The 50797-nt window shown below is 40.0% G+C and carries 42 protein-coding genes and 2 tRNA genes (1 of these 44 running past the window's edge); 31 read left to right on the top strand and 13 right to left on the bottom strand.

Going from position 1 to position 50797, the window contains the following annotated elements:
* The 9 genes in view from apbC to ACWXWT_RS00920 are tightly spaced (at most 55 nt apart) and all read left to right on the top strand, a layout consistent with a single transcriptional unit that may run on beyond the window.
* A protein-coding gene (gene apbC, locus ACWXWT_RS00880; protein WP_456039735.1) for an iron-sulfur cluster carrier protein ApbC crosses the window boundary here: on the top strand, nt 1-654 show its 3' portion. The gene continues 462 nt to the left of window position 1, outside the view; only the last 654 of its 1116 coding nucleotides appear in the window; its start codon lies off the left edge, out of view; its stop codon occupies nt 652-654.
* Nucleotides 655-663: 9 nt separating this feature from the next.
* Nucleotides 664-1302, top strand: coding sequence for a uridine kinase (gene udk, locus ACWXWT_RS00885; RefSeq protein WP_456039736.1), 639 nt, complete (start codon nt 664-666; stop codon nt 1300-1302).
* A gap of 23 nt (nt 1303-1325) precedes the next feature.
* Nucleotides 1326-1910: a dCTP deaminase gene (dcd, locus tag ACWXWT_RS00890; protein WP_456039737.1), complete on the top strand. Its 585-nt coding sequence runs from the start codon at nt 1326-1328 to the stop codon at nt 1908-1910.
* Entirely contained in the window at nt 1910-2743 is an 834-nt protein-coding gene (pabC, locus tag ACWXWT_RS00895) for an aminodeoxychorismate lyase (RefSeq protein WP_456039738.1), read from the top strand. Before dcd ends, pabC begins: the two co-directional genes overlap by 1 nt.
* Entirely contained in the window at nt 2743-3753 is a 1011-nt protein-coding gene (gene mltG / locus ACWXWT_RS00900) for an endolytic transglycosylase MltG (protein ID WP_456039780.1), read from the top strand. Before pabC ends, mltG begins: the two co-directional genes overlap by 1 nt.
* Nucleotides 3750-4394: a dTMP kinase gene (gene tmk, locus ACWXWT_RS00905; RefSeq protein WP_456039739.1), complete on the top strand. Its 645-nt coding sequence runs from the start codon at nt 3750-3752 to the stop codon at nt 4392-4394. The genes mltG and tmk overlap by 4 nt, the downstream gene beginning before the upstream one ends.
* Before the next feature lie 27 nt (nt 4395-4421).
* Nucleotides 4422-5420, top strand: coding sequence for a DNA polymerase III subunit delta' (gene holB, locus ACWXWT_RS00910; protein WP_456039740.1), 999 nt, complete (start codon nt 4422-4424; stop codon nt 5418-5420).
* A 44-nt stretch (nt 5421-5464) separates the two neighbouring features.
* Nucleotides 5465-5791, top strand: coding sequence for a PilZ domain-containing protein (locus ACWXWT_RS00915; RefSeq protein WP_456039741.1), 327 nt, complete (start codon nt 5465-5467; stop codon nt 5789-5791).
* Between the two features lie 55 nt (nt 5792-5846).
* A complete protein-coding gene (locus tag ACWXWT_RS00920; protein WP_456039742.1) occupies nt 5847-6641 on the top strand; it encodes a TatD family hydrolase in 795 nt (264 codons plus the stop codon).
* A 310-nt stretch (nt 6642-6951) separates the two neighbouring features.
* Here the strand turns inward: ACWXWT_RS00920 and rsmF are convergent, their stop codons facing one another.
* Entirely contained in the window at nt 6952-8403 is a 1452-nt protein-coding gene (gene rsmF / locus ACWXWT_RS00925) for a 16S rRNA (cytosine(1407)-C(5))-methyltransferase RsmF (protein ID WP_456039743.1), read from the bottom strand.
* A 123-nt stretch (nt 8404-8526) separates the two neighbouring features.
* Here rsmF and ACWXWT_RS00930 point away from each other — a divergent pair, with 123 nt between their 5' ends.
* Entirely contained in the window at nt 8527-9753 is a 1227-nt protein-coding gene (locus ACWXWT_RS00930) for a nucleoside recognition domain-containing protein (protein WP_456039744.1), read from the top strand.
* A gap of 76 nt (nt 9754-9829) precedes the next feature.
* On the opposite strand, the gene ACWXWT_RS00935 is transcribed toward ACWXWT_RS00930, so the two are convergent.
* Genes ACWXWT_RS00935 through ACWXWT_RS00945 form a run of 3 tightly spaced genes read right to left on the bottom strand, consistent with a single transcriptional unit; the run spans nt 9830 to nt 13782 of the window.
* A complete protein-coding gene (locus ACWXWT_RS00935; protein WP_456039745.1) occupies nt 9830-12475 on the bottom strand; it encodes an MlaD family protein in 2646 nt (881 codons plus the stop codon).
* Nucleotides 12462-13163: a paraquat-inducible protein A gene (locus tag ACWXWT_RS00940; protein ID WP_456039746.1), complete on the bottom strand. Its 702-nt coding sequence runs from the start codon at nt 13161-13163 to the stop codon at nt 12462-12464. Before ACWXWT_RS00940 ends, ACWXWT_RS00935 begins: the two co-directional genes overlap by 14 nt.
* Nucleotides 13156-13782, bottom strand: a complete 627-nt coding sequence (locus tag ACWXWT_RS00945; protein ID WP_456039747.1) for a paraquat-inducible protein A — start codon at nt 13780-13782, stop codon at nt 13156-13158. The genes ACWXWT_RS00940 and ACWXWT_RS00945 overlap by 8 nt, the downstream gene beginning before the upstream one ends.
* Before the next feature lie 211 nt (nt 13783-13993).
* Between ACWXWT_RS00945 and ACWXWT_RS00950 the strand changes: the two genes are divergently transcribed.
* The 13 genes from ACWXWT_RS00950 to ACWXWT_RS01010 all read left to right on the top strand — a co-directional run bounded on the left by ACWXWT_RS00950 (nt 13994) and on the right by ACWXWT_RS01010 (nt 34883).
* On the top strand, nt 13994-14287 hold the full coding sequence (locus ACWXWT_RS00950; protein WP_456039748.1) for a YebG family protein: 294 nt from the start codon (nt 13994-13996) through the stop codon (nt 14285-14287).
* 49 nt (nt 14288-14336) lie between these two features.
* Complete coding sequence (locus ACWXWT_RS00955) at nt 14337-14795, top strand: GAF domain-containing protein (RefSeq protein ID WP_456039749.1); 459 nt, start codon at nt 14337-14339, stop codon at nt 14793-14795.
* A 277-nt stretch (nt 14796-15072) separates the two neighbouring features.
* Nucleotides 15073-15684 (top strand): RNA chaperone ProQ, encoded by a 612-nt coding sequence (gene proQ, locus ACWXWT_RS00960; RefSeq protein ID WP_456039750.1) that lies wholly within the window; start codon nt 15073-15075, stop codon nt 15682-15684.
* 21 nt (nt 15685-15705) lie between these two features.
* On the top strand, nt 15706-17757 hold the full coding sequence (gene prc, locus ACWXWT_RS00965) for a carboxy terminal-processing peptidase (RefSeq protein WP_456039751.1): 2052 nt from the start codon (nt 15706-15708) through the stop codon (nt 17755-17757).
* A gap of 134 nt (nt 17758-17891) precedes the next feature.
* Nucleotides 17892-20453: an aminopeptidase N gene (gene pepN, locus ACWXWT_RS00970; RefSeq protein ID WP_456039752.1), complete on the top strand. Its 2562-nt coding sequence runs from the start codon at nt 17892-17894 to the stop codon at nt 20451-20453.
* Nucleotides 20454-20543: 90 nt separating this feature from the next.
* Nucleotides 20544-20759 carry a DUF2835 domain-containing protein gene (locus ACWXWT_RS00975; RefSeq protein ID WP_456039753.1) on the top strand — a complete coding sequence of 72 codons (216 nt, stop codon included), beginning with the start codon at nt 20544-20546 and terminating at the stop codon, nt 20757-20759.
* A 316-nt stretch (nt 20760-21075) separates the two neighbouring features.
* Nucleotides 21076-23124, top strand: coding sequence for a DUF1302 domain-containing protein (locus tag ACWXWT_RS00980; RefSeq protein ID WP_456039754.1), 2049 nt, complete (start codon nt 21076-21078; stop codon nt 23122-23124).
* 13 nt (nt 23125-23137) lie between these two features.
* Nucleotides 23138-24502: a DUF1329 domain-containing protein gene (locus ACWXWT_RS00985; protein ID WP_456039755.1), complete on the top strand. Its 1365-nt coding sequence runs from the start codon at nt 23138-23140 to the stop codon at nt 24500-24502.
* A gap of 57 nt (nt 24503-24559) precedes the next feature.
* Complete coding sequence (locus tag ACWXWT_RS00990; RefSeq protein ID WP_456039756.1) at nt 24560-25570, top strand: WD40/YVTN/BNR-like repeat-containing protein; 1011 nt, start codon at nt 24560-24562, stop codon at nt 25568-25570.
* A 50-nt stretch (nt 25571-25620) separates the two neighbouring features.
* Nucleotides 25621-27927 carry an efflux RND transporter permease subunit gene (locus ACWXWT_RS00995; protein ID WP_456039757.1) on the top strand — a complete coding sequence of 769 codons (2307 nt, stop codon included), beginning with the start codon at nt 25621-25623 and terminating at the stop codon, nt 27925-27927.
* A gap of 328 nt (nt 27928-28255) precedes the next feature.
* Nucleotides 28256-33100 carry an NAD-glutamate dehydrogenase gene (locus tag ACWXWT_RS01000; RefSeq protein WP_456039758.1) on the top strand — a complete coding sequence of 1615 codons (4845 nt, stop codon included), beginning with the start codon at nt 28256-28258 and terminating at the stop codon, nt 33098-33100.
* Nucleotides 33101-33161: 61 nt separating this feature from the next.
* The gene (pyrD, locus tag ACWXWT_RS01005) at nt 33162-34181 is read left to right on the top strand and encodes a quinone-dependent dihydroorotate dehydrogenase (RefSeq protein ID WP_456039759.1); all 1020 of its coding nucleotides are present in this window, start codon (nt 33162-33164) and stop codon (nt 34179-34181) included.
* A 168-nt stretch (nt 34182-34349) separates the two neighbouring features.
* Complete coding sequence (locus ACWXWT_RS01010; RefSeq protein ID WP_456039760.1) at nt 34350-34883, top strand: cell division protein ZapC; 534 nt, start codon at nt 34350-34352, stop codon at nt 34881-34883.
* Between the two features lie 168 nt (nt 34884-35051).
* Here the strand turns inward: ACWXWT_RS01010 and ACWXWT_RS01015 are convergent, their stop codons facing one another.
* The 5 genes from ACWXWT_RS01015 to ACWXWT_RS01035 all read right to left on the bottom strand — a co-directional run bounded on the left by ACWXWT_RS01015 (nt 35052) and on the right by ACWXWT_RS01035 (nt 39714).
* A complete protein-coding gene (locus tag ACWXWT_RS01015; protein ID WP_456039761.1) occupies nt 35052-35801 on the bottom strand; it encodes an SDR family oxidoreductase in 750 nt (249 codons plus the stop codon).
* Nucleotides 35802-35874: 73 nt separating this feature from the next.
* Nucleotides 35875-36576 carry a histidine phosphatase family protein gene (locus tag ACWXWT_RS01020; protein ID WP_456039762.1) on the bottom strand — a complete coding sequence of 234 codons (702 nt, stop codon included), beginning with the start codon at nt 36574-36576 and terminating at the stop codon, nt 35875-35877.
* Nucleotides 36577-36578: 2 nt separating this feature from the next.
* A complete protein-coding gene (locus tag ACWXWT_RS01025; protein ID WP_456039763.1) occupies nt 36579-37646 on the bottom strand; it encodes a phosphotransferase family protein in 1068 nt (355 codons plus the stop codon).
* Entirely contained in the window at nt 37646-38482 is an 837-nt protein-coding gene (locus ACWXWT_RS01030) for an SDR family oxidoreductase (RefSeq protein ID WP_456039764.1), read from the bottom strand. Before ACWXWT_RS01030 ends, ACWXWT_RS01025 begins: the two co-directional genes overlap by 1 nt.
* An 11-nt stretch (nt 38483-38493) precedes the next feature.
* Nucleotides 38494-39714: an acyl-CoA dehydrogenase family protein gene (locus ACWXWT_RS01035; protein ID WP_456039765.1), complete on the bottom strand. Its 1221-nt coding sequence runs from the start codon at nt 39712-39714 to the stop codon at nt 38494-38496.
* A 173-nt stretch (nt 39715-39887) separates the two neighbouring features.
* On the opposite strand from ACWXWT_RS01035, the gene ACWXWT_RS01040 reads away from it, so the two are divergent.
* On the top strand, nt 39888-40811 hold the full coding sequence (locus ACWXWT_RS01040) for a LysR family transcriptional regulator (RefSeq protein WP_456039766.1): 924 nt from the start codon (nt 39888-39890) through the stop codon (nt 40809-40811).
* Nucleotides 40812-41197: 386 nt separating this feature from the next.
* Here ACWXWT_RS01040 and ACWXWT_RS01045 read toward each other — a convergent pair whose 3' ends face one another.
* Nucleotides 41198-41512, bottom strand: coding sequence for a hypothetical protein (locus tag ACWXWT_RS01045; RefSeq protein WP_456039767.1), 315 nt, complete (start codon nt 41510-41512; stop codon nt 41198-41200).
* 192 nt (nt 41513-41704) lie between these two features.
* Between ACWXWT_RS01045 and ACWXWT_RS01050 the strand changes: the two genes are divergently transcribed.
* Together ACWXWT_RS01050 and ACWXWT_RS01055 are read left to right on the top strand one after the other, a co-directional pair.
* Nucleotides 41705-42199, top strand: coding sequence for a putative 4-hydroxy-4-methyl-2-oxoglutarate aldolase (locus ACWXWT_RS01050; protein ID WP_456039768.1), 495 nt, complete (start codon nt 41705-41707; stop codon nt 42197-42199).
* A 24-nt stretch (nt 42200-42223) separates the two neighbouring features.
* The gene (locus tag ACWXWT_RS01055; RefSeq protein WP_456039769.1) at nt 42224-44044 is read left to right on the top strand and encodes an AsmA family protein; all 1821 of its coding nucleotides are present in this window, start codon (nt 42224-42226) and stop codon (nt 44042-44044) included.
* A 115-nt stretch (nt 44045-44159) separates the two neighbouring features.
* On the opposite strand, the gene ACWXWT_RS01060 is transcribed toward ACWXWT_RS01055, so the two are convergent.
* On the bottom strand, nt 44160-45713 hold the full coding sequence (locus ACWXWT_RS01060; protein ID WP_456039770.1) for a LysM peptidoglycan-binding domain-containing protein: 1554 nt from the start codon (nt 45711-45713) through the stop codon (nt 44160-44162).
* 145 nt (nt 45714-45858) lie between these two features.
* Complete coding sequence (gene gloB, locus ACWXWT_RS01065) at nt 45859-46638, bottom strand: hydroxyacylglutathione hydrolase (RefSeq protein ID WP_456039771.1); 780 nt, start codon at nt 46636-46638, stop codon at nt 45859-45861.
* Nucleotides 46639-46812: 174 nt separating this feature from the next.
* On the opposite strand from gloB, the gene ACWXWT_RS01070 reads away from it, so the two are divergent.
* The gene (locus tag ACWXWT_RS01070) at nt 46813-47574 is read left to right on the top strand and encodes a methyltransferase domain-containing protein (RefSeq protein WP_456039772.1); all 762 of its coding nucleotides are present in this window, start codon (nt 46813-46815) and stop codon (nt 47572-47574) included.
* Between the two features lie 19 nt (nt 47575-47593).
* Here ACWXWT_RS01070 and rnhA read toward each other — a convergent pair whose 3' ends face one another.
* The gene (rnhA, locus tag ACWXWT_RS01075) at nt 47594-48067 is read right to left on the bottom strand and encodes a ribonuclease HI (protein ID WP_456039773.1); all 474 of its coding nucleotides are present in this window, start codon (nt 48065-48067) and stop codon (nt 47594-47596) included.
* Between the two features lie 77 nt (nt 48068-48144).
* Between rnhA and dnaQ the strand changes: the two genes are divergently transcribed.
* From dnaQ to ACWXWT_RS01095, 4 genes are all read left to right on the top strand, one after another.
* Complete coding sequence (dnaQ, locus tag ACWXWT_RS01080) at nt 48145-48873, top strand: DNA polymerase III subunit epsilon (protein WP_456039774.1); 729 nt, start codon at nt 48145-48147, stop codon at nt 48871-48873.
* A 10-nt stretch (nt 48874-48883) separates the two neighbouring features.
* Nucleotides 48884-50224 (top strand): TIGR03503 family protein, encoded by a 1341-nt coding sequence (locus tag ACWXWT_RS01085; protein ID WP_456039775.1) that lies wholly within the window; start codon nt 48884-48886, stop codon nt 50222-50224.
* Nucleotides 50225-50351: 127 nt separating this feature from the next.
* Nucleotides 50352-50428 (top strand) — tRNA-Asp (locus tag ACWXWT_RS01090).
* A gap of 80 nt (nt 50429-50508) precedes the next feature.
* Nucleotides 50509-50585 (top strand) — tRNA-Asp (locus tag ACWXWT_RS01095).
* Nucleotides 50586-50797: the final 212 nt, after the last annotated feature.

Raw genomic sequence — 50797 nt, forward strand, 5'->3', positions numbered from 1 at the left:
ATGTTAGGTATTCCTAATTTCCGTCCGCAATCTCCAGATGGCAAGCACATGACACCAGCATTAGTACATGGCCTTTCAGCGCAATCCATCGGCTTTATGTTAAGTGGTGATGAAGCGGCTGTATGGCGTGGGCCAATGGCTGCTGGGGCGTTAGCGCAACTGCTCAATGAAACGCAGTGGCCTGAGCTAGATTATTTAATTATCGATATGCCACCAGGAACCGGTGATATTCAATTAACGTTATCGCAAAAAGTGCCTGTCAGTGGCGCTGTGATAGTCACCACTCCGCAAGATATTGCTCTAGCCGATGCCAAGAAGGGCATTACCATGTTCAGTAAAGTGAATATTCCTGTATTGGGTATTATTGAAAACATGAGCTTTCACCTTTGCCCAGAATGTGGCCATAAAGAGCATCCATTTGGCACCCATGGCGGTAGTCAAATTGCTGAGCGTTATAATGTGCCACTTTTAGGCTCGTTGCCACTACATATTAATATCCGTGAATCTATGGATAATGGTACGCCGAGCGTGATGAGCGAGCCAGACAGTGAAGTATCAGGCATATATCGCGAGATAGCCCGCAAACTTGGTGCTGAGTTAGCACTTCAACAAGTACAGTCAAGCGTAAACATCAGCATATCAGAAGACGAGTAAGGTTAAGAAATGAATTCGCAGCAGTGTGTCATTATTGGGATTGCCGGTGCGTCGGCTTCAGGTAAAAGTTTAATTGCTAAAACTATTTTTGAAGAATTGCGTCGTGATCTAGGAACAAATCAGATTGGCGTGATTAACGAAGATGCTTATTATCGTGATCAAAATCATTTGAGCATGGAGGAGCGTGTAAAAGCTAATTACGACCATCCAAAAGCGTTAGATCACCAGTTATTGGCATCTCATTTAACTCAATTGAAAAAGGGCGAAGCGGTTAGCATTCCTTGTTATAGCTACACGGAACATACTCGTACTAGCGAGACGCTAACGATGCAGCCTAAAAAAGTCATTATCCTAGAAGGTATTTTGTTATTAACCGATCCTAAACTACGTGAATTAATGGATGCCAGTGTGTTTATGGACACCCCGCTGGATATTTGCTTTTTACGTCGGTTAACTCGTGATGTTGCTGAACGTGGCAGAACGATGGAATCGGTTATTTCACAATACAAAAAAACAGTACGGCCTATGTTCTTACAATTCATCGAGCCGTCAAAGCAATATGCAGACATCATTGTTCCTCGGGGTGGTAAGAATCGTATTGCTACTGATATTTTAAAAGCTAGAATTCAGCATTTATTGGCAAAATAGCCCTATCTTGGAGAGAGTGCAGTATGCGTTTAACCGATATTGAAATTGAACAATGTTTAGATAATGGCACCATTATCATTGATCCTCGTCCTGGTATAGAAGCCATTTCGGGAGTGAGTGTGGATGTACGTTTAGGCAGCCAATTTCGAGTATTTAAAGACCATACCGCACCTTATATTGACTTGAGTGGCCCAAGTGCAGAAATGCAATTAGCACTAGATCGAATCATGAGCGATAAAATTGAAATTGCTGATAATGATGCTTTTTTCCTACATCCTGGTGAACTCGCTTTAGCCGTAACCTATGAAAGTGTGACCTTGCCTGCTGATATTGTGGGTTGGTTAGATGGCCGCTCATCTCTTGCTCGTTTAGGGTTGATGGTGCATGTTACTGCGCATCGTATTGATCCTGGTTGGCAAGGTAAAATTGTGCTGGAGTTCTTTAACAGTGGTAAGTTGCCTTTGGCACTTCGCCCAGGTATGACGATTGGTGCACTTAATTTTGAACGCTTAAGCTCAGCAGTGGCCCGTCCATATAACACCCGGAAAAGTTCGAAGTACAAAGACCAGCAAGAGGCTGTCGCAAGCCGGATTAGCCAGGACAAATAATGGCACCAGTTTGGGTTAATCATGTTGAAAACGGGCTAATCAATCCATTTGACCGTGGTGTCGCTTATGGTGATGGTGTGTTTGCAACAATGCGCACCGCATCAGCAAATATGCCTGCAGGGATATTATTCCTTGGCGGGCACTTTGCTCGTTTGCAGCAAAGCTGTGAACGTTTAAGTATTAAGTGGCAACCAAGTGACTCATTACAACAACAGTTGAACCAACTCGCCCTGCAATATCCACAACATTGTATAAAGCTCTTGTTGACGCGCGGAGTCGGTGGGCGTGGTTATCAGGCTCCTACAAGCGCAAACGTAACAGAAGTCTTATCTGTGCATCCTATTCCTGCTCATTACCTTGGTTGGCAACAAACAGGTATTTCGCTCGCATCATCACCGATATGTCTTGGAAGACAACCTCTTCTAGCGGGAATAAAACACCTTAACCGATTGGAACAGGTGCTCATAAAGTCTCAGCAGCTACCTAGTCATCATCAAGATTGGTTAGTATTTGACGGTGAAGGTAATGTGATAGAGTCATCCATTGCCAATATCTTTATTATCAAAAATGATCACGTTTTGACTCCTGCAATAACTCATGCAGGCGTAAGCGGAGTCATGCGTGAAACTCTGATTGATACTTTGCTTAATAATGGTTATACAGTGGTAGCGACTCAACTCACGTTTAGTGATATTAAGACCGCTGAGCATATCGTGATAACAAACAGTTTATTTGGCATTATTGATGTTACCGCCGTAGACGATTTTCAATTTTGCCGTTGGACGCATACATCGCGATTCAGGCACGTTCTGAGTGTAAATTTATCAACATGATTAAATCGATAAAAACCTTTCTGTTAGCCAGCTTGATCCCATTATTTACGCTAATCTGCCTTGGTGGCTATTGGCTTGTATGTGACTTAGTGGCTTATCAAAAACAACCTTTACAGTTAACAGAAATTCAAACTTTAACCATTGAACCGGGTACGTCAGTTATTAAACTGGCACAACAACTGGAACAACAATCTTTGATTACAGAAAGTTGGAAAGTTAAATATCTTGTTAAACTTGAACCTAAATTTGCCAATATAAAGACGGGTTTATATCAAGTGATCCCTGGCGATACGTTAGAAGCGTTATTAAAACGATTATATTTAGGTCAACAAGTGGTTTTCAGTGTGACGTTAATCGAAGGTAAAACCATTGCCGAATGGCAGCAGACACTTGCCACGACAGAGCATTTAAAACAGAATGCAGATGACTTTAATCAAGTGTTATTACAGCATGGCGATACATCTGGTTTGCCCGAGGGAAAATTCTATCCTGAAACATTTCATTATCATGCAGATGATAATCTACAGACTATTTTAAATCGAAGCTACAACATGATGCAGATGAGTTTAGCGCAAGCATGGGAAGGACGAGACCCAGACTTAGCATTATCATCACCGTATGAATTACTGATTATTGCGTCCATTATTGAAAAAGAAACCGGTAAACCGGAAGAACGTGATTGGGTGTCAGCCGTATTTAATAACCGGCTGAAAAAGGGCATGCGTCTTCAAACCGATCCTACAGTTATTTATGGCATGGGTGACCGTTATAAAGGCAATATTACACGTAAAGATTTACGTGAAACCACGGCGTTTAATACTTATAAAATTGATGGTTTACCGCCAACGCCTATTGCAGCGCCAAGTCGAGCATCCTTATTTGCCGCAGCCAATCCGGCCAAAGTAAATTACTTATATTTTGTGTCTCGCAATGATGGCAGTCATGTGTTTTCATCCACATTGAAGGCTCACAATAAAGCCGTAAATGAATTTCAGAGAAAAAGAAAATGAGTCAAAAGAAAGGCAAGTTTATTGTCATTGAAGGATTAGAAGGCGCGGGTAAATCGAGTGCGATAGCCTTAGTAAATGATATTATTAGTCAACTTGTTGGCCAATCACCTGTGTGTACGCGTGAACCCGGTGGCACTCCATTAGCTGAAAAAATACGTGACTTAGTCAAAATTGCTGATGAGACGGATCCGTTATGTGATGAAGCAGAATGCTTACTTATTTATGCTGCCCGATCACAGCTAATCGCCAATGTTATCAAACCTGCTTTGTCTTCAGGTAAATGGGTTCTCGGTGATAGGCATAATCTGTCATCTTTAGCTTATCAAGGTGGTGGTCGCGGTTTAATGCCATTAGTGAAAGCGGTTAGCGATGCTTGTTTAAATGGATTTAAGCCTGATCTCACCTTGTATTTGGATATTGATCCCACTCTAGGATTAAGCCGGGCAGCGAGTCGTGGCAAGCTTGATAGAATTGAACAACAAGCCATCGATTTTTTTGAACGAGCTAGAAAAACCTACTTAACACTAGCTCATGAAGATGACAGTATTATCGTTATTGATGCCAGCCAATCAATGGAACAAGTGCATGATGATATTCGGCTAAAGTTGCAGCATCTATTGCCCACTCTTATGGGTGAGTGATGAATACTAAGAGGATAATATCGCGATATGAGTGATTATCAGATTGGCCAATTACCGTGGTTAGCGGAACCGCATCAACGGTTTGTCGATCAACATTATCGCGGTAAAAGTAGCCATGCACATTTGTTTAATATTGATAAAGCACTAGGTGGAGATAAGTTAGCTAAAGCAGCTGCTCATACTGTGCTTTGCCAACATCTCACGTCTGTGGGGGCTTGCGGACAATGTAAAAGCTGTTTGTTATTGGCTGCTGGTAACCATCCTGATCTATATGTTATCGAACCCGATGGTAACCAAATTAAAGTTGATCAAATTCGCCAGCTCTGCCAAGCATTAACGCAAACCGCTCAACAACATGGCGCACGAGTAGCGATAATCCTTAATGCTGAGCGCTTAAACTTGGCGGCTGCCAATGCGCTGCTGAAAACCCTAGAAGAGCCTGGCGATGATGTTGTACTCATTTTGCAAACAAATACATCAGCCCAATTATTAGCAACTATCACGAGTCGTTGCCAAATGCTGAATTTTGTCTTGCCGACTAAACTTGAGATACACCAGTGGCTTGAAGCACAGCAGTTGTTACCAGCACCTGATGCTGAAGGTAAAATCCATGATGTCACTTGGTGCCTCAGTGTCGTAGGTGGCCCTCTTGCATTAGCAAGCAGTTTAACAAGCCAACATTATCAACAACTGATGACCTTCCGCCAAGATTGGGCCCAAAGTTTGAGAACAGGCCATTTATGCAATAGTTTATTGAAGGTGTCAGAACAACAAATTGTTGATGTGCTTAATATTTTATATTTGTACTTACGTCAATATGTGTTAAAAAGTAATAAAATAGAAAGTAATAAAATAAAAACTGAAAATGCAGGGCATCAAGTATTAAACCCGCTTGTTCAAACTAAAATAATTGAACTTGCAGGTAATGTGATGAGGATGTCACGTAAGCTTGAAACAATGCCCAGTGTTAATACCCAAGCACTGTGCCAGCAATATGTACTCGCATTTAGGCAGCTAACTCATTAAATTCGTTATACTGACTGTTAACTTATTATGGAAAATAATCATTTATGGTCGATCTTGTCGTTGATTACGATACATTACACAAGCTTTATCGTGCTTACATGCCTTTTATTAAGCCTGCAGGTTTATTTATTGCAACTTCAGAAAGTCATTTTTTAGGCCAAGAACTGACTATTGCGTACAGGTTACCAAATGCCACCCAAACGAATGAGTTTAAAGGGACCGTGGTATGGATTAATCCAATCGGCGCATCTGGTGGAAGGCCTGCAGGAATTGGCGTTAAAATTAAAACCGATATTGAAAGCCATAAACATCACATTGAAAAGCTACTTTCGAGCGAACTGTCTTCTAGTGATTTGACCTGCACTATGTAGCTAGGTATTCTTGCGCATCTGTTTTATTTGTTACTATAGTTGCGAAAGAATTCTCATGCTAATTGATTCACATTGTCATCTTGACCGCTTGAAAGCGGCGCCAGACTCAGTCAGTTTACAATCCATCATGGACAACGCTAAAGCCCAAGGCGTTGACTATCTATTGTGCGTTAACGTTCGCCAGCAAGGCTTTGAAGCCATGCGAGATAAAGTGTCGGCTTTTAATAATGTTTTTTTGTCATCTGGCGTGCATCCTTTAGATGTTCAAGAAGGCTTGAATATTGAAGATATTAAACGTTTTGCTAAAGATCCTCGTGTTGTTGCCATTGGTGAGACGGGGCTAGATTACTTCTATTCAAACGAGACTAAGGCATTGCAACAACAATGCTTTGAGCAACAGATTGCGTTAGCTGTCGAGGTGAATAAACCGCTCATTGTTCATACTCGTGATGCTCGTGAAGATACAATACATATGCTTAAAGCAGGCAATGCTGATAGGGTGGGAGGGGTGTTGCATTGCTTTACTGAAAATTGGGAAATGGCCAAAGCCGCTATTGATTTAGGTTTTTATATATCGGTATCAGGTATCGTAACATTTAAAAATGCTAGTGAGCTTCGTAGCGTCATTCGTCAAGTGCCTCAGGATAGATTATTAGTCGAAACTGATTCACCATATCTGGCTCCGGTGCCACATCGTGGTCAAGAAAACCAACCTGCATATGTTCGTGATGTTGCTGAGTTTGTCGCGCAATTACGGGGTGAAAAATTCGAAGTGTTAGCTCAATACACCACCGACAACTTTTTTACGTTATTCAAAGATGCCGCTACGTTAATAGGGCGTCAATATTAAATTACAGCTAATATTAGCCTGTATATTATTTGATTTGGCGGATAAAAAAAGGCCCAAAACTATCCAATTGTTTTGGGCCTAGGGAAAGGGCTCTAGTTAGAGCCTTGCGCTACTGATAAAAGCTAAACAGTTTAAAATTGATTCTGTTTAACCCATTAACCTAAATAAACTCTAATCATATTATAGTCAGCTCTTTTTATTTTGCCTTAATGCAACTCACTTTTTTTAACTTGTTAGAACTCATTTTAATAAACCCTAATATTATCAATATATTAAATATTCAGTTTAGTTAATGAAATGGGTACCCAGTTTATAATGTTGAATTAACGTTATCGCGTACTAATTCTCGAGGTAAATTATTTTTAAGTCGATGGCCTAAATGTTTTACGATGCCTAGTACGACATTGTGATAACTCACTAACATTTCACCGTGCGGTGTGACAACTAAATCTTGTTGAACTGTTTCTAAAAAGGTATTTACAGCAATATCGCGACCCATGAGAAAGTCTTTAGCTTGTGATGTGTTTAGCTCAATCGTTTTAGAGGACTGAGTGGTGCTCGATAACGCTATTATGGTTTCATGCTTAGCTTTGTAACCTTTTTTCATCGCATCTGCGAGTTTAATGCCAATACGCTGAAAACGCATTTTGCCAATAAAAGGAGTAAATTGTGTTGGAAATAACCAATATTCGTCGTCACGCAGCATGATAGTATCATTTTGAGGTAAGTCGATAGCGAAGCTGTCTTTAAAATATTGTCGTAACTCGGTTTGTTGCTTATCGTTTGCAATATTAAAAGGAAAGTTTTTTTGTAATTTAGGCTGTTTTTTCTGGCGGTCAACTGAAGCTGTTTTGCGTATTTTGGCAACGAAGAATCCTTCACTGTCATAAATTTGTGGCCAAACATGTAAAAAACCTTCTTCAGTGCACGCTTTGTCTGCACCATCAAATAATTCAGCCAGTGACACAAATTCAACCGCATCAGGATAAGTTTGCTGTAAGTGATGACAGATATGTTGGTTTTCTAACTGGCTCAGGGTACACGTTGAATAAACTAAAGTCCCACCAGGCTTTAACGCTAAAAATGCGGATTCAATAAGATCTTTTTGGGTTTCAGCAATCGAAGTTACATCATCAATATCCCAATGTTTTAATGCTAAAGGGTCTTTACGAACGGTTCCTTCGCCGCCACAAGGAGCATCCAATAAAATAGCATCAAAGGACTCAAATAAATATTCACCAAAGACTCTACCATCAAAATGAGTTAGGGCGGTGTGGCTTGCCCCCATGCGCGATACATTGGCGTGTAAAACTTTAACGCGACTGGCTGAATATTCATTCGCTACTAATAAACCATTGTTATTCATCAATGCAGCGATTTGAGTGGCTTTAGAACCAGGTGCTGAAGCTACATCTAATACAATTTCAGGGGCGGTGTTGTTGGCAAATAATGCCGTCGGTGGCAGCATGGAACTGGCTTCTTGGATATAAAATAACCCTTGAATATGTTCGATAGCATTGCCTAGTTGAATATCATCTTTACCTTCAATCCAAAAGCCATCTTTACACCATGGTATGGCAGATAAATGCCAACCTGCTTGATCCATGATGTCGGCAAATGCTTTTGTGGTAATTTTTAAGGTGTTTACCCTAATTGATTTACGCAGTGGTTTGTCGCAAAAGGCGATAAAGTCGTTCATTGAAAGGTGAGAAGGGATTTCTTGCTCAATGTGACGAATAAAATTGGGGTTTAATTGGATCATATTAAAGATAATAAATTATTTTTTAGCTGAATTAGCGCGATCATAACACGGAATTGTTACTTCTGATCGTCAATGATTACTGTATATTAGGTGACATATAGCAACAGTATGATGGAGTGATGTGTGCTAAACCGAGTATGGTTATTATTTTTTGTTGTGGCTTTAGTTTCAATTGTCATTCAACTGATTGGCGGAAATGTTGATGTATTAAGTGAAGCCGTAGCGGCTCTGTTTGCCAGTGCAAAATTAGCGGCTGATATCTCCCTTGGCTTAATCGGTGTGTTAGCGTTATGGATGGGATTGATGCAAGTCGGTGAGAAGGCTGGTGTGGTGAGTTTATTTGCCCGAATATTTGAACCTTTACTGTCAAAATTGATGCCTGAAGTGCCCCGAGGGCATGTCGCTTATGGCAGCATTAGTATGAATCTTACTGCTAATATGTTGGGGCTGGACAATGCAGCAACGCCTTTAGGCTTAAAAGCGATGCATGATCTGCAATCCCTTAATCCCGTTAAATCAGTCGCAACTAATGCTCAAATTTTATTTTTAGTGTTAAATACTTCTTCAGTAACATTGGTTCCAGTGACAGTATTTCTTTATCGCGCACAGCAAGGTGCTGCCAATCCTGCAGATATCTTTTTACCCATTTTATTAGCCACTAGTGTATCCACTGTAGTGGGGTTGTTGGTTGTTGCGTTAGTACAGCGTATTTCGTTAATCAATAGTGTTGTTTTGGCTTATGCGGCAACTATTATGAGCGTATTTATGGCTGGGATTGCTTATTTGGTTACGTTATCGGCCGATGCTATAGGGCAAGTGTCCATGGTGTTAGGTAACGGAATACTGTTGTTGCTTATATTAAGTTTTATTTTGGTCGCAGGATATCGCAAAATAGCCGTGTATGATGAGTTTGTCGATGGAGCTAAGCAGGGCTTTAACCAAGCAATTCAATTAATTCCATATTTACTGGCAATGCTATTAGCTATTGGATTTCTTAGGGCTTCAGGGGCATTAGACTATGCGCTACAACTGTTAGCTAGCGGTGTTAGTGCATTAGGCGCCGATACACGCTTTATTGATGCGATGCCAACTGCATTTATGAAACCTTTTAGTGGTTCTGGGGCACGGGCGATGATGTTAGAAACCATGAGTCATCACGGAGTTGATTCTTTTGCGGGACGACTCGCGGCTATTTTACAAGGCAGTACTGAAACAACATTCTATGTATTAGCCGTTTACTTTGGTTCGGTAGGGATCCGTAACGGTCGCCATGCATTAAGTTGTGGTTTAGCGGCAGATTTTGCCGGTATTACAGCTGCTATAGGTGTGTGCTATTGGTTTTATGGTTAAATATCAAATAGTTTTAAAGTAAAAGCAAAAGCCGATAAACGATTGGCCTTTGCTTTTTTGAATGGTTATTATTTCATTATTTGGCTTGTATAGGCCGCCATTTTGACCATTCATCTTGCATACTCTGATGCAATGGGAAACGGTCGGTAGCACTAATACGGTTGCTCTGTGAGGTTGTCTCTTGCGTTGCAAAGGCAATACCGCCAGCAAGTATAGTTTCCAATGATCCTGTTTCTAACTGTGCACCTGAAAATAATCCAACGTCTAACTTAATGCCAGATGCATCCCAAAATTGGCTAGTTTGGTTAATTAAGTGACTATATTCAGCATTTACGTGGGCAAATAAGCTGATTTCAATCCCTGAGTCATCTAACAAATAGCCATCAATCTGTCCGACTTTAATACCGCGGAAAAATAACGGTGTGCCGACTTTGATTGAACCTAATTGGTCATCAACTAATTGGAATGTTAATGCATCTTTTGGCACGTTAGCCTCAAAACTAGAATGTGGTTGAGCAACAAAATGATCAATAATTTCTGGGTTGCTACCAGGTATAACACCAATGTAAGGGCCTGTTAATAATGTTTCTGGGGCATTAATACCGGCTAAAGAAATTTGTGCATCAACAATGAAGTATTCTGTGTCACTAGCACTAAAGTGACTGGCGTAATGACCATAAATATAAGCCTGTGCATTAAGGGAGTTTAGATCTTGGTTGAGCTTAACCTGTGACACTTCACCAATTTGATGACCTTGATAACGAATAGCCGCTTTTTCTGTCACTTTAGTATTTACTGGAAGAGTGAGGTTAATGACCTTTGCCTGCATCAGAGCTAATTGCTTTGTATCATACAAACGAAGATTAACTTGATGATTGTCGTCATCGAGGATGTCATCTATATGCCCAAGGGTAATACTTCCCTTTATGGCGCCTTTAAGTGGCGCAACGTTGATGTCGACTCCTGCTAAACTAGCATTGATGGTAATAGCATCATTTCGCCAAAAAACCGTATTCGATTTAATTAACGGAACAAATTTCTTATCAATATTTATATCTATATTAAATTTATCCGTTTTAGCGAGCCAATTGACCTGGCTTACTGAACCTACTTGCATTTTTTTGTAATAAATAGGTGATCCTTTGGCTAGATCCGCCCCATCTATACTGGTTAAAGTAAAGGAGGCCATTTGTTGTTGAGTATATAGCGTTTGGGCCGACTCAATTGATTCATGTAACCTTAATTGGCTATTAGCTGCTATTAGCGTTTTGCTATCTCCTGGAATTAAACTAATTGCCCCTTCAAGCAGAGTCGTAATGTCACGTGTTTTGACATTAACCCCTTCGAGAGAAGCACTTATCGCTAAAGCACTTTCAGGAACAAAGAAGCTTCCTTTTGTGAGTAAATTCTTAAACTCCGGTTGTATTTCAATATTATATTCAACAGATGAAAAATCTTTACTCAAGTTAATACTGGTGATCTGGCCAATTGGCAACTGTTTATATCGAACTTGGGCACCATTACTCACACCTGTATGGGTGCTGGCAACTACAGATAATTTAAGCTTGTTTTGATTGAGTAGGTCTGGGGCGTGTGATGCTAATTCAAATTGCATTGTTTCATCCGAAGCTTTAGTACCCGGTAAGACATTAATCACACTACCAGTGACCAACCTACTGACGTTTTTGACACCTTTTAACGATAGCTCAGCACCACTTAGCCAAAATTGGCTATCGCTAGTAATGAGTGCCTTATAGGGATGCTCGACACGCGCGTTAAATTGCACTCCAGTTTGGGTTAAGCTGACTTTTTCAATTTCGCCAATAGCCAAACCACGATAGATGATGGTGGTTCCTTCATTTACATCGTCGCTGTTTGGTGAAGTTAACTTAAAATGAATACCTCCAATAGCGGCAAGTTCATCTTCGTATAGTGTATAGGCATCACCATTTTGGGCTTTTTCTGTGTTGGTTCCTGTATCAAAACTGATCCCGCCAGCCAAAATTGACGCGATACTTTCGGTCGTGACTTTTATTCCCGCTAAAGATGCATCAACTTTTAAGCCTGATACATTCCAAAAATGCGAGTCTTTATTGACTAAATGAGCATATTGCTCTTGTACAAATGCGCTGATAATAATTTGCTTATTACCGTCAAGACGGTAACTGACGACACTGCCGACAGGTGCTTGACGAAAAAAGACCGGTGAACCAACATCGATAGATCCCAGCTTGGGTGCTTTTAATTCGATCATGATGCCTTCACTGCCGGGGAGAATCGCAGGCGCTTCACGTTGTGCTTCAAATTCAGTTGCTGAGCGTCCTTCTCCTGGCTGAATAGCAATATAATTACCCGAAAATAAAGTATCTAATCCTTCAACGCCAGTAATACTTGCTTTAGGTTTTACCAACCAAAAAAGCGTATTTTTGTTTAAAAATGGGTCGGCTCGATAATCCATTACCACTTTTACATTCACGCCTTTAAGATCATCATCAATACCAATGTCGGTTACTTTTCCGACCGACAAACCTTGGTATTTAACGAGTGTCTTACCAATATCGATTCCGGCCGCACTGGGAAAGTGAATTAAAATTTCTATTCCGGATTCTTTGATGCTTTTTACACCTAGCCAAGCACCTAAAATTAAAGCAACTACAGGCAATAACCATACTGGCGAGAATAACTTTTTCTTCACTATTTTAGGCGATTCAATTTGTGTCATTAGTGTGTTCCAAGCGGTCCCAGAGTAAGCGAGTGTCTAACACTTTTGCCGCAAGCTGTGTTAGTAAGATAACTAATGCAAATGCTGTTGCAGCAGGTGCAGGTTTTGCATCAAGTAGTTGCCCCATATTCACTAAAGCAACGGTTAAGGAAATCACAAATAAATCAAGCATTGACCACCGTCCGATCCATTCAATAATGTGAAAACCGACCATTAATTTTCTTTTGGATATAGGCAAGTTAAAACTGATTGCTGTTAAATAAGTGGCTAAACCGATAATTTTAAGCCAAGGTACCAAAATACTGGCAGTGAAAACAATAATTGCAATAGGAAACATGCCCGTTTTGACTAAATGACTAATACCGCTAAATATAGTGTCATTTGTCACTACTCCACGGTTCGTTAACAACGTAATTGGATAGATATTGGCAAGCACAAGTAAAATGGTAGCGGTGATCAGCAAGGCCCAACTCTGTTGAATACTAGCGTAATTACGACTGCTTAATTGGCTAAAGCAGCGGCGACAATGGCTGTTTTTTGTTGAATTAAGCTTACGGCAGATAGGGCATAAACATAAGCCAATCTTTTGTCCCTGTAAATGTGTAGTCGTCTCCTCTTTTGACTCTAAAACGGAGAGATTATGACTGGTTGAGATTTCTTCTGCTGCAGTAATAGGAGTATTAGGCATCGACATAACTCCACATGTGTTCAAGGTTATATTCTCGCTGTAAGAATAATATAATCACGAATAACATCGTAAAACTTAATGTACCCATACCAAAATACACATCAGAGAAGTCTGATAACTGAAATGCAGAAACTAAAAAGCTGATGACATAAATTTCTAACATGGTCATTTGTGATATAACACCATGGTTTTTCAATAAGGTTGTATATGCCCTCTGCCAAAATGAACCATGTAGCGTTAATTTGACAATAACGACCTGCGTCAAAATTGACAAAATAAGTAATCCAGGCGCGATAACTGCTGCGACCATTACCGCTAAGCCAACAACCCAATATCCCTCAGACCAAACCGTTATAGCCGCCTGAGTCACGGTTGTTGTGCGTACACTACCTAGAAAGTGGATTTCCAGTACGGGTAAAAGGTTTGCCGGAATAAAAATGATTAACGCAGTGACACATAACGCCAACATGCCATTTATGGAACAATAAGGGGAGTCATATAATGCAGAATGACAACGTGGACATAACGCTCTAGCACTGGAGGGCAGCGCACGTCTTCGTACAGCCAAATCACATGATCGGCATAGCGTGATTGCGTCGTGGTCATCAAATTCATGCATGAAGAATGAGTCTAATCCATAGTGAAATAAATTGTTGGGTAGCGAAGAGTTAAACCTCTTTGCGTTGCCTTATATCGGCGGATAAATGAATCGTTTGTTCAACATCTCAATTTTCTGAGCTTGATAATATCAGAATAATCAGAACACTTGCATCATAAGTTAATTATGTGAGATTCTACGCACTGTATATAAAAACAGTAAGGATTACATCATGGCAGTTATAACCCAATTTGTTGTGGTCAGAGAAGGGGTCGAAAAAATGACATTTATATCGAAAAAAGAGGCTGATGCCTACGATAAGATGCTTGATATTTCCGATAACCTAGTCCCTTTTCTTACTAAGGCAGACCTCGGGCTTGATGAAAATAAATGCGAACAGTTGGCTTTTTATCTAGCAAACAATAAAGATGAGCTTTCTAACTTGCTAAAAGGCGCTGTACAGGTTAAAAACGCTCCTGCAACTAAAGCCAAAAAGGCTGCGGCTAAAAATACATCAACGCAGTAGCAATGTTCATTGCAATACTTTGAGTGAACATCGGCGTTAAGGAATGGGAATGAAAACCGAATTTTACCAAACATTAACTCGTCAAGCACAAGCTTTGCTTGACGGTGAAGATGATTTGATTGCGGCAATGGCAAATTTTTCAGCATTGCTAAATGACAACTTAGCAGACATTAATTGGGCTGGTTTTTATATAAAACGTGGTGAACAATTAGTTTTGGGGCCTTTTCAAGGTAAAGTAGCCTGCACTCGAATTATGATTGGTAAAGGTGTTTGTGGTACTGCAGCTGCCATGAATAGCACGCAACGAGTGGCAGATGTACATCAATTTTCCGGCCACATAGCGTGTGATTCTGCCAGTAATTCTGAAATAGTGATCCCAATTAGACAGGGTGATGAGGTTGTGGCAGTGTTAGATATCGACAGCCCATTACTTAACCGCTTTGATGAAGATGATCAAATAGGTTTAGAAAACATGGTAAAAAGTTTCGAAACTTGCCTATTTGGTTAAATAGCGAGCAAATTAGTTTAAATCATGGTCGCATTCGCTGCCGTGAGCTTTATAATATGTCACAGTGCGCATTTTTCTGAATTGAGTTATTAGCGATGAAATAAGCTAACAGTCAGTTTGGTTAAATTGTTAAGGTTTGTTTCAATGACTTTAGCAAACGAGCGGATAGTGATAATTTGTATGTTGGGCTTTAACGATAAGGCTCAACGAAAGATGAACGACTGCATGGCAAATTTTATGCCGTTTAATCAGTCCCTTTATTAACGTGGAAGTAAAAATGGAATCAACAGACAAGTTGACCGACACCAACGCAATTTTAGCGTATTTATATGAAACCTTTCCTTTATGCTTTATTGCTGAAGGTGAAACTAAACCATTAAAAATTGGTTTGTTTCAAGATTTGGCTGAACGGTTAGCTGATGATTCTAAAGTCAGTAAAACACAATTACGTGTGGCGCTTCGTCGTTACACCAGCAGCTGGCGCTATTTGAAAGGCGTTAAAGCGGGTGCAAAACGTATCGATCTTGACGGAAATGAGTGTGCTGAATTAGAACAAGAACATATCGACCATGCTCTTGCAACACTAAAAGAAAGCCAAGATAAAGCCAAGGCAAAGCGTCAAGCGTTAGCGCCTAAAAAGCCTGCTAAAAAAGCAGCGCCTAAACGTGCTCCTGCAGTTAAAAAAGAGCGTCCAGCTCCTGTTGTTACTCCAGCCGTAACACTTGTGCCAGCTAAACTTGAAGACTTAAAACAAAAGCAACGAGTTAATGTTAAATTAGGCGCCACTCCTGTTCCGGGTGTTGTGACTGACATTAATAAAGAAGATGTGCTTGTTCAGTTAGATACTGGCTTATCCATCAAAGTACGTGCAGAGCACATACTATTATAGAAATTTAAGGAGTACTTGTTGATGCGAAAACTTACCTTGGCCGCGTCAATTGCCAGTTTATTTGTCGGTTTTTCGGCATGGGCAATTTCACCAACGATTCAAATCAGCGAGTTACCTAAACTAGCACAAGAGCCACAGCATAAAGTGGCAAGTAAGCGAGTAACCACATTGTTTACTCGCTCGCATTATCATCGCTTTAATCTTGATGATGCTTTTTCTGCGCAAATCTATTCTCGTTTTCTTGAGCAACTTGATTATCGTCGTAATGTATTAACAATGACCGATATAGAGGGCTTTAACCAATATCAAAATCAGTTTGATAATATGGTCGAATCGGGTGATATTTCACCTGCATTTGCTATGTACGACGTGGTACAAAAACGTCGATATGAACGTTTTGCTTATGCCTTGTCTTTACTTGATAAAGAATTTGATTTTACTAAAGCGGGCGACGTGTATGAATTTGATCGTAAAGATGCCCAATGGCCGAAAGACGAAGCTGAAGTTAATGAGTTATGGCGACAACGTGTTAAATACGATGCGCTAAATCTAAAGTTAACGGGCAAAAAGTGGCCTGAAATTGTTGAAGTACTCGATAAACGTTATAACAATGCTATTAAGCGTTTAAGCCAAACCCAGAGTGAAGATGTGTTTCAGACGGTAATGAATGCCTTCGCACGCAGTGTTGAACCTCATACAAGTTACTTATCACCTCGCAATGCAGAACGTTTTCAAATGGAAATGAATCTTAGCTTAGAGGGAATTGGTGCGGTACTACAAATGGATGATGACTATACGGTCATCAAAAGTTTAGTGGCTGGAGGACCTGCTGCTAGCAGCGAAAAACTGTCACCGGAAGACAAGATTGTTGGTGTCGGTCAAAAAGATGGCGACATTGTCGATGTAATTGGTTGGCGTTTAGATGATGTTGTCGATCTTATCAAAGGGCCAAAAGGCAGTGAAGTTGTCTTGCAAATTTTACCTAAAAAAGGTGGTGCCAATGCTAAGCCATTTGAAGTGGTCATTACCCGAGATAAAATTCGTTTAGAAGATCGCGCGGCAACGTCAAAAGTGGTAGAGCCTAAAGAAGGCCAATATGCTAATCGTAAAGTCGGGGTTATACAAATTCCTGGTTTTTATATGAATTTGTCACAAGATGTTGCCAAAGAAATCGCTAAACTTGAGAAAGACAATGTTGAAGGCATTATTATTGACCTTAGAGGTAATGGTGGTGGCGCGTTAACGGAAGCAACATTATTGACGGGTTTATTTATTGATATGGGACCAGTGGTTCAAATTCGTGATGCCAATGGTGGTATCAATCAAAATCGTGATAATGATGGCGTTAGTGCTTACAGTGGTCCATTAACGGTAATGGTTGATCGCTATAGTGCATCAGCATCTGAGATTTTTGCAGCAGCTTTGCAAGATTATGACCGGGCTCTTATCGTGGGTGAATCGACCTTTGGTAAAGGGACTGTTCAACAACATAAAAGTTTAGGTCGCATTTACGATATGTATGATAAACCTATTGGACACGTGCAATATACCATCGCTAAATTTTATCGTATTAATGGTGGCAGTACTCAATTAAAAGGTGTTACCCCTGATTTACGATTCCCCAGTGCGTTAGAACCTGGAGAATATGGCGAGTCAGAAGAAAAGAATGCTCTGCCTTGGGATAAAGTACCTGTAGCCCGCTATTCGACTTTGGGTAACATAACCCCAATGTTAATTAAAAATCTTGAGGTGAAACATCAACAGCGCATTAGCAAAGATGTAGAGTTTAGTTATATTTATCAAGATATTAAAGAGTTCAAAAAACATCATAAAGATAAGACGATATCACTTGTTGAAAGTGAACGTATTGCCTCTCGTGAGGATGATGATAAGCGTGCTTTGGATCGAGCCAATGCTCGCCGTGTTCATGAAGGCCTAGCGGCTGTGAAGTCTTTAGATGATATTGAAAAGACTGATGACAGCAAATTGCCTGATGCCTTTTTGGATGAAACCGCTTATATCACTCTCGATATGGCGGATGCAGAAAAAATAGCCAAAACGCACGTAAACTAATTTATAGCTACTGTAAAAAAACGCGCCTAGGCGCGTTTTTTCTTAATCACAATAATTCAAGATAATACCAATTCGATAACCTTCATCTACACATTTCATCATATTGGTATTAGTACTGTTCAAAAGGACCCTGTATGAACCAAGCGCAAGAAAAGCATCTAAAAGATTATACAAAGCCAACTTTTACGATTTCTCATGTTGATTTAAACGTTATTCTCGATGGTAAAAATACTAAAGTCACTGCCGTGAGTAAAGTGATCCGTAATGGTGAGCATCAACATGATTTAGTGCTTGATGGTGAACAACTTTCACTGAGTTCTGTCAAACTAAATGGTGTAGCGGCGAATTACCGTCAGCACGATAACCAATTGTTAATTAGCACAGAACAAAATGAGTTTGAGTTAGAGGTTATTACTTTGCTTGATCCTGAGGCTAACTCGAGCCTTGAAGGTCTTTACATGTCTGATGGTGCCTATTGTACTCAGTGTGAGGCCGAAGGATTTCGCAGGATCACATACTTTTTAGATAGACCCGATGTGCTGGCTATTTATACCGTACGAATTGAAGCTGAGAAGCAAGTATTTCCTTTCTTGCTAAGTAACGGTAATTTAGTCGATAAAGGTGAAATGCCTCGCTCCGGTCGTCATTTTGTAAAGTGGCATGACCCCTTTCCAAAACCAAGTTACTTATTTGCATTGGTCGCGGGTGATTTTGATTTACTTAATGATAGCTATACGACTCAATCAGGTCGTGAAGTCAAATTGCAGGTGTTTGTCGATAAAGGCAATCTACATAAAGCCGATCATGCTATGGCATCACTTAAAAAATCAATGAAGTGGGATGAAACTCGTTTTGGTCTTGAATATGATCTTGATGTTTACATGATAGTTGCTGTCGACTTTTTTAATATGGGCGCGATGGAAAATAAAGGCTTGAATGTGTTTAATACCAAATACGTTCTTGCAGATAAAGCCAGTGCTACAGATGATGATTACCATGGTATTGAATCGGTTGTTGGCCATGAGTATTTTCATAATTGGACCGGGAATCGTGTTACCTGTCGAGATTGGTTCCAACTCAGCTTAAAAGAAGGCTTAACGGTTTTTCGCGATCAAGAATTTAGCTCTGATGTGGGCTCTCGTGCGGTCAATCGCATTCACGCTATTCGAGTCATGAAAAACCAGCAGTTTGCCGAAGATGCAGGACCTATGTCGCATCCAATTCGACCAGAAAGTGTGATTGAAATGAATAATTTCTACACAGTGACGGTTTATGACAAAGGTGCTGAAGTTATTCGCATGATGCACACCATATTAGGTGAAGATGGTTTTCAAGCTGGAATGAAGTGCTATTTTGAACGTCATGATGGTCAAGCTGTCACTTGCGATGATTTTGTTAATGCGATGCAAGATGCTTCAGGTATCGATTTAAGTTTATTTCGTCGGTGGTATAGCCAAGCCGGCACACCAGTTGTGACGGTTAAAGACCATTTTGATGCTAATAAGGGCGAGTACCATTTAACGGTGACTCAACAAGTGATATCAAAAGGTGTCAAAGGCCAAACACTGCATATTCCGTTCAGCATCGAATTGCTTGACAGTGCAGGGGAATCAATTGTTAATAAAGTGCTTGATGTGACTAAAGCCAGCCAAACCTTCGTGTTTGAAGGATTAGACAGTGTGCCTACCGCCTCTTTATTACAAGATTTTTCAGCTCCTGTAAAATTGGTTTATGATTTTAATATTGATCAACTCGTGCATCTTGTGCGTTATGCATCGAGTGAAGTCGCCCGTTGGGAAGCATCTGTTCAGCTAATCAGCCAAACTATATGGAATAATGTAGAACAATTACAACAGCATCAAGTTATGGTCGTTGATACTCGAGTAATAGAAGCTTTTCGAGGTGTCATTTTAGATGCCAATATAGATCAAGCCTTGGTGGCTGAAATCCTGTCGATTCCTACAGCTTCAGCCTTAATTGAGCAAGTTGAACATGTTGATTTAGATGCATTGGCAAAAGCCAGAGAGTTTGTTGTACAAGAACTTGCGTCAGCTTGTGAAGATGAGCTGTTGGTGCGTTATCGAGAGTTGCTTCGTACTGACAATGCAGGTGCTCGAGCATTTAAAAATATTGCGCTATCGTTATTGTCTCAAGTATCTGATACTCATGAGTCATTAGTTGAAAAACAATACTACTCCGCAAGGAATATGACCGATAGTTTAGGTGCTCTGAAAGCCGCTGCTTCTGCTGAATTAACCTGTTTACCTGCTTTACTGAGTGATTTTGAATCTAAATGGCACTCTACGCCGTTAGTGATGGATAAATGGTTAACGTTACAAGCTTTAGTGAATCATCATGATGTGATTGACCGGATTAAAGCGCTTACTAAACACAGTAGTTTTAGTTTTTCTAACCCTAATCGTATACGTTCATTAATAGGGGCATTCGCTGCCGCAAATACTTATCAATTCCACCGTGCAGATGGCGAAGGATACCGTTATTTGACTAAAATCTTGATTAAACTGAATAAGACTAATCCACAAGTAGCATCGAGAATGATTACTCCGCTTATTCAATTTTCAAAATTTGATCAACAACGTCAACATTTAATGAAACAGTGTTTAGAAGAGCTAAAAGCATTGCCTGATTTATCAAAAGATTTATATGAAAAAGTGACGAAATCATTGGCGGAATAAAGACAAACATCGTGGGATATTCAGGCTGATTATTCAGCCTGTGCTATAAATTAAAAAGGAGAGCGAGCTCTCCTTTTTAGGGAGTAATTTATGGAAATATTTTTTTCTCTTAATGTGAGTTATGAAGCTTTTCTACCTTATTACCAAGGACTTGCTGAAAAAGTGCAAGTAAATGATAACCAAGGTCGTGTGTTACATATTAATGGTAAATATTTTAGACCATATTTGACTCCTCAAGGCATACATGGGCAGTTTAAATTAGTCATAAATCAGCAGGGAAGTTTCAAATCACTTGATAAATTATAGAGTATTTACTTCAAACGGTTGATTGATTGCTGGTGTGTAAACTAGCAATCGATGGATATTTATAAGTCTATGAAAATAAACTTTTTTAGCTAATCGTGAAATGCTTGTAAATTTATCGTCAGTGTTAATTCAAATATTGGCTGGTTTTTTTTTGTCTTTTTTAGCCAAACATCGTTAATTTTCTTAAACATTTTCTCTTTTTTGACCTTGCTCAATATAGTTAAATGCTGTAACAATGGTGTTGCCTGTGGGCTAACAAGATGTTGGTTTAAATTCCTATAACAACTAATCCAACAGGTTACGGAGATGAACTAAAATGAATATTGTTAAAAAAAGTTTTAATAAGTCGGCTCTCGCTTTGGGGGTGGTGTCGGCTTTATGTTTGGGGATGAGTTCTTCTGCATCAGCAGTGTCTTTCAATTGGGGTGATGTACGCGGTACATTTGACTCAACTTGGACCGCAGGTGCGAGTTGGCGTGTATCTGACCGTAATTGGAACGACCAAATTGGCAAAGTAAACCAGCCACAATTTGACTGGTCTGGTTACTCTGCATTCGGCGGTGCTTTTGGGTCGAGTAAATACACTTCAGCTGAAACTTGGGCGCAATCAGGGTCTTATTCAAGTAATAATGATTTAAGTAATTTATTGTATGCGCAAGGTGATACAACTTCAGAGATTGTTAAAGGTCTTCATGAACTCTCACTTAAGTACCAAAACTACGGTGTTTTTTTACGCGGTATGTATTTCTACGATCGTAAGTTAAATGATGGTGATTATGATTTTAACGATCCACTGACCGGTAAAGAATTTGATCCTTGTGAAGATGACAAAGCGTCGGAAGTGCAATGTAAAGACATACGTCTGTTAGATGCATTTGTTTATGGTAATTGGGATTTTAATAATGGAGCGAATCCATTAAGCGTTCGTGTGGGTAACCAAGTGGTTTCATGGGGTGAAAGCACTTTAATTTCTCACGGTATTGCTGAAATTAATGCTGTTGACCTAAATATTCTTAATGCACCTGGTGCTGAACTTAAAGAAGCATTTCGTCCGCAAGGTATGGTGTGGGCATCATTAGGGGTCACTGAAAATTTAAACCTAGAAGCATTTTATCAATATGATTGGCAACCAATTTGGATCCCTACACCGGGTTCAAATTTTGCGACCAATGATTTTGCTGGTTACGGTGGTTATAACCAAAATGCACAGTTGGGCTTCAACTCTAACCCAGACATCAATCAAGATTTCCTTATTTCAGAATATTCGCGTCTATATGCAGCTGCAGCAGCGAGCGGATTTGATGCCCAATATGCCTCTGCTATGCTGTCTTACTCAACTAAAACGGCATTAGTGCAAGATGCTGCCGATCCGAGTGATGATGGCCAGTTTGGTGTTAAATTAGGTTATTACTCTCCAGAATTGGGTGAAACTGAATTTGGTTTGTATTACATGAACTATCACAGTCGTAGACCTATCATCAGTGGTACAGCGTCAAACTTTACCGCAGAAGCGATTGGCCGCGATTATGGCCGTTTAGCACAAAGTGGTGGGGTTATTGACCGTGAGTTGCTACTGAGCATGGAAACCTTCACTAAATCACAAATTGTATATCCGGAAGATATCCAATTGTATGGCTTTAGTTTTAATACCTTAGTGGGTGACACCTCTGTTGCTGGTGAAATATCACATCGTGTAGATGAGCCATTGCAAATCGATGACGTTGAATTGTTATTTGCCGCGATGCCTCAGCAGTTAGCTAATGCAGGTTTACGTCCAGATCTTGATGGTATTTCGCAAATGGATTCACCTGTTCCTGGTGAAACAGTTGATGGTTATATTCTAACTGATACCACTCAAGCACAGATGACATTTACTCACTTATTTGGTCCAACGCTTGGTTTAGATAATTTAACCATGCTTGCAGAAGTAGGTGGTGTGTGGATCCACGATATGCCAGGGTTTGATGAGTTACGTTTAAATGGCCCTGGAACCGCACGTTCTGGAGGCAATCCAGAAATGACCGGCATTATTGAAGCTCTTCATAACGGTCCAGAAACCAATCCATTTCCAACCGATTTTGCTTGGGGTTATCGTTTAGTGGCTAAAGCTGACTTTAACAACGTGTTTGCTGGGGTAAACATGTATCCTCGAGTGATTTTTTCACACGACGTTGACGGTATTACACCGGATCCTATGTTTTTATTCACCGAGGGCAGAAAATCTGTCGCCTTGGGTGTAAGCTTTGATTATCAGAGTCGTTGGGGCGCGGATATTTCTTACAACAGCTTCTTTGGTGGCGTAGGAACAACTAATGCTATGACTGACAGAGATTATGTCTCTTTCAACGTCAAGTATTCGATTTAAAAGGATAATTATAATGAAAAAACTGACGATATTATCGGCAGCAGTGATTATGGCACTTGGTGCACCTGCTGCGCTGGCGAAAGTATCACAAGCTGATGCAGACAAATTAGGCACAACATTAACGCCGTTAGGTGCTGAAAAAGCAGCTAATGCAGATGGTTCTATCCCTGCTTGGAGTGGCGGAATAAGTGAACCTATTGCAGGTTACACTAAGGGGATGCATCACCCAGATCCTTTTGCTAATGACAAAGCACTATTTACCATCACAAATGCAAATAAAGCCCAATATGCTGATTTTTTAACACCGGGTCAAAAAAAGCTATTTGAAGTCTATTCAGATACTTATAAAATGAATGTCTATGAGAGTCGTCGTACAGCTGCTGTGCCTCAATATGTTTATGACGCGACAAAGGCTAATGCTGTTAGAGCTGAATTAATCTCTGAAGGTAACGGTATATCTGGCGCAACAATCGGTGTTCCTTTTCCTATTCCAGCTAACGGTTTGGAAGTCATATGGAACCACATTTTGCGTTATCGTGGTGTAGATGTTGAAACTTATCGTAGTCAAGCTGCGCCAATGTCTAATGGTTCATACACTTTGGTTGAAAACGCTGAGGAGATCCGTTTTGAATATTCTCGTCCAGAGGTGACATTAGAAAAACTTAAAGAAACCAATACACTGTTTTACTTTAAACAAGTCGTCACCCAGCCAGCACGATTAGCTGGTACGGCATTACTTGTTAAAGAAACCATGGATCAGGAAGCGCTTCCTCGCCAAGCTTGGACCTATAACACAGGACAACGTCGCGTTCGCAAAGCACCTAATGTTGCTTTTGATACACCAGGCACAGTGTCTGATGGTTTACGAACTACCGATGATTTTGATATGTTTAATGGTTCTCCAATGCGTTATAACTGGGAATTATTGGGTAAGAAAGAAGTTTTCATTCCTTACAATGATTACCGTTTACATTCAGATTCATTAAAATATGATCAAATTCTAAAACCTGGTCATATTAACCCTGAATTTGTACGTTATGAAAAGCATCGTGTTTGGGAAGTAAAAGCAACATTGAAAGAAGGCATGCGACATACTTATAAATCACGTGTGTTTTATATTGATGAAGATTCTTGGCAAATAGCCGTCACTGATATCTATGATAATCGTGATGAACTTTATCGTGTTGGTGTTGCTCATCTTATCAACTACTATGAAGTACCAGCACTTTGGAGTACGCTAGAAGTATTCCATGATCTTCAATCGCGCCGTTATTTAGCGATGGGGTTAGACAACGAGGGCCGTATGTACAATTTTGATGCATCACTTTCAGAAGCTAACTTTACACCAGACGCATTAAGACGTGCTGGTATTCGTTAATAAGACATAAACACAATGGGGCGCATAGCGCCCCTATAAATTGTAAAGGAAGTTTGTATGACGTTTAGCATGCTTCGCAGTGCTGTGGCGATTGGGATTAGTGCATGTTTATATACTGCTTCAGTAGATGCTCAACTCGATCCGCTTTCTGTTCAAATTCAACCCTTAGCTGAATCCTCTTTATTACTCGATATTGCCAATGCCGGAGATAAACTCGTCGCTGTTGGTCAGCGTGGTAATGTCCTGTTATTAGAGAATAATAAATGGCATCAAGTTGCTACACCTGTTGTTTCGCAATTAACCAAGGTGTTTTTTTTCGATGCAAAACACGGTTGGGCCGTCGGACATGATGCAACCATCATCCATACTCAAGACGGTGGAACAACTTGGTCTGTGCAAATGCATTCTGCTGAGATTGAAAAACCTTTTTTCGATGTGCGCTTTTATAGCCCGTTAGATGGTATTGCTGTTGGGGCATATGGTTTATTTTATCGTACTGCTGATGGTGGCAAGACATGGCAAGATGAATTTCATCAAGAGTTGCTGTTTGAAGAAGATGTCGCTTACTTAAATGAGCTCAAAGCAGAAGATGAAGCATTGTATTTATCTGAGAGAGCATCATTATTACCTCATTTTAATCGTTTGATCCGACTCAAAGATAAGCGTTTATTGCTTGTGGGTGAGTTGGGTATGGTTGCGGTATCAGATGATAATGGCAACACATTCTCAAAAACGAATTTTGACTATGAAGGTTCAATGTTTAACGCCATATCGGTCGGTGATGATGTTTATGTTATGGGGTTACGTGGTCATGTGTTTAAGTCTGACTTAACTTTAGCAACATGGCAAGAAGTCGATTTACCTGTTAAATCATCAATTAATAGTGCACTTATTACACCTAATGATGACTTATATCTAGTTGGAAATGCTGGAGTTGTATTGTCAGTCGATAATGGTAAGGGTGATATTGTTGCCAGACGCCAAGGTGAAAATATTGTGGCAATTGCTCAAGACAGTAAAGGCCAGTTATGGTTCGCCGGTTCTAAGGGACTGTTCCAGCTTGATTAACCTCCGGGTTAGATTGGAAAAATTAAAACAACAATAATAGGGCCGAAAAGATGTTAGAAAAACTGGTCAATGGATTTGAATCTCATTTATTCCGTAATCGAAAATGGGTCATCATTTCATTTATTTTTATTACTTTTTTTTTAGGGTACCAAGCCAGCCAATTAAAAATGGATGCGGCTTTTAGTAAAAATATCCCACTTAATCATTCATATATGCAAACGTACACCAAACATCAAAAAGATTTTGGTGGCGCTAACAGTATTATGGTGGCCGTAGAAGATACCAGTGGCAGTATATTTAACCCGGTATTTTTCGATGCATTGAAAAATGTACATGATCAATTATTTTTTATCCCAGGAGTGGAACGCTCGCAGGTAAAATCACTTTTTTCTCCTTCTACGCGTTTCACTGAAGTCGTTGAAGACGGTTTTGCCGGTGGTCCGGTTATTCCTGCCGATTTTCGTAATGATGATTACGGGCTTAAAATTGTTCGCGATAATATTGAAAAAGCCGGTATAGTCGGCCGACTTATTGGCAATGACTATACTTCTGCGATGGTTTCTGCACAGTTAATGGAGTTTGATCCACAAACGGGTGAGGCCATTGATACTATCGCGTTTGCTAACCAGCTAGAGCAAGAGCTGCGTGGCAAGTTTGAAAATGATCAGATTAAAATTCATATTATTGGTTTTGCCAAAATGGCAGGAGATGTTGCAGAAGGCGCTAAAGGCGTATTACTGTTTTTCTTGATTGCCATTGCCATTACTACTGTGATGGTATATATGTTTTCTAAATCAATAATATTAACGGTATTGCCATTAATCTGCAGTTTAGTCGCAGTATGTTGGCAATTAGGTTTATTGACTGTGATTGGTTTTGGACTAGATCCCATGTCAATTTTGGTGCCATTTTTAGTGTTTGCTATTGGTGTCAGTCACGGGGTACAGATGATCAATGCTGTCCGCCGCCGAGTGCTGGATGGGCAAACAACCAAAGCGGCTTCGGCTTCAGCGTTTCGTAGTTTATTAGTACCTGGTGGTGTTGCTTTACTGTCTGATACGGTAGGTTTTTTAACCTTACTGTCAATTGACATTGGTATTATTCGTGAGTTGGCTATCTCTGCATCATTAGGGGTTGCTGTTATTATTTTAACTAACCTCATATTGCTGCCACTGGTGATTTCATATTTTGAATTACCGAATAAGCAAGATAATCCTGAGAAACGTCAGAAGATTGAAAATATTTGGCGTGTTTTATCAAAATTTGCTACCCCAAAATATGCCATTGTTGTATTAGTTTCAACAGCGGTACTCTATGTTGCAGGTTTTCAACAAGCTTCGAAAATGAAGATTGGTGATTTACAGGGTGGGGCACCGGCACTGCATCAAGATTCACGCTATAACCAAGATACTTTTTTTATTACGGACCATTTTTCAATCACAACGGATGTGATGACCGTCATTGTTGAAGCCACTCCTGAAGCCTGTACATATCATTCAGTGTTATCACAAATAGATCAGTTTGAATGGATGATGGCAAACACGCCTGGCGTTGAGTCAACGGCTAGCCTGGCTTCAATTGCAAAAAAAGTGAATGCTGGTTTTAACGAGGGGAACCCTAAATGGGAAGTGTTGCCTCGTACCACAGCCAGTTTAGTGCAAGCTGTGGGACAGGTACCGACAACCTCTGGATTACTCAATAGTAATTGCTCAGTGATGCCCGTTTATTTGTTCTTAAAAGATCACAAGGCTGACACAATTGAGGTAGTGGTTGATAAAGTTAAATCTGTTGCGACACAATTGAATTCAGACACATTACAATTTAAGTTAGCATCTGGCCCTGTGGGCGTTATGGCGGCAACAAATGAAGCTGTTAGTGCGGCTCAGCTACCAATGATGTTATATGTATATGGTGCGGTTTTTGTATTATGCTTGATTAGCTTTAAATCATTTAAAGCTACGGTTGCAGTGATTATACCTTTGTATGTGGTGTCCACATTAGCGCAAGCGTTAATGACCCTACTTGATATTGGTCTAGCGGTCAGTACCTTGCCTGTTATTGCATTAGGGGTTGGTATTGGTGTGGATTATGGCATTTATATTCTATCTACCATGTCAAATAAACTCAGCAATGGTATGCCTGTACAACAAGCGTATTTTGAAGCATTAGTCGAGCGTGGTAGTGCGGTTATCTTTACTGGCTTAACATTAGCCATTGGAGTGAGTACTTGGTTTTTCTCTGCCCTTAAATTCCAAATGGACATGGGAATATTGCTCACCTTTATGTTTTTAGTAAATATGTTAGGTGCAATTATTATTCTACCGGCCCTCTCTGCAATGTTCTGGCGAAAAAAGTAGATTAAACAAATGATTAAATTAAAAAGGGAGCTTAGCTCCCTTTTTTGTTTTGCATAGTTAATCTATGCAAACGACTTAAATGTCATTTTAAACATAAAACGATACTGTCGACTGGATTTATAGAGGATGTACCACTAAAATTTTCCTCGATATAGCAGCAATTTAGTAATAAACTTTGCACCAGATCTCAGATATGAGTTTCTTTTGTTAAACGCAAAGCAGTTATTGACGTGATAGACACAAAATGACTCGGACCTACTGAATCAACAAGCCGAAGCATCCATATAATGATAAGAGCGCTGCCATAGACGCTTAAGGAATCTGCAACATGGCCTTGAAAGATGCAATGCCTTCTGTACTACTTGAAAATGTAGTCAATTTAATTCACACAAAAATCCCTAATTCTCAAGCTAAACAAGTGGAGCAATTTGCTAATTGTCTCTACGCCCATATGTCAAAAGACGATCTCAATGCGCGTAATGACAGTGATTTATATGGTGCCGTTGTGAGCCTGTGGAATGCCCTCAATAAAACTGCCGAGGATAAAACTCATATCAGGGTCTTTAATCCTAGCCAAGCAAAACATGGTTGGCAGTCAACACACAGTATTATCGAAGTTATACAACCTGATATGCCTTTCTTAGTTGATTCATTAATGATGGCATTAAATCGTATGGGCATCACAGCTCATGTGATGTTACATACCCCACTTGCGGTGATCCGTGAAAACAGTAATGTAACCAGTGTGTCATTTTTAAATGATGCCGCTGATGATTGTGGTAGTGTTGCAGTATTTTTAATTGAAATAGACAAGCAAAATAGCGATGCCGATATAAAAACGATTGAAAAAGAAATTCAGTCGGTACTTGCTGATGTTGCTGCTTCCGTTAATGACTGGCAAGCCATGTCTGATACGTTGACTAATACGATTAAACAATTGCCTTCGCGTCCATTCCCTGGCGAAAAGGCAGAGTTACAAGAATCTATCGATTACTTAAACTATTTAAATAATCATCATTTCACGCTGTTAGGTTATCGTTATTATGATCTAAAAAGGGTAGAAGGTGATGTTGAATTAGTCCCTAATATAGACTCTAGCCTTGGCTTGATGAATCGCTCTAAAACATCCCATACAGAACGCGGTTTATTGCTGTCTTCATTATCAGACTCCGCCCGTAAAGAAGCGCTAGATCAAAGCCTGTTAGTGTTAACAAAGAGTTCAGCAAAAAGTCGGGTACATCGTCCTGCTTATGTAGACTATATAGGTGTTAAGCGTTTTGATAAAAAAGGTAATGTTATAGGTGAAGATCGTTTCATCGGTTTATATGCATCAAATTTATATAATCGCAGTCCACGTGAAATACCACTATTGGGTGAAAAAGTGCAGCGGATCCTTGACCACTCAGGGTTAACACCACGCTCACATGACTACAAAGCGTTAATGAATATTCTCGAGAATTTACCTCGTGATGAGCTCATTCAGGCAAAAGACAATGAGTTAGCCAATATCGCTCATGGTGTGTTGGAAATGCAAGACCGCGATAAGCTAAAGCTGTTTGTACGTAAAGACGGTTATGGCCGTTTTTTATCGTGTTTAGTTTATGTGTCCAAAGACCGTTACAACACCAAATTACGTCAAGATACTCAGCGGATTCTGGCACAACATTTCCAGAGCAATGAAGATGTTGAGTTCACTACCTATTTTTCTGAGTCTACTCTGGCTCGAACTCACTATATTATCAAAGTTGATAATAACAATATGGAAGTTGATGTGGCCGCCATTGAAAAAAACCTTATCGAAGCTGCTCGTTCATGGGATGACAAATTACACACCGCATTAAACAATGCAGTGGGTGAGCAAGCAGGAACAGGGTTAACTAAACGTTACTTCAACGCATTTCCACCAAGCTATAAAGATGACGTACTTCCAAGTTCTGCTGTGGTTGATATGCAGCATTTAGAGGCTTTGGATGATGATCATAAATTAGGCATGTTGTTCTATCAACCACAGGAATCGGCGTTAAACGACAATAAAGTGCGTTTAAAGCTATTCCATAAAGATGAACCGATCCACTTGTCTGATGTATTACCAATGTTAGAAAATTTTGGTTTGCGCGTGATCAACGAGCGTCCATATGAAGTGAAAACCAATGACGGTTCAACCTTCTGGATTTTAGACTTCCTGATGACAGTGCAAGGTGCTGACACTGAGAACTTAGCTGATAGCCAAGACCGTTTCCAAACGGCTTTATTGCAAGTATGGCAAAAAACCTTGGAAGATGACGGTTTTAACCGCATGGTGCTTTCTACCGGCTTAAGTGGCCGTGAAGTCTCTATTTTGCGTGCTTATGCTAAATATATGCGCCAAATAGACGCGACCTTCAGCCAATCTTACATTGAAGAAACGTTTAGCCGTTATCCAAAACTTGCAGATTTACTGGTGAAAATGTTCATCCGTAAGTTTAATCCCAAGTTAAAAACGCGGACATTAAGTAAATTCCTTGAACAAGTGGATATTCAGCTAGATGATGTTTCAAGTTTAGATGATGATCGTATTATTCGTCGTTACTTAGATTTAATAAACGCGACATTACGAACCAATTTCTATCAAACTGCAATTGGCGGTAAGCCAAAAGACTATATTTCGTTTAAGTTTGCACCAGACTTAATTCCTGAAATGCCTAAGCCTTTGCCAAATTTTGAAATATTTGTATATTCTCCTCGTGTTGAAGGTGTGCATTTACGTGGAGGTAAGGTTGCTCGTGGAGGTCTACGTTGGTCTGATCGTCGTGAAGACTTCCGAACCGAAGTGCTAGGCTTAGTAAAAGCACAACAAGTTAAAAACACTGTTATTGTTCCAGTTGGCGCAAAAGGTGGATTTGTATGTAAGCAACTTCCGACAGAGGGCGGTCGTGAAGCGTTCTTTACTGAAGGGCAAGAATGCTACCGTATCTTCATCCGTGCGTTATTAGATATTTCTGACAACATTGTTAACGGCGAAGTCGTACCACCTGTTGATGTTGTTCGTCACGACGAAGATGATCCGTATTTAGTCGTAGCAGCCGACAAAGGTACTGCGACCTTCTCCGATATTGCTAACGCCATCGCAATTGAATACAACTTCTGGTTGGGTGATGCATTTGCTTCTGGTGGTAGTAACGGTTATGACCATAAAAAAATGGGGATTACTGCACGTGGCGCATGGGAATCTGTTAAGCGTCATTTCCGTGAAATTGGTGTTGATTGTCAAACAACACCTTTTAGTTGTGTTGCCGTAGGTGATATGGCTGGTGATGTTTTTGGTAACGGTATGCTGCTGTCTGAGCAAACTCAATTGGTTGCAGCATTTAACCATATGCATATCTTTATTGACCCAACACCGCGTATTGAAGAAAGCTATACCGAACGACAACGCTTATTTGCTTTACCTCGCTCAAGCTGGGAAGACTACAATACCAAGCTCATTTCGAAAGGCGGCGGGATATTCTTACGCTCAGCGAAGTCAATTAAATTGACACCAGAAATTAAGCTGATGCTTGATACCAGCAAAGACACAATGACCCCAACAGAATTGATGAAAGAACTGTTGAAAATGCCTGTAGACTTAATTTGGAATGGCGGCATTGGTACATACGTTAAGTCGAGTAAAGAGTCACATGCTGAAGTGGGTGACCGTGCGAATGATACATTACGTGTTAACGGCAAAGAAGTTCGCGCTAAAATCATTGGTGAAGGCGGTAACTTAGGCTGTACTCAATTAGGACGTATTGAATATTGTGCTAATGGTGGCCGTATGAATACTGACTTTGTCGATAACGTAGGTGGTGTAGATTGTTCTGATAACGAAGTTAATATTAAAATTTTCTTAAACACCCTAGTTGCAGAAGGTGAGTTAACTGTTAAACAGCGTAACCGTTTACTTGAAGATATGACTGACGAAGTCAGTGAGATTGTGATTCAAGATTGTAAAGACCAAACTAGAACGATTTCGGTCACTCAAGTACATGGTGTGTCACAACTTAAAGAACAAATTCGTTTTATTCAGTATCTTGAAAAAGACGGCAAACTTGACCGCGCACTCGAGTTTTTACCATCAGATGATGATTTAGCCGATCGTTTAGCTAACGGCCGTGCGTTAACGCGTCCAGAGTTATCGGTACTTGTTGCTTACGCTAAGATGGTCCTGAAAGAACAATTAGTGACACCAGAAATCACTGAAGATGCGTTCTTAAGTAAGTTGTTAGTGGCTTATTTCCCTAAAAAGTTACAAGCCAAATATGCCGATAAAATGACTGCACACCCCTTACGAGGTGAAATTATTGCCACTTCATTAGCCAACGAATTGGTCAATGATATGGGCTTTAATTTTGTGCAACGTATGCAAGATGAGACCGGTGCAACAGTTGCGGAAGCGGCGATTAGTTATACTATGGCCCGAGAAATCTTTGGCCTTGATGAACTAACCACATCTATTACTGACTTAAACGGTGTTATACCCGCAGTTGTGCAAGGTGAAATGTTGCATCAACTACGTCGTAATATGCGCCGTACATGTCGTTGGTTTATTCGTCATCGCAATCGTGCCCATGATATTGACCAAACTATTGCTTTCTTTAAGCCAGTGTTTGAACAGCTTAAAGCCAATGTTGATCAATACATGATTGAAGCTGAAGTGAACGTTATTTCTGATGAGATTACAGCCCTAACGAATGAAAATGTGCCTAAATCAGTTGCAGAAATTGTGGCTAAAATGAGTACATTATTTTCTGCGTTAGACATTGCACAAATTGCCAAAATTGAAAATAAATCAGTTGAGTTGGTTTCTGAAACTTATTTAAAACTAGGTGCTAAGGTTGAACTACATTGGTTCTTAGAACAAATCAGTGCTCAACCTGTGGCGAATCACTGGCAAGTACTTGCCCGTGCCGCCTTTAGGGAAGAGCTTGATTGGCAACAGCGCGCATTAACCTCTGCAGTTTTACGTACTTGTACGGACACTTGCGATGCTGATAGTGTTATTAATCAATGGATTACGTTAAACAAACCATTGCTTGGACGATGGTATCACATGTTAGCTGATTTTAAGGTTTCTCAAACCCATGAATTTGCAAAGTTCTCAGTCGCCTTACGGGAACTTAACTTACTGATTTTGCATTGCGAAGGTCAGAAGTAGTTTTTATAATGTGAATAAGCCCTGGCGATTGCCGGGGCTTTTTTTAGGTCTAGGAGAAAACATGTTTTACAAACTCGCACAAAAAGTAATGTTTCAGATGGACCCTGAGTTAGCCCACAATATCGCAATTGGCAGTTTGAAATTAACAGGCAATAACCCGCTAAATTGTTTCTATCGTCAACAGGTTAAATCTGCTCCAGTAACGTGTATGGGCTTAACATTTCCAAACCCTGTTGGTTTAGCCGCAGGACTAGATAAAGATGGCGAATCAATTGATGCATTTCATGCCATGGGTTTTGGCCACATTGAAGTTGGGACTGTAACACCACGTCCTCAGCCAGGTAACGATCAACCTCGTTTATTTAGATTAAAGCCAGCCAAAGGCATAATTAATCGCATGGGCTTTAACAATAAAGGCGTTGATAATTTGGTTCGTAATTTAATGGCCAAAAAGTCTGACATTATGGTCGGTGTCAATATTGGGAAAAATAAAGACACACCAGTTGAGCAGGGCAAAGATGATTACTTAATTTGTATGGAAAAGGTATATCAACATGCCAGTTATATTGCTGTTAACATCTCTTCCCCTAATACTCCTGGTTTACGTTCTATGCAATATGGCGAATTACTAGATGATTTGCTCAGTTCGATTAAAGCAAAACAAACTGAGTTAGCAGATAAATACGGAAAGTATGTTCCAGTGGCTCTTAAAATTGCTCCAGATTTAACCGCCGATGAAATCCAAGCGATTGCAGATGCTTTGTTGAGTAATCATTTTGATGGCGTAATAGCAACTAACACGACATTAAGCCGTGATACTGTGGTTGGCTTAAAAAATGCCGAAGAAATGGGCGGTTTGAGTGGTAAACCATTAACTGAGTTATCAACTCAAGTGATCAAACAATTAGCGATATGTTTACAAGGAAAGATCCCGATCATAGGTGTTGGTGGGATCAATAGTGCGTCAGATGCGATTGACAAATTTGATGCCGGCTCAACTATGGTGCAGATATATTCAGGGTTTATTTATCAAGGCCCTAAATTGGTTGATCAAATTATTAATGCATATTGTACAAAATAACGTCTTTAACGCGAAAGTATTGATCAAAAATCATGCCGCGATCGAATGTTTGATCGTTCGATCGTGCTAACACTATGAAATTTATGTTATAATTTTTAATTAAATTTTGATATTGGCTGAAAAACACTCTATTATGCAAAGGTCTTTAGAATTTAGGTATAAACAGTCATGTTATTAATGCCAAATAAGGACTGGCATTGGGAATATAATGAAAGCTTGAAACAATTAAGTATTTCATTAGGTTCCGAGATGGAGTTCTTAACCCCATACAAACAAAAAACATTAATTCCAGATGCATTGACTGCAGCTGAATTTACGCTTGAACACGCAAAATTCTATATTAAGATGCTAGAAACATTGCCTAAAGTGTTGCATATTTCAGATGCTGGTATTGTCCAAACTGCGCTTAATGCCACCGCGGCTCATTTTTTATTGCAGCCTCAAATGCCAAAATCGTGGTTTTTTGACGTTAGTGATGAATGCGTTTATTGCGAAGTCGGAAAGTTATTTCAACTTAATTGTGGTTATTCTAAAGTATTAGCATTAGTGGTTGAAAATGGTTTACAAGCGGCTACAGTGATGATTTTATCGCAACATTGTCAGTTATCTGAAAGTAAATCATTAGTTCAATTTGATACGATTAAAGTGATGCATAATCGGTTACATCCCTTACGTAAAGTTAAACAAGTGGTAGCCGCTTAATCCGGTTTCAAAGTGAGGATGTGATAAATAACGAACAATCTTGCTTATCACATTTATTGTACTTGGAGACATGATTTAGCTTTAAATTATGGTTATTAAACACAATAAAAAAGCCAAACCAAAAGTTTGGCTTTTTTATTTGTCAATGTTGTACAACAGTGACAGTGATTAACTCATTTTACGTATTAGGCTACTAGGTGCTATACGCAATATCCAATGTAAAATAGCCCAAGGATAACTGGGAACATAAGCATTTGCTTTCTCTTTTTGAATGGCTTTTACTATGGCTTTACAGCCTGTCTCAGCATCGACCATAAATGGCACTGTTTTGACTTTTTCATTAATCTCAGTACGAATAAAACCAGGGTGTACACATGTGACTTTGATCGGTGTGTTCATTACATCAATGCGAATACCTTCTGACAGGGAGGTTAATGCCGCTTTTGTGGCGGCGTAGACGGTCAGTGCTCGCCTGAATCCTCGGACCGCACTGATAGAGGATATTGTCACAAGGTGGCCGTTATTTTGTGCTCTAAAGATGGACATAGCCGCTTCACACTGGGCAATGGCTGCAATAAAATTGGTTTGCGCAGTTTGTAAATTGGCTTCAAAAAATCCACTACCAATTGATCCTCCTTTACCCATACCAGCATTGACAATCACTCTGTCTAGTTGTCCTAACTCTTGCTTAAACTGGTTAAAGATGTCGAACACTTGTGGGTGATCATTCACATCAAGAGATTTAATTAATACTTTGATATTAGGGTTAATGACTAACAGTTCTTTTTTTAATTCTTCAAGACGTTCGATTCTTCGTGCGCATAAGGCTAGGTTATGATTTTTTTTGGCAAACTCAATTGCCATACCACGTCCTAAACCCGAGCTTGCCCCTGTTATTAATATATTTTTTCGTTTCATAATATGCTCTTTATTATTGTAATATTGATAATTTTATGACGTAGCATTTGTCATGCTGAACCAATTTTTAGGTTTAAATTAAGCTGTGTAAATGTCTTTGTGAACCATCGAAAAAACCATGTTCATTCATGGTAATTAAACTTAATCGTTGCCGTTTTAGTTGTAATTGGGTGATACTGCAATTGACCAATTGTTTATTAATATTAAAAAATTCAGCTTCGGGAATCGACAATATTTGCATTATCGCAGCGCTAATAACACCGCCTGAAGTAAATATAAATACAGTGTCATCTTGCTTTGTGTACGAGATGATTTGTTGTAAACCAATACTGACTCTGTTGTAAAAGTGTTGCCATGACTCGCTATAATTTGTTGAAATAGGAACGTGCTGCCACTGTAAAATAGCTTGGTTAAACAGTTTTATAAATGCCCGACTTGGAGAGGCTTGTTGATTAAGGTACTGTTTCATTACATCAGGTTTGGCTAAATCTGGTCTAAAAACGGCAATGACGTTTTCATGATTGAACTCATTCCATTCTGGACTGATCTGTAATGAGTCGTGGAGTAATGGGGGATCTATGGTTGATAAACAGGCATCTCGCGTTTGTTGATGTCGGGTCATGTTGCCGCAAATAACATGGTTAGGCTGAATTAAGCGCTGGTTAAAATACTCACCTAAATGCCTTGCTTGGCTAAGGCCTAAACTTGATAACTTGTCATAGTTATTAGCGCCAAAGCTGGCTTGCCCGTGACGGATTAAATAGATATTCGCCATGGTTATCCTTTTTGCTTCATTGCACGGCTACAACGCCACAATAAATAATGTGAAAAAATCCAAAATTGCTTAAATGCAGGGTTGCGTGTTTGTTTATGGTGATAGCGATAATAAATTTGCTGCACTATGCCTGCTAAACGGAATAAACCAAATACTTCATAAAAACGAAAATTATCAATGGTGATATCCATTTTATCGCAATAATATGCAACAACTTGCTGTCGAGTGAGCATACCGTCAAGGTGTGTGGGTTGGCGGCGAGTCGTTTGTGCTAAAAAATCATCATCTGCTTCAACCCAATAGGCGAGGGTATTACCCAAATCCATTAATGGGTTTCCCAGTGTCGCCAGTTCCCAGTCGAGTACTCCATTGACCTTGCTAATGTCATTTGGATCTAACACCACGTTATCAAACCGAAAGTCATTGTGGGTTAAGCAAATAGTTTCTTGTGCTGGTTTATGTTGTTGTAGCCAAGCCATCACTTTTTTACCTGAGGGCACATTCCAGGTTTTAGCTTGAGTGTAGCGTTGGCTCCAACCGTCAATTTGGCGCTGCGTATAACCTTCGCCTTTGCCGATATGGTTAAGATTAGCGGCATCTATATCCACTTTGTGTAATTCGATTATACAATCAATCACATTGGTGCAAAGTGTTCTGGCTTGCTGCATATCGACTGTTAATCCTCTAGGAAGGTTTTGCCTGGGGATAATGCCATTGAGCTTTTCCATGACATAGAACTCAGTTCCTAATACATTTTCATCTTCACAATGTGCCAGCATTGCAGGTACATAGGGGTAAACGGGTTTAAGTGCTTGCTGTAATCGATACTCGCGCCCCATGTCGTGGGCACCTTTTGCTTTTGTGCCTTTGGGGGCGCGGCGCAAAATAAGCTCGCGATTGGGGTAGCTTAAACAGTAAGTCCAATTGGATGCACCGCCAGTGTACTGGGTTATGGTTAATTTTCCCTCAAGCCCGTCGATATGTTGTTTTAACCACGGGTCAATAATCGCAACATCAAGCTCCTCGCCGGCACGAACCGCTTTGGCTTTATCAAGATATTGTTGGTTCATTAAGCTTGTTCCTCCCTTAGCAATTGCCTAAGACGATGTGTTTGTTTCAATACTAATTTAAAATACCAATGCAAAGGCAATAAGCGTTTTAACTGATAAAGCCGCTTGCCTTGTTGATGTGTTAGTAAGAGAAATTGTTTTTTACTTTCACCTTGATAAGCAATATCTGCTACTTGCGCTGCATTTATGGGAGACTTATCAAATAACTTACCCAGCAGCTTTTCCATTGTAGGTATTTGGGTACGTAAACTGCTACCTAGGTTGGTTTTAAAGAAGCCTGGGCATAATACGCTAACATTGATATTGTCATCGGCAAGTTCTAAGCGTAATGTTTCTGATAACGACACCACTGCCGCTTTTGATGCGTTGTAACTGGACATAAACGGGATTGGAGTCAAGCCAGCTTGTGAAGCGACATTGACAATACTGCCAATACCTTGTTGTTTAAAAATCGGGATAAACTGTTGGCACATATTCACAATACCAAACACGTTGATTTCCATTACCCAGCGCCATTGCAAAATAGGTTCAACTTCAATTTTATCTGCTGACGCTACGCCGGCATTATTGATTAACACATCGATATGTTGCCAACGCTCATTCAGTACTTGTACGAGCGCTGTAATGCTGTCTGTGTTGGTAATATCGCAAGGCACGAAAAATGCCTTGCCTCCTAACGCTTGGATTTCTTGGCAAACCTGTTCGCCAGCGGGTTGGTTAATATCTGCAACGCACAATTCGGCATGCTGACTCGCCCATTTTAGTGCCAGTGCTTTACCTAAACCCGATGCTGCGCCGGTGATCACCACATTTCGTGATTTTGTTATTGGTTTCATTGTCATCACCATTACTTGTACTTAGCTAACTCAAGGCGTGACACCATGGCCATATGCACTTCATCGGGGCCATCGGCTAAACGTAAACTTCGTGCCATAGCCGCAAATCCTGCTAATGGTGCGTCATGGTTCATTCCTGCACCACCATACATTTGAATCGCCATATCGACGACTTGGGTCAGCATATTAGGGACAACCACTTTGATTGCAGAAATATCGGTCATGGCAAATTTGACGCCCAAATTATCAATTTTCCACGCGGCATTCAGTGTCAGTAATCTGGCTTGCTCAATTGCCATACGCGCTTGAGCAATACGTTCAAGGTTACCACCAAGTTTGATAATCGGTTGACCAAAGGCAACTCTAGATTGTCCGCGCTCAATTGCTAATGATAAGGCTCGTTCTGCAGCGCCAATTGCACGCATGCAATGATGAATACGGCCGGGACCTAATCGACCTTGAGCTATTTCAAAGCCTTTACCTAAACCCATGATCACATTGCTTTTAGGCACACGTACATTGACGAGTTCCATTTCTCCATGACCATAAGGGGCATCATAATCACCATAGGCGGTTAACATACGTGTGATGCTGACACCTGGCGTGTCCATCGGCACCAATACCATGCTATGACGTTGATGTTGAGGTGCGTCGCTATGAGACAGTCCCATAAAGATCATCACTTTGCTGTTTGGATGACCCAAGCCCGTCGACCACCATTTGCGACCATTAATTACCACATCATCACCGTCTTCAATGATGGTAGCTTGCATATTAGTGGCATCTGATGAAGCGACGTCAGGTTCTGTCATTGCAAATACTGAGCGTATTTCACCTGTAAGTAGCGGCGTTAACCATTGCTGCTGTTGTTGCTCATCACCAAAGTGATAAAGCACTTCCATATTACCGGTATCTGGTGCATTACAATTGAAGATTTCTGGTGCAAGAAGTGAACGGCCCATTTCTTCCGCCAAAGGGGCATATTCAACACAAGTTAACCCTTTACCTAATAAGGCGTCAGGTAGAAATAAATTCCATAACCCTTGCGCTTTTGCTTGGGCTTTTAGCGCTTCAATTTGCGGTAACAATTGCCATTGAGTCCAATCGCTATTGTGGTTAAGGAGTCTATTTTCGGTAAACAATTCTGCTTCAATAGGTAAAATCTTGTCATTAATAAATGAGGTTACTTTCGCTAAATATTGTTGTGATTTTTCTGTAGCGTAAATATTCATCCATGCATCCCTATGAGGTGAGTCTAAAAAATACTCATTGCGTGACTTGCTTAGTTATGTTGTCAGCATATAACAGTAATCAAAGTGAATGAAATGAAATAAGATGTTAGGTTATGATGAACTGGATTCATAGTAGATGTGTCAATGCATGCATAATCAATATTGGGGTGACGATGTCCGATACTAAAGCGATTCAGCAACTTGATTTGAACCTATTGAAAGTATTTGAAGCACTTTATGCAGAACAAAATATGACTTCAGCTGCAAAGTCTCTGTTTGTCACGCCCTCAGCGGTGAGCCATGGGATGAAACGTTTGCGTTTAGTGCTAAATGATCCATTATTTGTTCGTCAAGGCTCAAAAATGCAGCCAACTGCTGCATGTCAACGTATGGCACCACAATTGGTTAGTGCACTTAATCGGATAAGGCAACTGTTACAGCAATGTGGTGATTTTAACCCACTAACTACAGAGCAAACGTTTAGAATCGCTATTCACGAGGCATTAGAAAGTCAAATAATGCCAGCATTAATTTCGCAAGTTGCACAATTAATCCCTCATGCAAAAATGGCCAGTATGACATTAGCCCGGGAAAGTATTGCTAGGCAATTAGCTAACGGTGAAGTTGATGTAGCCATTGACGTTGCTCGTGCAGTAAATGCTCCTTTGGCTCATAAAGCCCTGTTGTCAGATCCTTTTTGTGTCTTGTTTGATTATCGGCAACATACTATGAGTGTAGGGCCTACTGCTGAGCTAACTTCTGATGTTTATGTGAATGCCGAGCATGTTGCTGTATCGAGCAGGCCCATAGGTAGGGTAATGGAAGACATGTTGTTACAACAACAAGGAATTAATCGTAATATTAAGTACCGCTGTCAGAGTTATCAAACTGCAGCCAAAATTGTGCTTGGTTCTCCTTTTATGTTGACCTTGCCTCGGTCTATAGCCGTGCAATTTGCACATCCAGATTTACGTGTGAGCACAATGCCATTTGAGCTACCTGACATCGATACCCATTTATATTGGCATACCAATACTGAAGCAGATCCTGCATTTATGTGGCTTAGAGAACAGATAGAGCAGGCCATTGAGGCTTAATAACAATGTACATGTTAGTGAGCGAATTATTCTGTGTTTTATAAGCAATGGAAAATAATGTTGACCCTTTATAAATTTCCGAGATCTGCCTGCTTTTAGTTAAGCTTTGAGTTATTCGATACAATTATTCACTGGATGGTATTGTGTTAAATAAATATTATCGAGATGCCATTCTGTGCAAATAATAACAAACTATTATGATTATAATCATCTACTTGCTTTTATATCGTTAACGTTTCTTGTCGAAGGTGAATTTTAGTCAGAAATGCTCAAAAGGGCAAACAGCGACATACCCACATGACTAAGTAGACAGAGGACTGATTAACTAACTCGCCCGATGAGTCTCGTTAAACAGATAACGAAAGAGGCTTGCATTGTTCACGATATTAACGTGAAAGTTGTACCATAATATTGATAACATCTTGATATGATATATTGTACTGACGTGACAAATTAATGATTTTTGTTTTGTATGTTTGAATATGTTCTTGTTTAACAAGATCAAGTTGTTTTTGCTCTACAATGGCATTCACAGATTCTTGTAAAATCAATAGACGACGTAAACTAAAGTCTAATGAATTAATATATGCTGTCATTTGCTGCTTGTTGCGAGCGTTTTCTAAGTTTGTAGTCGTGCGTTGTTCAAAGTCTAGCTCATCAAACGCATTTATCATTTTCTGTAAATTTAAATCGTTGCTCATAAGTATGATTATCTACGTTATTTTTTGAAATTATATTCATATTTAATGATTAAGTCACCTTTTAACGTGTTACTGCTTTTAACATGATCATTAAATAAATGGATATAAAGGCATTGTGAATTTATAGTTAACAAAACTTGTTGAATTGACTCATAATTAGTAACCTAAGAATTTGATTTTCAAGGAGGACCCATGTTAGACCTATTACCTGACTTATTCGATCATTATCCTGAGCAATTGACATTGTTGTCCAGCCCATGGCGCTCATTTGGTGCTAAGCTGATATTTTATGGTGAAGTGGTAACGGTTAAGTGTTTTGAAGATAATTCCAAGGTCAAATCAGAATTAGCAAAAAAAGGACATGGAAAAGTGTTGGTTGTTGATGGCGGCGGATCAAGTCGACGAGCTTTGCTTGGTGACATGATAGCGCTGAACGCATTTGAAAATGGTTGGGAAGGCATCATTATTAATGGCTGTATACGTGATGCCGGAACCATCAATACCATGCAAATTGGTGTGCAAGCTCTAGGTACAAACCCTATTAAAACCGATAAAAAAGACGTTGGTGAAGTCAATGTTGCCATTGATATAGCAGGGGTCACTATTATCTCCGGAATGATGATCTACGCAGATCTCAATGGTATTGCTGTTAGTAAGCAATCATTAGACCTGTCTATTTTACTGTAGAAAAGCACAGACAAGGAAGCGAAAATGAAAGTAGTAAAGTGGTTATTAGCAATAGTGCTAACCCTAGTGGTAGGCATCACAGTCTACTTAACAATGTTTTTTGATCTAAATAATTTTAAACCTCAAATCGTTGATGCTGTAAAAAAACAAACGGGTCGAGATTTACACATTACCCAAGACCTCAGCTGGAGTGTTTTTCCTTCTTTAGGGATTAAATTGGGGGGGATTTCACTCTCTAATCCAGATGGTTTCACTCCAGTGTCAATGTTGGATGTAAAAGAAGCCGTAGCCAATGTGGCGCTTATGCCATTATTTAGCCAACAAATCGAAGTTGATTTATTAAAACTTGATGGGTTAACGCTTAATTTAGTGACACAAAAAAACGGTAAGAGCAGTTTTGATGGTCTTACTGCTGAAAACACGTCAGAAAAACCACAGTCAAGTTCAAGTGACACGCAATCTGTTGATTTAGAAACCTTGGATATTGGTGGTATTGAATTGACGAATACCAATATAAACATCATTGATGAAGCCACTAATACGACTCAAACCTTCAGCTTAAACAGTTTTACACTGGGTCAGTTCAGTCTTGGTGAGTTTGCCGATTTTGCTTATGAGTTTTCTGCAACACTACCAGATATGCAGTTAGCATCGTCAGGGGAAGGCAAAGTTAAGGTTAATCAAGGTTTAAATAACATTACGATTAGTGATTTTGCCATGGTACATAAAGCCCAAGGTGACAGTTTACCAGGTAAAGCGGTTACTGTTGAGCTCACCACGCAAATAACAATGGCATTAGACACTAAAACCGTAGCGCTGCAGTTAACAAAAGTGTCAGCGATGGATTTAGCTGCTAGTGGCGATATAAAGGTGAACTATAGTAACAGCATTCCTAAAATTGCCATGAATGTAGCTATTGGTGATATTGACGTTGATGCTCTGTTACCAAAGCAAGAAGCTAAGGTTGAAGCGTCAGAACCTAAGACTGAAACATCTGTTTCTGAAGAACCTGATTTATCGGCATTAAAAGCTGTCGACTTAACGTTAAATTTAACGGCTAAGTCAATTAAAGTCAGTAATATGTTAACGCAGAATTGGCAAATGAAAATGGCGATCAATAAAGGAGTGTTGACGTTATCGTCGCTTACTGCTGACTTATATGAGGGCAAATTAGCCCTTAATGCTAAGTTAGATGGCCGCAATGCAATACCAAGCTATCAATTTGATAAAAAACTCACAGGCGTGCAGATTCGCCCCTTACTAACGGATGCCGCAGATGTTGCTTTGCTGTCGGGTACTGCAAGCTTTGAAGTTAAAGGTAGTGGGGCAAGCTTAATTCCTGATAATCTTAAAGAGAACCTTAATGCCGAGGGTAAGTTTGAAGTGGCCGATGGCTCACTTTATGGGGTTAATATTCCTCAAATGATCCGCAGTGCACAGCAAAAGTTGAAAGGTGATTTATCTGCTGATAACAAGGAAGAGTTGAAGACGGACTTTACTAGTTTGACAGGTAGCTTCAACATGAAAGATGCAGTTGTCACAAATCCAGACTTAGCCATGGCTTCACCGTTAATTCGTTTGAGCGGTAAAGGCACAGCAAATATTGTTTCTGAAGCATTGGATTACACGTTAACAACGAGTGTTGTGGGATCATTATCAGGTCAAGGAGGCGCGGCGGACGAGTCGCTTAAAGGCGTTAATATCCCATTAACCATTAAAGGTACGTTCCAAGAGCCTAAGTTTGGTATCGATACTAAAGCATTATTGCAAGGCCAATTAAAGGATGAGGCGGATAAAGCCAAAGATAAATTAAAAGAAGGGCTGTTTAAGAAACTCGGGCTGTGATTAATAACATTTAGTATGTATTTTAATACCTGCGCCATACAATAAAAACGGACAAGTGAATCACTTGTCCGTTTTTAATGCTTAAAATGGAGTAATCAATTGCCTTATTGTGTCGTTAGCTATTAGTCACAATCAATTTTAGTATTTGACCTGGTTGAATAATTTTGCTGTCTTGTAAGCTGTTCCACTCGATGAGTTCAGCAACCGATACCTTATACTTCAAGGCAATACGTGCTAATGAATCACCTGACTGTACTCGATAGTTGACAGTTTTCTCATTGTTTGCGGTATTAATTGGTACTTCATTTGGAAAAATGACCAACGATTTACCGATGGACAATGTCGATTGTTTTTTTAGATTATTCCACTTCGTTAACTGTGCCACAGTGACTTGTTGTGACTGAGCTATCTTCCATAAAGAATCACCTGACTTAACCGTATAAGTGTGCTTATTTTTGCCTGGTTTTATGACGGTTTTGCGTGCAAGAACTTGGTCAGCGGTCATCGTTGCCAAGTCAGGATCTTTTGCTGCAACTGGAATAATTAAGAATCGACCCGCGATAATATTATTGCCTTTAATACCATTACTGCTTCTTATCAATGTGGCTGTGGTTTCAAACTGATCGGCAATTTCACTGATGCTGTCACCAAGCTTAATTTTATAGCGAACCCAATTTATCCGTGAGTTTGGCTCAATTTGGGCCAATGCACGTTTAAAGGTGGCTGCTTTATCGCTAGGTACAATCAATTGATGTGGACCTTGTGGTGCCGTAGCCCAACGCTTTAACCCAGGGTTGATTGCTTTTAAATCGTTAATGTCTGTTTGTGCCAAATCTGCGGCTAAGTTAATGTCTAACTGACTTTCAATATTGACCACTTCTATTTGAGGTAAATTATCGATCGCAATTAAATTAATGCCATATTGGTCAGCATGTTTAATAACATCTGCTAGTGCTAATAATTGAGGCACATAATGAGCGGTTTCTCTTGGCAGTGATAATGACCAAAAGTCCGTCGATTTTCCACGTGCTTGATTGCGTTTTATGGCGTTGAATATTCGGCCTTCGCCAGAGTTATAAGCTCCAATGGTGTATAACCAATTTTGTCCCATTTTGGCGTAAAGGTACTCCATCAAATCTAATGCAGCCTTCGTTGACGAAGCAACATCACGTCGTCCGTCATACCACCAATTAGTTTTCACACCGAATGATAGTGCTGTTGGTGCCGTTAATTGCCATAAACCCGATGCATTACTGGGTGAATAGGCAAGTGGATCAAATCCACTTTCTACAATAGGTAATAATGCAAGTTCTAGGGGTAAATTACGCTGTTCGAGCTGTTCAACGATGTAATACAAGTATGGCCTTGCACGTTGAGCGACTATTTCTAAGTGTTTAGGGTTATCGATATACCACTGGCGGTACTGATTGACCAACGCGTTATCAACAACAGGAAAATGCATTTGATTGCTGATTCTGAGCCATAAATTGTTAACTTGAGCGACTTGCTCTTCAATTTGCTCAAGGGTAACCGTCGACGATTTTTTGTTTTTTACATGAGCGTTAACAATGTGGGTCGAACTATCAGAACTTGGCTCTGCAGTATGGAGTGTCTGGCACCCCGATATAGCTAGCATACTGCCAGCCATAATGATTAAGTTAGCTTTCATTTGAAGATACACTACCCCAAGTTCTCAGGCTTAAATAAAATGGAACATACCAAATGCCATTGAGACTCTTTTGGTCATGCTAATTCAATTTTGCATTGTAGATTAATTTTTTTAGCTTGTCTTATTAAACTGTTTTCATGTTAATTTAAAAGCTATCCTTCCATTGCCTAAGCTTAGTAAATGTTTGAATAGTATCTATTTTGTCTAATCCAAATTGAGTTGAAATTGCGATCTGAGTCTCATTTAGATGACAACGTAAAAATGGGTTAATGGCTTTTTCTATTCTTATGGAGCTTGGAATACTGGGGGAATTTTTTACTCTTAGTTGTTTGACTGTGTCTGCATAATCAATGAGTTGTTGATTATTTGGTGTGACATGTAACGCAAATTCAATATTGGCTTGTGTATATTCATGAGCACAATACACCCTCGTACTGTCGGGGAGGTGAGCAAGCATTGACAGCGATGTGAGCATTTGTTCCGGGGTTCCTTCAAATAAGCGCCCGCAACCAGCGCTAAATAAAGTATCACCACAAAATAAGCTTTGCTGCAGGTTATAAGCAATATGACCTAAAGTATGACCTGGAACGGCCAATACTGCTACAGACCCGAGATGAGCAATATCGAGAGTCGTTTGTGCTTTAACGTCAATAGGATGGGTTAAGCCTGCAATGTTCTCGTTATTTGGGCCATAAACATTAAGTGTATGATTAAAATGTTGCTGCAGTAGTGCGATCCCACCGGTATGATCTGCATGATGATGAGTGATTAATATTCCCACTAATTCAAGGTTGGTTGTCGCGATATAATCGATAACATTTTGACCATTGCCTGGATCGACAACATAGGCAAAACGGCTGTTATCTTGATGAATTAACCAAATATAATTATCGTTGAAAGCTGGAATGGTATGGACGTTAAGCATAATCTATCTCGACTGTTGATTGACTATCTACTAGGGTAACGGATATCGTTAAACAACACCAAATGAAGAGATGCCACAAAGTACCATTGATGGTTAGCTTAAAATTAAATTACTTGTGGTAGAGTTTGTTTGATGAATATGATCTTTTGTACAAAGTGAAAGTTGGCGGGCTCAATGTTAAAACCCCTTATGTGGCACGATTTACCTTTTGGTGAGTTAATGCAAGCTGAGATAGAAGCTAAATTAGCGCCTTGGTGGCCGCGTATATTTGGCTATCATTTACTCAAGGTTGGGGCGTTAAGCGGCCAGCTAAATAGTCTTCATTGCAATATTGCGCGACACTTTTCTATTTATGATGATATTAGTGCCAGTATTCAAGCCGATCCCCATCATTTACCCATACAACAAAGTTCTATCGATGCTGTATTAAGTTGTTTTTTACTTGAGTTTGAATCAGATCCCTATCAAATTTTACGTGAGTTCGATCGGGTGCTTATTAGCAGCGGCTATATTTTTATTGTTGGTTTTAACCCTATAAGCCCAGCGTTTATCGGTAAGATCCTGCCAAAATATCAAACGACACTGCCTTGGAATGGGCAATTTTTTATGCCCTCAAGAGTTAAAGATTGGCTAGGATTGTTAGGTTATCAAGTATTAGCCGATGAACGGTTTATGTACCATTCGTTATTAGGGCAAAGAGTGGATAATTCACCTCATCAAGCCTTTTGGCAAAAAAGTATGGCTAACTGGTTACCCAGTACTGGCAGTGTTTACTTAATCGTGGCTCGAAAACTGACCGTCCCGTTAACACCAATTAAAGATAAATCGAAGGTGAAAGCCCCTAATTGGTCAACGGCGCCAACCGCTAGCCGCAGTGGATTGACTCAACGTCAATGTGTTGCGACCGTTAATGGTGAAAGTGGCAATGTGCAATAGGCTAGATAGAAACGTTTGATTAGTCTGGTTGATATCCCGTGTCTGCTTGATGCGGTTTCGCTTCGGCTGCGTGTCGTGCTAATTCATCACATCGTTCATTTTCAACATGGCCCGCATGGCCTTTTACCCAACGCCAGTCAATCTTATGTAATTGACTCACAGTATCTAAACGTTTCCATAAATCGACATTTTTGACCGGCTGTTTGGTTGAGGTGATCCAACCTTTCTTTTTCCAACCGTGGATCCAAGAGGTAATACCCTGACGCATATATTGGCTGTCACTAGTGAGTACAATATTACAGGGCTCATATAACGCTTCTAGAGCGATAATTGGCGCAAGTAACTCCATTCTGTTATTGGTTGTTAAGGCAAATCCATCTGCGATTTCATGGATCTTATTCTTGTATTTCATCACCACACCATAGCCACCAGGTCCAGGGTTTCCTAAACAAGAACCATCAGTAAAGATATACAGCTGTTTGAGTTCGGCCATCAAGTTGTTACCATAGCAAAATATTCGCGCCAGTATACTCAATTTATACAAAGGCGAGGGCTGAATGAGTAAAAAATATGAACATAATTTCTAGTGCAAGTCGGCAAGTTATTCTCGATACTGAAACCACAGGTATGAACCAAGCGGGTGGGCCAATCTATGTGGGTCATCGTATTATTGAAATTGGTTGCGTTGAAGTGATTAACCGTCGCTTAACGGGTAGAACGTACCATCAATATATCAATCCTGGTCAGGCAATTGATGAAGAAGCCATTCAAGTCCATGGCATCACTAATGACCGTGTAGCTAATGAGCCACGGTTTCATCAAATAGCTAAAGATTTCATTGATTTTATCGATGGTGCAGAAATTGTCGCTCACAACGCTAACTTCGACGTGAGCTTTATGGATCATGAGTTTTCTAAACTCAACCCAATTGGGCCTAAAACCAAAGACATTTGCAGTATTCTAGACAGTTTAGCAATTGCAAAACGTCTGCATCCAGGCCAAAAAAATAACCTCGATGCGCTGTGTAGACGTTATGGTATTGATAATGGCCGCCGTACGTATCACGGTGCATTACTCGATGCAGAAATTCTTGCAGATGTTTATTTAATTATGACGGGTGGACAAATTAAATTTAATTTGTCCAATGAAAAAGCAGGCCAAGAAGCTGGCGGAATAAAAAAAATCGACCCAGCAGCGTTTAATCTTAAAGTCGTTGGCGCGTCTGCCGATGAAATAGTATTACATGAACAACGACTTGACCTAATTGCGAAGTCAGGCAAATGTCTCTGGAGAGGATAAACCTATCTTTATGAGTACAACCCGTACCGTTTTTGTTGCGATTACCTGTTTATTTCTATTGAGTCTTACTTTGACTTGGCAATCTAATGCCCAAGCATCAATGGTAAGCGCATCAAAAGCGGTAGAGCTTAAAAATCGATTTAGAATCGACCATATGGTCGATCACTTAACATTAGTTATTCAACGTAGCTATGGCTCTGCACCTGTTGTGGTCATTTTACCCGACGGTAGTAAGTGGTATTCAAATCGCCACCCTCAAACCGTAAAATGGGTTGACGGTATCGCGGCTGATATGATTTATATTGAAAAACCAATGCCTGGTCCATGGCAATTACTGGGCAGTGTGGTTGAAGGTTCGACAATTGAGAAAATTTCGAAACTTGATATTGAGGTGCAGCCATTACCGCAACCTCTTTATCAAGGAGAAAGGCTAAAAGTAACCGCAAAACTCTTGGGTGATGATTTAACCATGAGAATGCCGGGACTAGCATATATGGTCGAGTGGACGGCTCGCTTTACCAGTGCACACCTTCCTACAGAGAATAATTTTGCCACGGGTACGATTATAGTTGGCGCATATAAAGATGATGGAGAACTGTTGGACGAAGCGCCTGATGATGGCATTTTTACGGGCAGCCATAATTTACACCAGCCCACAGGGCACTATGTGTTGAATGTTATTGCTCGCAATAACATTTTTGAGCGTGAATTTTTAATGCCTTTTGAGCTTTCACCTCAACCTATCATGGCCAAAATGGTGCCCAATAGCGATCCTTCAAAAGGCATATGGCAAATACAATTGTCGATTGATGATTCTGTCGTATTACTAACACAAACACATTTTCAGTTTGATGTCATTGGTCCAGCTGGCATGTTAATCCCAATAACTGTACAAGCGATAACAAGCGCCGAACAAGTTTTATACTTACCCAAAGTGAACGAATTTGGCAGTTATCGAGTAAAAGGTCATGCAGTATCGACTACCATTGATGGCCGTGAAATCGTACTTGATCTACCCGAAATGTTTTTTAATATGATTGAACCACCTGCACCAGCGCCATCAGCGGAAGAGCTTGCTGAAAGAGCAGCTATTCAAGCTGATATTGAAGAGAAAGCCGCTAAAGATAATGCCATGTTCTGGATTATTACCATTAATGGTGTGCTGTTTTTATTGGGTATTATCGGTTTAGTTATGTGGCGTAAAAAACAAACATTGGTCAAAGCAATGGCTGCCGCAGAAGAAAGACTAAAGCAAAATCCGATAGAAGATGAAGAAAAACCGCAAGACAGTATTCTTGATAGTGTTGATTTAGACGATATAGACTTGAGTATTCCAGATGATAAAAGCTAGCTTCAATATTGTTTGATTTTCGAACCAGAAGTTGCTGATTGTGCAATTAATAGCTAATCGAGTACAAACAATTGAAAAAACAGTTGACGATTAATAATCACAACTTTATTATTCATCGCACTTGAGTGGAGCGGTAGTTCAGTTGGTTAGAATACCGGCCTGTCACGCCGGGGGTCGCGGGTTCGAGTCCCGTCCGCTCCGCCAATCAAGTAACTGTTTACACTTAGTAAAAAAAACATTTATTTTAAGAATGTTAGTTTTACTAAGTGTATACAAACCGTTTTGGAGCGGTAGTTCAGTTGGTTAGAATACCGGCCTGTCACGCCGGGGGTCGCGGGTTCGAGTCCCGTCCGCTCCGCCAAATAACAAAAAACCTCTACAGAAATGTAGAGGTTTTTTGTTATTAAAGGATATGAACGATTGTTTTGGGATAGCATCTGGCCCATATAATACCAATCTCATTAAATATCTGGTCAGTTCAGAGTCTCTCAGGTTTTTCAATTCAAGGCACATTGATGTAGAAATGGTTGTTGCCTTTTAAATCGATGTAACACAGAAGTGGAATACCTGAGA

It is taken from the genome of Shewanella sp. A22, assembly GCF_053850585.1.

Coding starts and splice junctions, on each gene's coding strand:
- ACWXWT_RS01055 (WP_456039769.1), top strand. CDS start 42,224: ATGAAAGTAGTAAAGTGGTTATTAGCAATAGTGCTAACCCTAGTGGTA.
- pepN (WP_456039752.1), top strand. CDS start 17,892: ATGAACCAAGCGCAAGAAAAGCATCTAAAAGATTATACAAAGCCAACT.
- ACWXWT_RS01020 (WP_456039762.1), bottom strand. CDS start 36,576: ATGGCGAATATCTATTTAATCCGTCACGGGCAAGCCAGCTTTGGCGCT.
- rsmF (WP_456039743.1), bottom strand. CDS start 8,403: ATGATCCAATTAAACCCCAATTTTATTCGTCACATTGAGCAAGAAATC.
- ACWXWT_RS00985 (WP_456039755.1), top strand. CDS start 23,138: ATGAAAAAACTGACGATATTATCGGCAGCAGTGATTATGGCACTTGGT.
- ACWXWT_RS01040 (WP_456039766.1), top strand. CDS start 39,888: ATGTCCGATACTAAAGCGATTCAGCAACTTGATTTGAACCTATTGAAA.
- ACWXWT_RS00920 (WP_456039742.1), top strand. CDS start 5,847: ATGCTAATTGATTCACATTGTCATCTTGACCGCTTGAAAGCGGCGCCA.
- ACWXWT_RS01010 (WP_456039760.1), top strand. CDS start 34,350: ATGTTATTAATGCCAAATAAGGACTGGCATTGGGAATATAATGAAAGC.
- ACWXWT_RS00940 (WP_456039746.1), bottom strand. CDS start 13,163: ATGCCTAATACTCCTATTACTGCAGCAGAAGAAATCTCAACCAGTCAT.
- gloB (WP_456039771.1), bottom strand. CDS start 46,638: ATGCTTAACGTCCATACCATTCCAGCTTTCAACGATAATTATATTTGG.
- ACWXWT_RS01015 (WP_456039761.1), bottom strand. CDS start 35,801: ATGAAACGAAAAAATATATTAATAACAGGGGCAAGCTCGGGTTTAGGA.
- ACWXWT_RS01000 (WP_456039758.1), top strand. CDS start 28,256: ATGGCCTTGAAAGATGCAATGCCTTCTGTACTACTTGAAAATGTAGTC.
- udk (WP_456039736.1), top strand. CDS start 664: ATGAATTCGCAGCAGTGTGTCATTATTGGGATTGCCGGTGCGTCGGCT.
- ACWXWT_RS00990 (WP_456039756.1), top strand. CDS start 24,560: ATGACGTTTAGCATGCTTCGCAGTGCTGTGGCGATTGGGATTAGTGCA.
- holB (WP_456039740.1), top strand. CDS start 4,422: ATGAGTGATTATCAGATTGGCCAATTACCGTGGTTAGCGGAACCGCAT.
- ACWXWT_RS00975 (WP_456039753.1), top strand. CDS start 20,544: ATGGAAATATTTTTTTCTCTTAATGTGAGTTATGAAGCTTTTCTACCT.
- ACWXWT_RS01070 (WP_456039772.1), top strand. CDS start 46,813: ATGTTAAAACCCCTTATGTGGCACGATTTACCTTTTGGTGAGTTAATG.
- ACWXWT_RS01060 (WP_456039770.1), bottom strand. CDS start 45,713: ATGAAAGCTAACTTAATCATTATGGCTGGCAGTATGCTAGCTATATCG.
- ACWXWT_RS01025 (WP_456039763.1), bottom strand. CDS start 37,646: ATGAACCAACAATATCTTGATAAAGCCAAAGCGGTTCGTGCCGGCGAG.
- ACWXWT_RS01035 (WP_456039765.1), bottom strand. CDS start 39,714: ATGAATATTTACGCTACAGAAAAATCACAACAATATTTAGCGAAAGTA.
- ACWXWT_RS01085 (WP_456039775.1), top strand. CDS start 48,884: ATGAGTACAACCCGTACCGTTTTTGTTGCGATTACCTGTTTATTTCTA.
- dcd (WP_456039737.1), top strand. CDS start 1,326: ATGCGTTTAACCGATATTGAAATTGAACAATGTTTAGATAATGGCACC.
- ACWXWT_RS00915 (WP_456039741.1), top strand. CDS start 5,465: ATGGTCGATCTTGTCGTTGATTACGATACATTACACAAGCTTTATCGT.
- dnaQ (WP_456039774.1), top strand. CDS start 48,145: ATGAACATAATTTCTAGTGCAAGTCGGCAAGTTATTCTCGATACTGAA.
- ACWXWT_RS00955 (WP_456039749.1), top strand. CDS start 14,337: ATGAAAACCGAATTTTACCAAACATTAACTCGTCAAGCACAAGCTTTG.
- proQ (WP_456039750.1), top strand. CDS start 15,073: ATGGAATCAACAGACAAGTTGACCGACACCAACGCAATTTTAGCGTAT.
- ACWXWT_RS01045 (WP_456039767.1), bottom strand. CDS start 41,512: ATGAGCAACGATTTAAATTTACAGAAAATGATAAATGCGTTTGATGAG.
- ACWXWT_RS01050 (WP_456039768.1), top strand. CDS start 41,705: ATGTTAGACCTATTACCTGACTTATTCGATCATTATCCTGAGCAATTG.
- ACWXWT_RS00945 (WP_456039747.1), bottom strand. CDS start 13,782: ATGCATGAATTTGATGACCACGACGCAATCACGCTATGCCGATCATGT.
- pabC (WP_456039738.1), top strand. CDS start 1,910: ATGGCACCAGTTTGGGTTAATCATGTTGAAAACGGGCTAATCAATCCA.
- ACWXWT_RS01030 (WP_456039764.1), bottom strand. CDS start 38,482: ATGAAACCAATAACAAAATCACGAAATGTGGTGATCACCGGCGCAGCA.
- ACWXWT_RS00980 (WP_456039754.1), top strand. CDS start 21,076: ATGAATATTGTTAAAAAAAGTTTTAATAAGTCGGCTCTCGCTTTGGGG.
- prc (WP_456039751.1), top strand. CDS start 15,706: ATGCGAAAACTTACCTTGGCCGCGTCAATTGCCAGTTTATTTGTCGGT.
- ACWXWT_RS00950 (WP_456039748.1), top strand. CDS start 13,994: ATGGCAGTTATAACCCAATTTGTTGTGGTCAGAGAAGGGGTCGAAAAA.
- ACWXWT_RS00935 (WP_456039745.1), bottom strand. CDS start 12,475: ATGACACAAATTGAATCGCCTAAAATAGTGAAGAAAAAGTTATTCTCG.
- tmk (WP_456039739.1), top strand. CDS start 3,750: ATGAGTCAAAAGAAAGGCAAGTTTATTGTCATTGAAGGATTAGAAGGC.
- ACWXWT_RS00995 (WP_456039757.1), top strand. CDS start 25,621: ATGTTAGAAAAACTGGTCAATGGATTTGAATCTCATTTATTCCGTAAT.
- pyrD (WP_456039759.1), top strand. CDS start 33,162: ATGTTTTACAAACTCGCACAAAAAGTAATGTTTCAGATGGACCCTGAG.
- rnhA (WP_456039773.1), bottom strand. CDS start 48,067: ATGGCCGAACTCAAACAGCTGTATATCTTTACTGATGGTTCTTGTTTA.